51 protein-coding genes, 1 tRNA gene and 2 rRNA genes (2 of these 54 only partly in view) are annotated in these 57,163 nt (G+C 59.8%); 19 read left to right on the top strand and 35 right to left on the bottom strand.

Annotated elements, in window-relative coordinates; genetic code table 11:
- The 6 genes from I6L46_RS18800 to I6L46_RS18770 all read right to left on the bottom strand — a co-directional run.
- A protein-coding gene (locus I6L46_RS18800; RefSeq protein ID WP_216976696.1) for an ExeA family protein crosses the window boundary here: on the bottom strand, positions 1–653 show its 5' portion. 238 nt of this gene lie to the left of the window's left edge; only the first 653 of its 891 coding nucleotides appear in the window; it begins with the start codon at positions 651–653; the stop codon falls past the left edge of the window.
- A 92-nt stretch (positions 654–745) separates the two neighbouring features.
- Positions 746–2,413, bottom strand: a complete 1,668-nt coding sequence (gene mshL / locus I6L46_RS18795; RefSeq protein WP_216976694.1) for a pilus (MSHA type) biogenesis protein MshL — start codon at positions 2,411–2,413, stop codon at positions 746–748.
- Between the two features lie 70 nt (positions 2,414–2,483).
- The gene (locus I6L46_RS18790) at positions 2,484–2,813 is read right to left on the bottom strand and encodes an MSHA biogenesis protein MshK (protein ID WP_216976692.1); all 330 of its coding nucleotides are present in this window, start codon (positions 2,811–2,813) and stop codon (positions 2,484–2,486) included.
- Positions 2,806–3,453, bottom strand: coding sequence for an MSHA biogenesis protein MshJ (locus I6L46_RS18785; protein ID WP_216976690.1), 648 nt, complete (start codon positions 3,451–3,453; stop codon positions 2,806–2,808). The genes I6L46_RS18790 and I6L46_RS18785 overlap by 8 nt, the downstream gene beginning before the upstream one ends.
- Positions 3,453–4,046 (bottom strand): PilN domain-containing protein, encoded by a 594-nt coding sequence (locus tag I6L46_RS18780; RefSeq protein WP_128834786.1) that lies wholly within the window; start codon positions 4,044–4,046, stop codon positions 3,453–3,455. Before I6L46_RS18780 ends, I6L46_RS18785 begins: the two co-directional genes overlap by 1 nt.
- A gap of 100 nt (positions 4,047–4,146) precedes the next feature.
- Positions 4,147–5,010: an MSHA biogenesis protein MshI gene (locus I6L46_RS18770; protein WP_216976688.1), complete on the bottom strand. Its 864-nt coding sequence runs from the start codon at positions 5,008–5,010 to the stop codon at positions 4,147–4,149.
- An 87-nt stretch (positions 5,011–5,097) separates the two neighbouring features.
- Between I6L46_RS18770 and I6L46_RS18765 the strand changes: the two genes are divergently transcribed.
- Positions 5,098–6,021: a 1-aminocyclopropane-1-carboxylate deaminase/D-cysteine desulfhydrase gene (locus tag I6L46_RS18765; protein ID WP_216976686.1), complete on the top strand. Its 924-nt coding sequence runs from the start codon at positions 5,098–5,100 to the stop codon at positions 6,019–6,021.
- Between the two features lie 76 nt (positions 6,022–6,097).
- On the opposite strand, the gene I6L46_RS18760 is transcribed toward I6L46_RS18765, so the two are convergent.
- The gene (locus I6L46_RS18760; RefSeq protein WP_198303863.1) at positions 6,098–8,026 is read right to left on the bottom strand and encodes an EAL domain-containing protein; all 1,929 of its coding nucleotides are present in this window, start codon (positions 8,024–8,026) and stop codon (positions 6,098–6,100) included.
- A gap of 504 nt (positions 8,027–8,530) precedes the next feature.
- Here I6L46_RS18760 and I6L46_RS18755 point away from each other — a divergent pair.
- Together I6L46_RS18755 and I6L46_RS18750 are read left to right on the top strand one after the other, a co-directional pair.
- Positions 8,531–10,057 carry an EAL domain-containing protein gene (locus I6L46_RS18755; RefSeq protein ID WP_216976684.1) on the top strand — a complete coding sequence of 509 codons (1,527 nt, stop codon included), beginning with the start codon at positions 8,531–8,533 and terminating at the stop codon, positions 10,055–10,057.
- A 310-nt stretch (positions 10,058–10,367) separates the two neighbouring features.
- Complete coding sequence (locus I6L46_RS18750) at positions 10,368–11,465, top strand: calcium:proton antiporter (RefSeq protein WP_005348596.1); 1,098 nt, start codon at positions 10,368–10,370, stop codon at positions 11,463–11,465.
- A gap of 145 nt (positions 11,466–11,610) precedes the next feature.
- Here I6L46_RS18750 and hutH read toward each other — a convergent pair whose 3' ends face one another.
- The 10 genes from hutH to ftsY all read right to left on the bottom strand — a co-directional run bounded on the left by hutH (position 11,611) and on the right by ftsY (position 23,705).
- Positions 11,611–13,143 (bottom strand): histidine ammonia-lyase, encoded by a 1,533-nt coding sequence (gene hutH / locus I6L46_RS18745; RefSeq protein WP_216976682.1) that lies wholly within the window; start codon positions 13,141–13,143, stop codon positions 11,611–11,613.
- A gap of 4 nt (positions 13,144–13,147) precedes the next feature.
- Complete coding sequence (hutU, locus tag I6L46_RS18740) at positions 13,148–14,857, bottom strand: urocanate hydratase (protein WP_216976680.1); 1,710 nt, start codon at positions 14,855–14,857, stop codon at positions 13,148–13,150.
- 53 nt (positions 14,858–14,910) lie between these two features.
- A complete protein-coding gene (gene hutG, locus I6L46_RS18735; protein WP_216976678.1) occupies positions 14,911–15,855 on the bottom strand; it encodes a formimidoylglutamase in 945 nt (314 codons plus the stop codon).
- Positions 15,848–17,083, bottom strand: coding sequence for an imidazolonepropionase (gene hutI / locus I6L46_RS18730; protein ID WP_254203111.1), 1,236 nt, complete (start codon positions 17,081–17,083; stop codon positions 15,848–15,850). The genes hutG and hutI overlap by 8 nt, the downstream gene beginning before the upstream one ends.
- Before the next feature lie 154 nt (positions 17,084–17,237).
- The gene (hutC, locus tag I6L46_RS18725; RefSeq protein WP_041202733.1) at positions 17,238–17,942 is read right to left on the bottom strand and encodes a histidine utilization repressor; all 705 of its coding nucleotides are present in this window, start codon (positions 17,940–17,942) and stop codon (positions 17,238–17,240) included.
- An 11-nt stretch (positions 17,943–17,953) separates the two neighbouring features.
- Positions 17,954–18,613, bottom strand: coding sequence for a carbonate dehydratase (can, locus tag I6L46_RS18720; protein ID WP_005339998.1), 660 nt, complete (start codon positions 18,611–18,613; stop codon positions 17,954–17,956).
- Positions 18,614–18,738: 125 nt separating this feature from the next.
- Positions 18,739–19,593: an RNA polymerase sigma factor RpoH gene (gene rpoH / locus I6L46_RS18715; protein WP_033137699.1), complete on the bottom strand. Its 855-nt coding sequence runs from the start codon at positions 19,591–19,593 to the stop codon at positions 18,739–18,741.
- Positions 19,594–20,044: 451 nt separating this feature from the next.
- Entirely contained in the window at positions 20,045–20,998 is a 954-nt protein-coding gene (gene ftsX, locus I6L46_RS18710) for a permease-like cell division protein FtsX (RefSeq protein WP_005339996.1), read from the bottom strand.
- A complete protein-coding gene (gene ftsE / locus I6L46_RS18705) occupies positions 20,998–21,666 on the bottom strand; it encodes a cell division ATP-binding protein FtsE (protein WP_005339995.1) in 669 nt (222 codons plus the stop codon). The genes ftsX and ftsE overlap by 1 nt, the downstream gene beginning before the upstream one ends.
- A gap of 89 nt (positions 21,667–21,755) precedes the next feature.
- Entirely contained in the window at positions 21,756–23,705 is a 1,950-nt protein-coding gene (gene ftsY, locus I6L46_RS18700; RefSeq protein ID WP_216976676.1) for a signal recognition particle-docking protein FtsY, read from the bottom strand.
- A gap of 110 nt (positions 23,706–23,815) precedes the next feature.
- Between ftsY and rsmD the strand changes: the two genes are divergently transcribed.
- Both rsmD and I6L46_RS18690 read left to right on the top strand, forming a co-directional pair.
- Positions 23,816–24,445 (top strand): 16S rRNA (guanine(966)-N(2))-methyltransferase RsmD, encoded by a 630-nt coding sequence (rsmD, locus tag I6L46_RS18695; protein WP_129504874.1) that lies wholly within the window; start codon positions 23,816–23,818, stop codon positions 24,443–24,445.
- A gap of 110 nt (positions 24,446–24,555) precedes the next feature.
- The gene (locus I6L46_RS18690; protein WP_042052536.1) at positions 24,556–24,867 is read left to right on the top strand and encodes a DUF1145 domain-containing protein; all 312 of its coding nucleotides are present in this window, start codon (positions 24,556–24,558) and stop codon (positions 24,865–24,867) included.
- Between the two features lie 856 nt (positions 24,868–25,723).
- Here the strand turns inward: I6L46_RS18690 and I6L46_RS18685 are convergent.
- From I6L46_RS18685 to I6L46_RS18665, 5 genes are all read right to left on the bottom strand, one after another.
- Positions 25,724–26,710 carry a YafY family protein gene (locus I6L46_RS18685; RefSeq protein ID WP_005339987.1) on the bottom strand — a complete coding sequence of 329 codons (987 nt, stop codon included), beginning with the start codon at positions 26,708–26,710 and terminating at the stop codon, positions 25,724–25,726.
- A 288-nt stretch (positions 26,711–26,998) separates the two neighbouring features.
- Positions 26,999–27,385, bottom strand: coding sequence for a SirB2 family protein (locus tag I6L46_RS18680; RefSeq protein ID WP_042081419.1), 387 nt, complete (start codon positions 27,383–27,385; stop codon positions 26,999–27,001).
- Positions 27,382–29,238, bottom strand: coding sequence for a monovalent cation:proton antiporter-2 (CPA2) family protein (locus I6L46_RS18675; RefSeq protein WP_216976674.1), 1,857 nt, complete (start codon positions 29,236–29,238; stop codon positions 27,382–27,384). The genes I6L46_RS18680 and I6L46_RS18675 overlap by 4 nt, the downstream gene beginning before the upstream one ends.
- A 67-nt stretch (positions 29,239–29,305) precedes the next feature.
- Positions 29,306–29,902, bottom strand: a complete 597-nt coding sequence (locus tag I6L46_RS18670) for an NAD(P)H-dependent oxidoreductase (RefSeq protein ID WP_047434621.1) — start codon at positions 29,900–29,902, stop codon at positions 29,306–29,308.
- Between the two features lie 101 nt (positions 29,903–30,003).
- Complete coding sequence (locus I6L46_RS18665) at positions 30,004–30,846, bottom strand: LysR family transcriptional regulator (protein ID WP_005339957.1); 843 nt, start codon at positions 30,844–30,846, stop codon at positions 30,004–30,006.
- 142 nt (positions 30,847–30,988) lie between these two features.
- Between I6L46_RS18665 and I6L46_RS18660 the strand changes: the two genes are divergently transcribed.
- The 6 genes from I6L46_RS18660 to I6L46_RS18635 all read left to right on the top strand — a co-directional run bounded on the left by I6L46_RS18660 (position 30,989) and on the right by I6L46_RS18635 (position 39,033).
- Positions 30,989–31,711 (top strand): SDR family oxidoreductase, encoded by a 723-nt coding sequence (locus tag I6L46_RS18660; protein WP_064337502.1) that lies wholly within the window; start codon positions 30,989–30,991, stop codon positions 31,709–31,711.
- Between the two features lie 88 nt (positions 31,712–31,799).
- Complete coding sequence (locus tag I6L46_RS18655) at positions 31,800–32,123, top strand: hypothetical protein (RefSeq protein ID WP_204420131.1); 324 nt, start codon at positions 31,800–31,802, stop codon at positions 32,121–32,123.
- A 46-nt stretch (positions 32,124–32,169) separates the two neighbouring features.
- The gene (locus tag I6L46_RS18650) at positions 32,170–32,601 is read left to right on the top strand and encodes a DUF411 domain-containing protein (protein ID WP_005339953.1); all 432 of its coding nucleotides are present in this window, start codon (positions 32,170–32,172) and stop codon (positions 32,599–32,601) included.
- A gap of 234 nt (positions 32,602–32,835) precedes the next feature.
- The gene (locus tag I6L46_RS18645) at positions 32,836–34,989 is read left to right on the top strand and encodes a S9 family peptidase (RefSeq protein ID WP_216976672.1); all 2,154 of its coding nucleotides are present in this window, start codon (positions 32,836–32,838) and stop codon (positions 34,987–34,989) included.
- Between the two features lie 413 nt (positions 34,990–35,402).
- Complete coding sequence (locus I6L46_RS18640; RefSeq protein WP_216976670.1) at positions 35,403–36,374, top strand: TAXI family TRAP transporter solute-binding subunit; 972 nt, start codon at positions 35,403–35,405, stop codon at positions 36,372–36,374.
- A gap of 103 nt (positions 36,375–36,477) precedes the next feature.
- Positions 36,478–39,033: a TRAP transporter permease gene (locus I6L46_RS18635; RefSeq protein WP_216976668.1), complete on the top strand. Its 2,556-nt coding sequence runs from the start codon at positions 36,478–36,480 to the stop codon at positions 39,031–39,033.
- Positions 39,034–39,565: 532 nt separating this feature from the next.
- Here I6L46_RS18635 and I6L46_RS18630 read toward each other — a convergent pair.
- On the bottom strand, positions 39,566–40,819 hold the full coding sequence (locus I6L46_RS18630) for a phosphatidylserine/phosphatidylglycerophosphate/cardiolipin synthase family protein (protein ID WP_216976666.1): 1,254 nt from the start codon (positions 40,817–40,819) through the stop codon (positions 39,566–39,568).
- Between the two features lie 73 nt (positions 40,820–40,892).
- Here I6L46_RS18630 and I6L46_RS18625 point away from each other — a divergent pair, with 73 nt between their 5' ends.
- Entirely contained in the window at positions 40,893–41,069 is a 177-nt protein-coding gene (locus tag I6L46_RS18625; protein WP_005339947.1) for a hypothetical protein, read from the top strand.
- Here the strand turns inward: I6L46_RS18625 and I6L46_RS18620 are convergent.
- The 3 genes from I6L46_RS18620 to tatA all read right to left on the bottom strand — a co-directional run bounded on the left by I6L46_RS18620 (position 41,047) and on the right by tatA (position 43,178).
- Complete coding sequence (locus I6L46_RS18620; protein ID WP_216976664.1) at positions 41,047–42,468, bottom strand: lytic transglycosylase F; 1,422 nt, start codon at positions 42,466–42,468, stop codon at positions 41,047–41,049. The genes I6L46_RS18625 and I6L46_RS18620 overlap by 23 nt on opposite strands.
- A gap of 229 nt (positions 42,469–42,697) precedes the next feature.
- Positions 42,698–43,000: a YfcZ/YiiS family protein gene (locus tag I6L46_RS18615; protein ID WP_005339945.1), complete on the bottom strand. Its 303-nt coding sequence runs from the start codon at positions 42,998–43,000 to the stop codon at positions 42,698–42,700.
- 16 nt (positions 43,001–43,016) lie between these two features.
- Positions 43,017–43,178 carry a twin-arginine translocase TatA/TatE family subunit gene (gene tatA / locus I6L46_RS18610; RefSeq protein WP_005339944.1) on the bottom strand — a complete coding sequence of 54 codons (162 nt, stop codon included), beginning with the start codon at positions 43,176–43,178 and terminating at the stop codon, positions 43,017–43,019.
- A gap of 276 nt (positions 43,179–43,454) precedes the next feature.
- Between tatA and I6L46_RS18605 the strand changes: the two genes are divergently transcribed.
- Positions 43,455–44,423 carry a LysR family transcriptional regulator gene (locus I6L46_RS18605; RefSeq protein ID WP_005357635.1) on the top strand — a complete coding sequence of 323 codons (969 nt, stop codon included), beginning with the start codon at positions 43,455–43,457 and terminating at the stop codon, positions 44,421–44,423.
- A gap of 76 nt (positions 44,424–44,499) precedes the next feature.
- Here the strand turns inward: I6L46_RS18605 and I6L46_RS18600 are convergent, their stop codons facing one another.
- Complete coding sequence (locus I6L46_RS18600; protein ID WP_013724175.1) at positions 44,500–45,099, bottom strand: YhgN family NAAT transporter; 600 nt, start codon at positions 45,097–45,099, stop codon at positions 44,500–44,502.
- A 99-nt stretch (positions 45,100–45,198) separates the two neighbouring features.
- Positions 45,199–45,444, bottom strand: a complete 246-nt coding sequence (locus tag I6L46_RS18595; protein WP_005357633.1) for a YecH family metal-binding protein — start codon at positions 45,442–45,444, stop codon at positions 45,199–45,201.
- A gap of 209 nt (positions 45,445–45,653) precedes the next feature.
- Here I6L46_RS18595 and I6L46_RS18590 point away from each other — a divergent pair, with 209 nt between their 5' ends.
- A complete protein-coding gene (locus tag I6L46_RS18590) occupies positions 45,654–46,937 on the top strand; it encodes a dicarboxylate/amino acid:cation symporter (protein WP_216976662.1) in 1,284 nt (427 codons plus the stop codon).
- 11 nt (positions 46,938–46,948) lie between these two features.
- Here the strand turns inward: I6L46_RS18590 and I6L46_RS18585 are convergent, their stop codons facing one another.
- Positions 46,949–47,263: a DUF2007 domain-containing protein gene (locus tag I6L46_RS18585; protein WP_005339933.1), complete on the bottom strand. Its 315-nt coding sequence runs from the start codon at positions 47,261–47,263 to the stop codon at positions 46,949–46,951.
- Positions 47,264–47,272: 9 nt separating this feature from the next.
- Positions 47,273–48,175, bottom strand: a complete 903-nt coding sequence (locus I6L46_RS18580; RefSeq protein WP_019444678.1) for a LysR family transcriptional regulator — start codon at positions 48,173–48,175, stop codon at positions 47,273–47,275.
- A gap of 96 nt (positions 48,176–48,271) precedes the next feature.
- Here I6L46_RS18580 and I6L46_RS18575 point away from each other — a divergent pair, with 96 nt between their 5' ends.
- Together I6L46_RS18575 and I6L46_RS18570 are read left to right on the top strand one after the other, a co-directional pair.
- Positions 48,272–49,324, top strand: coding sequence for an HlyD family secretion protein (locus I6L46_RS18575; RefSeq protein WP_108612463.1), 1,053 nt, complete (start codon positions 48,272–48,274; stop codon positions 49,322–49,324).
- A complete protein-coding gene (locus I6L46_RS18570) occupies positions 49,324–50,877 on the top strand; it encodes a DHA2 family efflux MFS transporter permease subunit (RefSeq protein WP_201996149.1) in 1,554 nt (517 codons plus the stop codon). Before I6L46_RS18575 ends, I6L46_RS18570 begins: the two co-directional genes overlap by 1 nt.
- Before the next feature lie 77 nt (positions 50,878–50,954).
- Here I6L46_RS18570 and I6L46_RS18565 read toward each other — a convergent pair whose 3' ends face one another.
- A complete protein-coding gene (locus tag I6L46_RS18565; protein WP_005348507.1) occupies positions 50,955–51,581 on the bottom strand; it encodes a lysoplasmalogenase in 627 nt (208 codons plus the stop codon).
- A gap of 187 nt (positions 51,582–51,768) precedes the next feature.
- Here I6L46_RS18565 and I6L46_RS18560 point away from each other — a divergent pair, with 187 nt between their 5' ends.
- The gene (locus I6L46_RS18560) at positions 51,769–51,912 is read left to right on the top strand and encodes a hypothetical protein (RefSeq protein ID WP_162182404.1); all 144 of its coding nucleotides are present in this window, start codon (positions 51,769–51,771) and stop codon (positions 51,910–51,912) included.
- A gap of 210 nt (positions 51,913–52,122) precedes the next feature.
- Here I6L46_RS18560 and I6L46_RS18555 read toward each other — a convergent pair whose 3' ends face one another.
- Positions 52,123–53,241, bottom strand: coding sequence for a fatty acid desaturase (locus I6L46_RS18555; RefSeq protein ID WP_216976660.1), 1,119 nt, complete (start codon positions 53,239–53,241; stop codon positions 52,123–52,125).
- Between the two features lie 147 nt (positions 53,242–53,388).
- Between I6L46_RS18555 and fabR the strand changes: the two genes are divergently transcribed.
- Both fabR and I6L46_RS18545 read left to right on the top strand, forming a co-directional pair.
- Entirely contained in the window at positions 53,389–54,009 is a 621-nt protein-coding gene (gene fabR / locus I6L46_RS18550) for an HTH-type transcriptional repressor FabR (RefSeq protein WP_005339921.1), read from the top strand.
- Between the two features lie 19 nt (positions 54,010–54,028).
- Entirely contained in the window at positions 54,029–54,394 is a 366-nt protein-coding gene (locus I6L46_RS18545) for a YijD family membrane protein (protein ID WP_139429529.1), read from the top strand.
- Positions 54,395–54,872: 478 nt separating this feature from the next.
- Here I6L46_RS18545 and I6L46_RS18540 read toward each other — a convergent pair.
- The 3 genes from I6L46_RS18540 to I6L46_RS18530 form a co-directional block, all read right to left on the bottom strand.
- Positions 54,873–54,949 (bottom strand) — tRNA-Asp (locus I6L46_RS18540).
- 96 nt (positions 54,950–55,045) lie between these two features.
- Positions 55,046–55,160: ribosomal RNA gene (gene rrf / locus I6L46_RS18535) — 5S ribosomal RNA — on the bottom strand.
- A 119-nt stretch (positions 55,161–55,279) separates the two neighbouring features.
- A 23S ribosomal RNA gene (locus tag I6L46_RS18530) occupies positions 55,280–57,163 on the bottom strand; it runs 1,006 nt beyond the window's last position.

Here is a 57,163-nt window from a genome sequence, read left to right as displayed (position 1 = left end):
AACAGCGGTGCCCCGCGGTAACCGGAGACCTGCAATCTGTGCTCCAGATAGGCGCGAGTCTCGTCAAAACGCAGCGGCCGCAGGCAGTAGGAGAAGCCAATCCGCTGGCGCAGTTGGCGCAGATGCGGCTTACCCAGTCTGGTATCCAGCTCCGGCTGGCCGAACAGCACGATCTGCAGCAGCTTGCTCGATTCGGTCTCGAGATTGCCGAACAGGCGGATCGCCTCCAGCGTCTCGTCCGGCAGCGCTTGCGCCTCGTCGATCAGCACCACCACCCGACTGCCCTGCTGGTGCAGGCTGATCAGGTGACGATGGATACGATCGGTCAGATCCAGCTCGCTCTGATCCCGTACCGCCAACCCCAGCTCCAGCGCCAGCGCGATGCGCAGTTCGGCCGGAGTGAGGTGGGGATTGGGCAACCAGGCAAGCCGCACCGGACGCGCTTCCGAACCCAGCTCACTGAGCAGCTTGCGGCAGAGCAAGGTCTTGCCGGTACCCACCTCGCCGGTCACCTTGATAAAACCCTCCCCCTGCGCCAGCGCCCAGTTGAGCACCTGCAGCGCCTCTTCGTGAGGCGGCAGGCCGTAGTAGAAGCCGGTATTGGGAGTGAGGCTGAACGGTGCCTCCTGCAGGCCGAAGTGGGTCAGGTACATGAGACCTCACCTGCCACGGCAAGCAAGCAGCCTGTGCAGGCAAGGCAGCACAGGCCGTTCGGGATAGGGGTGACCGTATCTGGTGTCATGGGTCAGCCCTTGGCCGGATACCACTTGTCGAGCAGCTCGGAGGAGCGTTGCAGCTCGTTTTGCCAGGTATCTTTCTCCACCACGGTCGGTTTGAGCATGATCACCAGCTCCACCTTCTTGGTGCTCTCGCGGCGGTTGGTAAAGGCTTCACCCACCAAGGGAATATCCCCCAGCAGCGGCACCTTGCTGACGATCTCCTGCTTGTCGGTCTTCATCAGGCCGCCGATAACGATGATGTCACCGTTATTGGCCTGCACCACGGTATCGGATTCGCGGATCGAGCTTTTCGCCAACGGCAACACCAGCGTATCGCTGTCTGTCACCTTTATGGTCTTGGTTTGCTCTTCAGTATCGATAACGGAGGGATGGATATGCAGCAGCACCTTCCCCTCTTCATCGATCTGTGGTGTTACATCCAAAGAGATACCTGAGAAGAAAGGGGTCAACTCTACATTGGGAGTTGTTCGGTCACCGCTCGTCGTGCTCACGGTTGTTGTCGATGCGTTGGTGACGAAGTACTCGTCCGTCCCCACCTTGATCACCGCCTTCTGGTTGTTGGTCGCGGTGACACGGGGGCTGGAGAGGGTATTCACATCGCCCTGAGTCTTGAGCAGGTTGACCGCTACATTGAAGTTGCCGTCAGAGACCTTGAAACCGGCGCCGCCACCCAGTGCAGTGAAGATCTGATTAGGGGTGGTGGGTAACTGGGTATTGGCCAGTGAACCGCCACCGGTAATCCCCTTGTTGCCATCCCAGCTGGCGGAGAGACCGCTCCAGTCCACTCCCTGCTCATACCCTTCGTTGAGGGCAACTTCGATGATCCGCGCCTCCAGCACCACCTGCCGCTTGAGGTGACTATCGGATTGATTCAGGAATTCACGCACTGCCTTGAGCTCTTTCGGGTAGGCGCGAATGGTGACCAGACCCGCCTGCGGGCTGGTGATCACAGCGCGACCATCACCCGTGCCAATCAGGGTCTGCAGGGAGTCGCGCAGATCGGTCCAGTAGTCGCTGTTGGTATCGGTCTCGATACGGGTGCCATTGCTGCTGTTGCCGTTCGAGTTGTTGCCGGAGGAGTTATTGGTGCTGTTGTTGTTCGATGCACTGTCAAAACTGCTGTCGCTGCTGTTATTGCTGTCATTGGCCGTCACCCCGCCGGTGCTGACCGAGGTGCGGGATAGGCCACGGCGGGACATCATCAGATAGTTGACCGGAATGGTTTCGGTGCGCAGACCCGCCGGATAGATGTGGAAGACATTGCCCTTGCGCTGCACGTCGAAGCCATACATGTCACCTACCACCGCCAGCACCTCCGGCAGGGTCACATCCTTGAGCTCGACCGAGACCAGCCCGGCCACCCCGGGATGAACCGCCACGCTGTAGCGGGAGCCCTTGAACAGGGAACCGAAAAACTCCACCGCCTCCACGTCGTGAGCCGCGATGCGCAGCCGCTTCTCCGGCATGCCGACCGGCATCTGCGGCCGGTTCAGCTGCAGCAATTCACTCTGCACCGATTTGGGCAAGGCGGTCAGCGGGGCAGCCTGCTTCTGCTGTTCGTTCATGGCCTGTTTGAGAGCATCCTTGGCCTGGGTCGGCTCGGGGTGCTGATACGTGGTACAGCCTGCGGCCATCATGGCCATGGTGATCAGACAGAGACGGTGTTTTTTCATGTAATTAGAGCACCCTGACTTGCAATTAAACTCGATAAAGCCGCTCCACCTCTCGAAAGGCAAGCACGACTCAAACCCGGATCTTGCTGGCAAAGAGTGTGACTGCGTGGCGTTTGCCCGCCTTTTCCAGCACCACGGCATCTGCCGTGATGGCCACCAGCTTATAGCCATCCACCTGTTGCCCGACCCGATAACTCTTGCCATTGAGCACCGCCAGCGCCGGGCCATTGCCCAGCACCACACTCTGCAGCTTCGGTAAACCGGTGTTGCTCTCGCCGGTCGCACGGGCGCCAATCGCCACATCCGCCAGCGGTGCGGTGGGATCCTGCAATACCTCGACCTGCTCCGCCTTTACCAGCACGCTGAACAGGCAACAGCACAACGCAAACACTCTAGCCACGGATAAACTCCTTGCTGGTACTCAGGGTGTAGATCTCCATCTCCACCACCGCGCCGGGATAGGCTTTGACCCGGTAGTCGAACTGCTTCCAGTAGAAGTGGCGCGGCAAGGCTTCCAGCGCTTTAAGATATTGATACACATCGAAATAGCCGCCTTCAAGCTGAAGCCGGATACCGTGCTTGTAGAGATTGACCTTCTGCTCCCCCGCCATCAGCGGGGTCGGCTCCAGCGAACTGAGCGCCAGCATGTGAAGGTTGGCGGAGCGGGAGAGCAGCGCCTCCAGCACCTGCGGCATCTCGTGCGCCGGGATCAGATCGACGGTCTGGGCCTTCAGCTCATCGTCGATCCGGGCCAGATCCGCTTCGACCTGCGCCAGCTGGTCGCGAACGCCCTGATTGGGATCCCGCTTGAGCCGAGCCTGTTTGCCGAGGTTCTCCAGCTCCATGATTTCGAGGTCGCGCTCGGCGGCGCTCAGGGCCATGCGATCCTGCTGCAGGCGGGTATCGGCGCCATCAAGCCAACCGTAGATGCTGCCAGCGCCCAGCAAAACCAGACCAGTCAGCAGGATCAACACCCGCTCCCGCTGGCTCAACAGGGCGATACGCTGGCCCCACGCCTGCCATTGTGCTTTCAGGTTCATCAGGGTTTCTCCCGCGCGATGCCGCTCAACTGGAAGGTCAGACGACCCTCCTCGTCACGGCCAAGGGTCAGTTCACCAAACTCCTTGCCTACCAGACTCGGGGTCTGCTTGAAGCGGTTGACCCAGGCCGGCACATCCTGACTGCGTCCGGCAAAACCGGAGAGGTTGATCCGCCCTTCGTTGATCTCGATGCGCTGCAACGAGAGGTTGCTGCTGCGAATGCGGGAGAGATCCGCCATCACGCTGGCATAGCCCTGGGATTTTTGCAGAGACAGGCTACCGAGCTGACGCATCAGCCCCTGCTTGGCGGTCAGCTCATCCCGTTTATTGACCAGTTGCTGTTGCAGCCGGGGATCCGCCTGATGGCGCGCCAGCTCGGCATCGAGGCGTCTGGCCTCGCTGCGCTTGAGCTCCAGCTCGGCGGTGCGTTGCGCTAGCGCCCGGCTGACCTGTTGCTGCTGCCAGCTGTAACCGATAGCCGTCAGCAGGATCAGCAACAGCGCAACACCCCATACCAACGCCATCTGATTGAGGCTGGCCCACTGCCGCTTGGGACGAAACTCGGCACCATAGAGGTTTATCTGACGTTTCATCACGCATCCTCCCCGATGGCGGCTGCGTAGGCCGAGAGGTATTCGACGCCAGCCAGCAACATTGTCTTGTTGACCATGGCAGCAAGGGGGAATAACACTCTCATTGATCATCCCCCAATGCGGCAGCATAAGCCGAGAGGTATTCGACGCCGGCCAGCACCGCCTTGTTGGCCATGGCGGAGACGGCAAAGCCGAAGGTCTGCTCCATGTGACGCACCAGGGTACCGATAAAGGGCGAAGCGACGGCAAACTGCATCTGCCCCAGCTCGGGCAATTTGAGCTGGCCCGCCAGATAGTCGAGGGAGCGCTGGATCTCCAGCGCCAGTGAATCGAGCAGCATGGCGTCAGGCTCATGTTCGCCGGTCAGGCTGGTGAAACCGCGCAGCTGGCGGGAGAAGCAGAGCCCGCCCTGATGGAAGACCAGCAGTTGCAGATCCTGCCCCTTGGGCTGCCACAGCAGCATGCGCACCGTGTCATCCGCGTCATAGAGAGAGGTGAGCGCCAATTCGTCGCTGATGATGGATTGCAGGGTCGCGATGCCGTTGATGGCATCGGCCAGCTGTTGCACCCGGCTCTTGGGCAGGCAGATCACATTGATGCGCGGACGACCGGCAGGCGGGGTGGGCAAGTCCACATAATCCATCGCCAGTTGCAGCACGGGTTCGCTGACATAATCCTTGATGGCCCAGGGAAGCGCCCCCGCCATCTCGGCGTCAGGCACGGCAGGCTTGTCGATCTGGATCTGTTGATAAAGGCTGGCGGCGAGGGCCACCCGCACCGTAGACTTGGCCAACCCATGACGGCTGAACAGCTCGTTCATGGCCACAGCCCACTCCTGTGGGCCGTTGATGGTGCGCGTCGCGAAGACGGGGGGATTGCCCACCGCAGCCAGCATGATCCTGTCATTGGCCAGCAAGAGCCCGACCTGGCGGCTTGGCGTCGACCGTCTGAACAGTTGTTTCATGTAAGCCCGCCCATCAATAGTGATTAAATGTATGAAATATTAACATAAACAGCAGATTAGCCTCCAGATTAAAAGACGGACTCACCATTGCAAGCCAGCCTTTCCGCCGAGTCAGAGGGTCAAGCCATCCTCCCTTCCCCCCTGCAACGCCTCCACCATCCGTTGCTGACCCGCTATGGTGTCGAGCTGTGGTGCAAGCGGGATGATCTGATCCATCCGGCCATCTCCGGCAACAAGTGGCGCAAGCTCAAGTACCACCTGCTGCATGCCAAAGAGCACGACAAACGGCACCTGCTCTCGTTTGGCGGCGCCTACTCCAATCATATCCACGCGCTGGCGGCAGCGGGGTGCCAATCTGGTCTTCGTACTACCGGTATCATACGGGGCGAATATGACGCCGTCAGTAACTCTACCCTGCGGGATGCCCGGCACTGGGGCATGGATCTCGTTTTTGTCGACCGCCAGAGTTACCGGCGACGGCAGGATCCCGACTGGCTGGCCCAATTCGATGCCCCCGATACCCTGATCGTGCCGGAAGGGGGTAGCAGCCCGCTGGCCATCCCCGGGGTAGCGGAACTGGTCGGCGAAGTGCCCTTCTCGCCGGATCTCTGGGTACTGCCCTGCGCCAGCGGCGGCACTCTGGCGGGCCTGATCGCTGGGAAACAGGATCGGGAGCAGATCCTCGCCATTGCAGTACTGAAAGGAGGCGGCTTTATCGCTGACGAGGTGTGTCGCCTCCATCCCGCGGCTGCCAGCATCCCCGGCTGGCACATCGCGCTCGATCACCACGATGGTGGCTACGCCAAATTCAGCCCGGCCCTCTGGCAGTGGGTGCAGGATTTCAGCACCACGACCGATCTGCCCCTTGAGCCTATCTACAGCGGCAAGGCGATGTGGGGGCTGTTTCGCGAGCTGGTGGCGGGCCGTATCGCCCCCGGCAGCAAAATCGTCTTTATCCACACCGGCGGCATGCAAGGGCTCGCCGGGCTGCGGGAGCAGGGGCGACTGTGAGCCCCGCCTGACGGCAACCGCAAACAACACCGCAAACAACAGAGGGTCGCCCCAAGGCGACCCTCTGTTGTTTATCTCAATCACCAGCCGGTTCCAGCACCAGACGCTGGGGCTCGGCAAACCAGGGCCCCTGCCCGGCATGCACCCCGAGGTGGCGCAGCATCTTCCACTCATCGCCACTCTCCACCCCCACTGCCAGCACCCGGGTGCGAGTATTGGCACAACCGCCTACCAGACTGCGCACCGCCATCTGGTTGACCTGACGGGCATGGATCTCCCGCACCAGGCTGGGGTGCAGCTTGAGGAAATTGATCTCGAACTCCTTGATGTACTGGGTGCTCACCACATCCTGACCGGCATGATCGATGGCCAGCTGGCAACCCAGCATCCGCAAGGAGCGCAGCGGCCGCTTGAGCGCCTCGAAGTGGCGGGTCACCTGGGATTCGGAGAGTTGCAGGATCAGCCGCTCGTTGGTGCTGCGCGGCAGCTGGAACAGGGCGAAGAAGAGCCAGCGCTGGAACTCGCGGTTGAGCAGGCTCTGGGCACTGAGGGTCAGGCTGATGGGGCAGCTCTGCTCGGATCGTTGGCGCAGCAGAGTGAGAGTGCGCTCCGCCACCAGCCGATCCAGTTGCAGCAACAAGCCCACCTTCTCCGCCATCGGCATGAAGATCCCCGCCTGCAAAGCCCGCCCCTGCTCATCGTGCAGATAGGTGAGCAGCTCCTGCTGCAACACCACCTGCCCCCGATCCTGCTGGATCGGCTGGGTGTAAAATTCGATGCCGTGCTCTTCGAGACGGCGGCTGATCAGGGTGCGCCAACGTACCGTCCCCTTGCTGCTCTGCTCCTCATCCAGCTGCTTCTCGTAGAGGAACCAGCCGTTGTGGCCCTGTAGCCGGGCGCTCTTGAGGGCCAGCTCCGCCTCCTCCTGCACCTTGAGCAGGCTGTCTTGTGCCTGATAACAGACGGCGCCGAGATAGACCGCAGTCTCCGGATTGACCTCCTGCGGCCAGTGCAGCCGTTGCAGGCTCTTGAGCAGCTGGCTGGCGCTATCCACCATCTCGCTCTCGGACATATTGGGCAGCAACACCGCAAAGACCTGACCGGCGTAGCGGGCCTGCAGGGCGCCGTTATGCTTGCGCACGAAGGCACCTATGGTGGCGCTCGCCTCCATCATCAAATCGTGCCCCAACAACTCGAACTGATCGGCCTCCAGCTCCTCCAGACAGGCGAGATCGATCAGCAGCACGCCGCCGCTCATCACGCTCGCCTCCATGATGGCGCTCTCCAGCCGGTTGTCGAAAAACAGCCGGTTGCCGATGCCGGTCATCTTGTCGACGAAGGCGTTACTGCGAATGAAGTTGTCGAAGCGGCTGCGCTCCTTGCGGGCATCCGCCAGCTCGGCGAGCAGATGATCGAGGGCCTGACTGGCGGCCACCGGCCACTCTTCGGCGGGGTCATGACTCAGTTTGGAGAGCTTGTCATCGAGGATCAGCTGGGCGCGAATGCCCAGCAGCTCGGCCCCGCGCAGCTGCTGGCGCAGCCAGCGGATGGAGTACCAGAGACCGAACACCACGATAAAAATGCCCAGCGAGATGCCGGACATCGCCTTGATGGAGTATTCCGCCTCCTTGAAGGGGCGCTCCAGTTTGAAGTTGGCCTGCATGCCGGCCTGATGGGGCAGCGGGTGGCTGTATGGCACCAGCAGCTGCTCGTCGACCGGATTGCGCACATCGCGGAACCAGTAGACCCGCTGGTTATTCTGGCGCACCTCCAGCTCTACAACATGGGCAGCCCGCAGCAGGGTAGGCAGCCAATGGCTCATATCTTCCATGTCGTGAGCAACATCGAGCTGCTTGTCGATCACTTCGACCAGCGCATCGACCTTCTTTTGCTGCAACTCCATGCCCAGCTCGCGAAAGCTGAACACCCCGCCAATCAGCACGGTCGCCATGGCTGCGATCACGCAAAGGGTGATAAATGAGACAAGCTGTGTAGTGAGTTTCATGCGCCTTTCCGTATGCCCAGCATCATCCATGTCGCCTCATGGTAGCAGCGGCGATCGGGCCACAGCTATGGATGAAGATCCCGCTTCTGCAATTTAAGCGGGCAAGCATAACCCAAAGCAGAGGGAGAATACCAAGGATGACGGGCTACAGATGCGGGAAAGGGCGGGATGACAGACAGAAAAATGGTCCCTCAAAGGGGACCAAAAGGAACACTCATATCAAAACTAACACTCTGTGCTACTGACAAAAAACAGATACAGGAGTATTGAACACACGGTGAGTCAAACCGCAGGGCTACTCTAATGCAGTTCGGATAAGCTGAGCAATTGTCATTTATGACAGGTCAGCGATTGAATCTAGCCAAAGTTAATAATAAACACATTTAAAATCATGCAGTTAAAAAATCAATCAACAAGTGTGACAACTCGGACTCAAATTGATTGCACTAATGCTCTATGATGGCTAAGTCCATTTGTGTCTCATGAAACTGGCAGGTACTTCCTTTGCGTAAATCACCCGTCTGGATCGCTCTGTTGCTGTTCGTCCTGCCTGTCGTAGGCAGTCAGTTTCTCGGCCTGTGGTTTGCCAAGCCGATGGCCTTTCATTTGCTGGAAGAGAAGGTTGCCGAGCTCAAGGGAGCCATGGCAGTACGCCACCGGGAGCTGGATGCCGCCATCAACAAACAACTGGCACAATTTGAGTTCAACTGCGGCGCCAAAGACATGGAGCTGCTGCGCGATCCTCGCTTCTACAGCACTCATATCCGTCTGCAGGGGCTGGAACTCGCCTCCGGCAACAGCTGCTCCAGCCTGGGGGTGGAGATCCCGCTGATCAAAGAGCTCCAGAATAGCGGGCAGAAGTTCGGCAAACTGGGGATCACCGCCACAGTGGCCAAATACAATACCGAACAGGAGCTGGTGGCCTTTTACCGATCCGGTGACAACCTCGCCTACTGGGTGCTGGATAACAGCTGGAGCCACGACCTGCTGCAACACCCCTGCAGCCACTGCTTCTATCTGGAGTTCAGCCGACAGGATACCGATGCAAGCACAGTCCACTTTCCCCGTGGCGACAAGGAGATCAAACAGGAAGAGAGCAATATCAGCCTCAGTTTCTTCGATCCCAATGAACTCACCAAACAGACGGTCTGGGCGGGAAAAGCGCTGGAGCAATATGCCTATGACCAACTCAATCACTACGGTCTCTGGTTCGGGATCGCGCTCGGCGCCCTGTTAAGCGTCACATACTGGCTGCTGCGCAGCTATCGGCGCTCCCTCAAGGGACTGCTGCAAACAGGATTGATCCGCAAGGAATTTATTCCCCTCTACCAGCCGATAGTGGATGCCCGTACCCACCAAGTGGTGGGATTCGAGGCGCTGCTGCGCTGGCAGCGGGGAAGCGAGCTGATCCCCCCGGGCACCTTTATCGAATATGCAGAGGAGCAGGGACTGATCCTGCCGATGACCGAACAGTTGCTGGAGCAGGTGATCACTGACCTGCCGCAGCTGGCACCGGAGCAGTGGGTCAGCGTCAATCTGGTGGCGGCCCATATCGAGCAGCCCCTACTGCGCACCTTGCTCGCTCACAGCCAAAACCCCTCACCCACCCGGCTCACCTTCGAGCTGACGGAGCGCAAGCCGATCCTAGACATCAAGGCGGCCACCGAGGAGATCACCCTGCTGCAACAGATGGGTTATCACTTCAAGCTGGATGATTTCGGTACCGGCTACGGCGGCTTTGCCTACCTGCAGAGCCTGGGGATCCGCCAGATCAAGATCGACAAGATGTTCGTCGATACCATAGGCACCAACGACCTCAAGCGCAGCGTACTGGATGCCATCATCGTCTTCGGTCGGGAATCGGGCATGGAGATGATCGCCGAAGGGGTCGAGAGCCAGCTGCAGGTCGACTATCTGAGCCAGCACGGCGTCTATCTGATCCAGGGCTACTTCTTCGGCAAACCCATGCCGCTGAAGATACTGACCCACTGGCAACGGGAGTGGCAGCTGCAACACCAGAAGGCCAGCTAACGCAGAGATGGCAGGATTTGGCCGTGAAACGGTTTGGCCAGCGGCTCGACATCATCAGGTTGATGCTGGCGGTAGCGCCGTAACCCAGCCCGGACATCAGGCGGGTAAATCCCCCTGCAGACCCAGGCCCGGCTCCATGGTGAAATCGAACCGTCTCCTGCCACCCCTTATTTACATTCAGCAACAAAATGATCTGCCCTGACGGGGATAACTCCCTTTATCATAGGGCGCCGGTTATCGTGCAACTGATAACCGGGCAGCCTGTTTATGTCATCTGGTCGTCAAGACCCCCAATAGAGAACCATTGCCTATGAAGACAGTTATCCGGCAAGAGATTGCCCTGCCCGTTGGCCTGCTGACCCTGCTCTTTTTCAAGACCCTGGGCAGTGACCTGCTGACAGAGACAACTCCGCTCGGGATCTATCTTCCGGTTTCGGCGGCACTACTGGCCATCGTCACCTGGGCCATCTTCTCGGTGGTGCGCCACTCCGATGCCCTCGCCATCAAGCTGGGCGAGCCCTTCGGCACCCTGATCCTCACCCTCTCGGTCATCTCGCTGGAGGTGGTGATGATCTCCTCGGTGATGCTGACCGGTGAGCCCAACCCCACCATGGCCCGCGATACCATGTTTGCGGTAGTGATGCTGGTGAGTACCGGTCTGGTGGGCTTCACCCTGCTGTTTGGCGGCTGGCGCTACCACACCCAGAGCTTCAATCTGGACGGGGTGAAATCCTATCTGGTGGCCATCATCCCGCTCGCCCTGCTCTGTCTGGTGCTGCCCAACTTCACCGAGGGTGGTGCAATCGGCAGTATGTCGCGCGCCATGTCGTGGATGCTGATCATCATCTCGATCCTGCTCTACGGGGTCTTTCTGCTGATCCAGACCCGCAGCCACAGCCACTTCTTCGTCGACAGCGATCACGAGGATTATGAGGAGCACCACGGCCCGCTGCAGAGCAACGTCTATCACACCATCCTGCTGCTCGCCTACCTGCTGGTGGTAATCCTGCTGGCCAAGACCCTGGCCATCCCCATCAACTACGGGGTGCATGTGATGGAAGCACCCGCCGCACTGGGCGGCTTTATCGTCGCCTGCATCGTGCTCGCCCCCGAAGCAGTCGGCGCCATCAAAGCCGCCTTCAACAACCAGCTGCAGCGGGCAATGAACCTCTACTTCGGCTCGGTGCTGGCCACCATCGCCCTCACCGTGCCTGCCGTGCTCTTTATCGGCTCCATGCTGGATCAGGAGGTACGCCTCGGCCTCTCCCCCGCCGATATGGTGCTGCTGGTCACGACTTTGATGGTCTGTAAAGTAACCTTCAGCAGCGGCCGCACCAATGTGCTCCATGGTGCGACCCATCTGGTGTTGTTCGTGGTTTATCTGTTCCTGATGTTCGAACACGAATAACCGCGTTCAACCAACGTCAGAAACGCAAAGACCGCCCGATTGGGCGGTCTTTTGTCATCTGCTCCCGGCTCTCACCGGCGCCTGTGAAGCGGCGTCCCCCTCATCCCCTACCCTTCTCCCGCCAGGGGAGAAGGGGGATCAAGGCTTACAGGCTGGGCAGCACCCCGGCCGGGATCAGGTCGTTGTAGCTGGCACGGCCCAGCAGGGCGGCGGCCGCCTCGATATCCGGCGCGAAGTACCTGTCCTTGTCGTAGAAGCTCACCTCTGCCCGCAGTCGTCCCTTGGCCAGCTCGATCAGCTCGGTACTGCGCAGGGGAGCACGAAAATCCAGTCCTTGCGCTGCCGCCAGAAGTTCGACAGCCAGAATGCCACGGGTGTTCTCGGCCATATCGGCAAGCCGGCGGCCGGCGAAGGTCGCCATGGAGACGTGATCCTCCTGATTGGCCGACGTAGGCAGGCTATCCACCGAGGCGGGATGGGCCAAAGTCTTGTTCTCGGAGGCCAGCGCCGCCGAGGTGACCTGAGCGATCATAAAGCCGGAGTTGACCCCGCCGTTGTTGACCAGAAACGCCGGCAGACCGGACATCCGAGAGTCAATCAGCAGTGCCATGCGCCGCTCTGAAAGGGAGCCGATTTCGGCGATGGCCAGCGCCAGATTATCGGCGGCGAAGGCCACCGGCTCGGCGTGGAAGTTGCCGCCGGAGAGGATGTCTTCATCCTCGGCAAACACCAGCGGGTTGTCGGAGACCGCGTTGGCCTCGCACACCAGCACCTCGGCGGCCTGACGGATCTGGGTCAGGCAGGCACCCATCACCTGCGGCTGGCAGCGCAATGAGTAGGGATCCTGCACCTTCTCGCAGTTGTGATGGGACATGCCGATCTCGCTGCCATCCACCAGCAGGTGGCGATAGCAGGTGGCCGCGTCGATCTGGCCACGCTGACCACGCACCACGTGGATGCGAGCATCGAATGGACGGCGGCTGCCCAACGCGGCCTCCACGCTCATGGCACCTATGGTGATGGCACCGGCGTAGAGATCCTCGGCGTGGAACAGCCCTTCCAGCGCGAAGGCGGTGCTCGCCTGGGTGCCGTTGAGCAGCGCCAATCCTTCTTTGGGTGCCAGCGCGATGGGCTCCAGCCCGGCAATTTTCAGCGCAGTGGCGGCGTCGATCAGCTCGCCCTTGTGGCGGGCCTTGCCTTCACCGATCAGCAAGCAGCTCATATGGGCCAGCGGCGCCAGATCGCCGGAGGCGCCGACGGAGCCCTTCTTCGGCACCACCGGATAGACTTCGGCGTTGATGAGGGTCATCAGGGCCTCAAGCACCGTCAGCCGGATGCCGGAGAAGCCCCGCGCCAGCGAGTTGAGTTTGAGCACCATCATCAACCGTACAGTGGCGTCATCCATGTATTCGCCGATGCCAGCGGCATGGGAGAGCACGATGGAGCGCTGAAGCTCGTCCAGCTGCTCCACCGGAATGCGGGTGTTGGCCAACAGACCAAAGCCGGTGTTGATGCCGTACACCACGCGTCCCTGCTCGATCACCCGGGAGACAGTGGCGGCAGAGGCGTGGATCGCCGGCAACGCCGCCGGATCCAGTGCAATATGTACCGGCTCGCGGCTGACGCGGCGCAGGGTGGCAAGATCCAGCTCGCCCGGGGTAATAGTCAATTCAAACATGGTGTTACACCTTTCCTTTGACACCGTTGGCGCCGTCAATCATCGGCAGATCCAGTTTCGCCTCGCGGGCGCAGTTGATGGCAATCTCGTAGCCCGCATCGGCATGGCGCATCACGCCGGTGGCAGGGTCGTTGCGCAGCACGCGGCCGACCCGCTTGGCAGCGTCATCGGAGCCGTCGCAGACGATCACCACGCCGGAGTGCTGGGAGAAGCCCATGCCGACCCCGCCGCCGTGGTGCAGGGAGACCCAGGTCGCGCCGCCAGCGGTGTTGAGCAGGGCGTTGAGCAGCGGCCAGTCGGAGACGGCATCGGAGCCATCCATCATCGACTCGGTCTCGCGGTTCGGACTCGCCACCGAGCCGGAATCCAGATGGTCGCGGCCAATGACGATGGGGGCTTTCAGCTCACCGTTTTTCACCATCTCGTTGAAGGCCAGACCGAGGCGTACCCGATCCTTGACCCCGACCCAGCAGATCCGCGCCGGCAGCCCCTGAAACGCGATGCGCTCGCGGGCCATGTCGAGCCAGTTGTGCAGATGAGGATCATCGGGGATCAGCTCTTTCACCTTCTGATCGGTCTTATAGATATCTTCCGGATCGCCGGAGAGGGCCACCCAGCGGAACGGGCCTATCCCCTCGCAGAACAGCGGGCGGATATAGGCGGGGACGAAGCCGGGGAAGTCGAACGCGTTCACAACCCCCTCCTCAAGCGCCATCTGACGGATGTTGTTGCCGTAATCCAGAGTCGCCGCGCCGCGCTCTTGCAGGGTCAGCATCGCCTCCACCTGACGGGCCATGGAGCGACGGGCGGCCAGATTCACCTCCTGCGGGGCACTCTGCTGCAGCTCGCGCCACTTTGCCACGCTCCAGCCCTGCGGCAGGTAGCCGTGGATCGGATCATGGGCGGAGGTCTGGTCGGTCACCACATCCGGGGTGATGCCACGGGCCACCAATTCGGCAAAGACGTCGGCGGCGTTGCCAAGCAGACCGACGGAGACGGCGGCGCCGCTCTGCTTGGCCTCATCGACCATGGCCAGCGCCTCATCCAGACTGTGAGCCTTCTTGTCCACATAACGGGTGCGCAGACGAAAATCGATGCGAGTCTCGTCGCACTCCACGGCGATCATCGAGAAACCGGCCATGGTGGCGGCCAGCGGCTGGGCACCACCCATACCGCCGAGCCCACCAGTGAGGATCCAGCGCCCTTTGGGTTCACCGTTGAAGTGCTGGTTGGCCACTGCGAAGAAGGTCTCGTAGGTGCCCTGCACGATCCCCTGAGTGCCGATGTAGATCCATGAACCCGCGGTCATCTGGCCGTACATCATCAGGCCCTTCTTATCGAGCTCATTGAAGTGCTCCCAGTTGGCCCAGTGCGGCACCATATTGGAGTTGGCGATCAGCACCCGCGGTGCATCCTTGTGGGTCTGGAACACCCCGACCGGCTTGCCGGATTGCACCAGCAGGGTCTGATCCTCCTCGAGCCGGGTCAGCACCTCGACGATCTTGTCAAAGCAGGCCCAGTTGCGGGCAGCACGACCGATGCCGCCATAGACCACCAGCGACTGGGGATGCTCAGCCACCTCGGGATCCAGGTTGTTCATCAGCATCCGCAGCGGCGCTTCGGTGAGCCAGCTCTTGGCGGTCAGTTCAGTGCCGCGCGGGGCACGGATCACGCGGTTCGGATCATGACGGGGATCCTGCTGTTGCACAGACATACACACTCCTTGTTGTATCAATAGGGTGCCTTCGGCGACGGGCGGCCAAAGGGTTAACGGGTCAACAGATGAACCAGCCGCGCGGCCACGCGGGCACTGCGGTTATCCTGATCCAGCGTCGGGTTGTACTCGGCCAGATCGGCAAGCCTGAGCTTGCCGCTGGCCCGGATATGAGCGATCAGCGGTTCGATCACCGCCAGCTCCACGCCGCGAGCGGCGGGGGCACTCACTCCCGGCATAACGGCCGCCGGCAGCACGTCGAGATCGATGGTCAGATAGAGGTGATCACAATCGGCGATAAAGGCGTCCAGCCCGCTTAGCAAGGCTGGCAGCCCGGTCTGGGTCATCGCCTCGTCCAGCACATGCCACACTCCCAGCGTCTTGGCGCGGGCAAACAGGGCTTGGGTATTGGCGGTCTCGGCCACCCCGAGGCAGGCGTAGTGAAACGGTGTGCCCTGAGCGGCGCACTGCTCGGCGATCTGGAAGAAGGGGGTACCGGAGCTGGCCAATTCCTGCTTCATGCGCAGGTCGAAGTGGGCGTCGAGGTTGATGATGCCTATCTTGCCATTGCCGCCCAGATGATTGTTAAGGCCGCTCCAGCTACCGAAAGCCACCTCGTGGCCGCCCCCCAGCACCAGCGGGAAGTGGCCCAGATCAAGCGCAGCGGCGACCCGCTCGGCCAGATGGCCGTGGGCGGCGTCGAGATCGCCGTCGGGGCAACTCACATCCCCACCATCGTAGACGGGTCGATTTAGATGCCAGGCAGTGTTGGCCAGCAGCTTGCGCACCGCCAGCGGCGCACCGGCAGCACCAATGCGCCCCTTGTTGCGGCGAACCCCTTCATCGCAGGCAAAACCGAGCAGCACTACACCAGCTGCTTCTTGTGCCCCGGCGGCCCAGGGCTGCACCTTGTCGTGCCAACGCAGGGCCAGTTCGCCATCTTCCGGATCCTGTCGTCCCTGCCAGAGCGCCATGTCGACCGGGTTGAACTTATCCATGGAGGGTCTCCTCGCCGTTGAAGATGCGGCCTGCCAGCTGATCGACGCCGACCATGTAGCTCAGCTCGGCCGGATGGGCGCAGTGCCAGATCAGAAAATCGGCCGCCATGCCCGCCTTGAGCTGGCCAAGGCGATCCTGCTCGCCGAGCGCTTTAGCGGCGTGACGGGTCACCCCGACCATGGCCTCCAGCGGGGTCAGGCCAAACAGGGTACAGGCCATGTTCATGGCCATCCGCAGCGAGACGATGGGGGCCGTGCCCGGGTTGATGTCGGAGGAGACCGCCATCGCCACCCCCGCCTTGCGCAGCGCGGCGACCGGCGGCAGCTTGGTCTCCTTGAGGAAGTAAAAGGCGGTGGGCAGCAGGGTGGCGACCACGCCGCGATGGGCAAGCGCCAGGATCCCTTCCGGATCCAGATACTCCAGATGATCCACCGAGAGGGCGCCAAAGTTGGCAGCGAGGGTGCTGCCACCGAGATTGGAGAGCTGATCCATATGCCCCTTCACCGGCAGGCCGTACTGATCCGCCGCCAGATAAACCTGCTCGGTCTGGGCCAGCGAGAAGCCGATGTGCTCGCAGAAGACATCCACCGCATCAGCCAGACCCGCCTCGGCTGCGGCCGGAATGATCTCCTGACAGATGGTCTCGACCCAGCTGTCGGGATCGTCGCGATACTCCGGCGGCACCGCATGGGCCGCCAGCAGAGTGGTTTTGACCCGGATCGGCAACGCCTCTCCCAGTCGACGGGCCACCCGCAGCATCTTGAGTTCATCATCCAGCGTCAGGCCATAGCCGGACTTGATCTCCACCGTGGTGACCCCTTCGCGGATCAGGGATGTCACCCTCGGCAGCGCCAGCTCGAACAATTGCTCTTCGCTGGCGGCACGGGTGGCACGCACCGTGCTGATGATGCCGCCACCCCGACGGGCGATCTCGGCATAGGGCACCCCTTTCTGGCGCAGTTCAAACTCTTCGGCACGGCTGCCGGCGAAGATGAGGTGTGTATGGCAATCGATAAGGCCGGGGGTGACCAGCTTGCCCTGCATATCCTGCCAGTGAGCAGGATACGGCCCCTTCAGTTCGGCCATCGGCACCAGCGCGTGGATCTTGCCATCCTTCACGCCGATGGCGTGGAGCGGCAGCAGGCCGTAGTCGGCCAGCTCATCATTCAGGGTGGCGGGTGTCACGTTGAGCCAGACACGCTCGCAGTTCAACAGTTCCTTGTTCATAGCGACCTCAAATGTATATACATATTCTTATAGTCGATCTCTATGACGAAAGAAAGAGCGAAATTCACATCCTGATAACAGCATCAAACTTAGAGTTTAAGCGCAAAAAAGCCCACCAGGAGGTGGGCTTTGCAAAATCGAGTTGTATATACATTCACTCCAACTGAGTCTTGGAGCTGAGCTTGTAGCGGGAACCGGGGGAGAGCAAACGGGCGTAGGAGACCAGATGCCCCTCCGACCAGGTACGCCGGTGCAACAACAGGCAGGGGGAATCTACGCGGATCTGCAACAATCCCGCCTCACCGGCGCTGGGTAACACGGCTTCCACTACGTGCTCCATCTCGGAGAGGGGGCAGACATCCATCAGATAGCGGTTGGGAGTTTGCAGGGTGAAATCCTGCTCGCCATAGCCAGGCAGGCGCCCGGCATCGACAAAGCGCTCCTCCAATTGCAACGGCTCCCCATCGGCCTGATGGACGATCAAGCTGTGAAAGATGGGGGCGCCCACCCGCAGCCCCAGCTGTACCGCCACCTTCTCGTCGGCGGCCAGTCTCTGCAGCCGGATCACCCGGGCGCTGTACTCACCGCCACGCTCGGCGATCTCGTCGGCAATATTGCGAATAGCCAGCAGCGGCGACTCGGTGCGCCTGTCCGCCACGAAGCTACCGGAACCGGCGGTACGTACCAGCCACCCCTCAGCCACCAGTTCCCGCAGCGCCCGGTTGACCGTCATCCGGCTCACGGTGAACTGCTCGCACAGGGCCGCTTCGGTCGGGATCCTGTCCCCCGCCTGATAGTGGCGTTCGCGGATCCCGTCCAGAATGTGCTGCTTGATCTGCAGATAGAGGGCTGGCGCCACCATGAAGCTCCCTAGCGCCGACGGTGGGGCGGACGCATGTCCGGCCAGGCGCGATAGACATCGGGGATCTGATCCGGGCCGCTGATGCAAAGATCGAGATCGTGCAGCAGACCGTCTTTAATCCCGTAGATCCAGCCATGCACCGCCAGCTCCTGCCCCTTGCGCCAGGCGTTCTGGATGATGGTGGTGTGGCAGACGTTGGCGACCTGCTCGGCCACGTTCAGCTCGCACAGGTAGTCGAAGCGCTCGTGCTCATCCTCGATGGCCTCGAGCTCTTCACCATATTTGAAGTAGACATCCTTGATGTTGCGCAGCCAGTTGTCGATGAGACCCAACTCCTGGTTCTGCATCGCGGCCTTGACGCCGCCGCAACCGTAATGACCGCAGACGATGATGTGCTTCACCTTGAGCACTTCCACCGCGTATTGCAGCACGGAGAGGCAGTTGAAATCGGTATGCACCACCAGATTGGCGACGTTGCGGTGGACGAAGACATCCCCCGGCAGCAAGCCCATCAGCTGGTTGGCGGGGACCCGGCTGTCGGAACAACCAATCCAGAGGTATTCGGGGGCCTGCTGGGCAGAAAGAGTGGCAAAGAAAGCGGGATCTTCGGCTTTGATCCGTTCGGCCCACTCACGGTTGTTGGTAAACAGGTCGTTCAACAGTTTCACTTCTGCTCTCCCTAATGTGGCAGTGGCGGCAACATAACACACTCAAGGGTAACCAAAGCAAGGCCGACCAGATCCTTGCGAAACAAAAACAGGGCCATAAGGCCCTGTTTTTATGAGAGGAAGCATCAGGCTTCCATGGCATCTTTCAGCTTCTTGAGTGCGTTTTTCTCAAGCTGACGCACACGCTCGGCAGAGACGCCGTAGGTATCGGCCAGCTCCTGCAGAGTGGTCTTGCTGTCATCATCGAGCCAGCGGGCGCGGATGATGTGCTGGCTGCGCTCATCCAGAGTGGCGAGGGCCGAGCTCAGACGACGGGTCGCATGATCGTCCCAGTTGTCATTCTCGATGGTCGCGGCCAGATCGGAGGATTTGTCCTCCAGATAGTGAACCGGAGCAAAACCGCCCTCTTCCTCATCATCACCAACCAGATCGAACGCCTGATCGTAGTTGGCCATCCGCGCTTCCATCTCGGTCACATCGCTTGCAGAGACGCCGAGATCGGCCGCCACGGCCTGAACCTCTTCGTGGTTCAGCCAGCCCAGACGTTTTTTGGATTTGCGCAGGTTGAAGAAGAGCTTGCGCTGGGCCTTGGTGGTCGCCACCTTGACCATGCGCCAGTTGCGCAGGACATATTCGTGAATTTCGGCCTTGATCCAGTGCACGGCAAAGGAGACCAGACGCACGCCGACCGTCGGGTCGAAGCGCTTGACCGCCTTCATCAGGCCGATGTTGCCTTCCTGAACCAGATCGGCCTGAGGCAGACCGTAACCGGCATAACTCTTGGCGACATGAACGACAAAGCGCAGATGCGACATAACCAGCTGACGAGCAGCCTCGAGATCGCCATCCTGCTGCAAACGCTCAGCCAGTTCACGCTCTTCCTCTGCGCTCAGCACAGGAATAGAGTTTACTGCCTGGATATAGCCTTCCAGACTACCTTGCGGAATCAGAGCCATAGTGCGCTGCAATGAAGTTCCCATCTGTTACCTCTTACTTTTCAATCGAATCAGTCTAACACCCTGAGAGGGTCTGTCTACTGACCGGATGCCATTCTGCGGCGTGTATCAAAGAACATGCCCAGTTTTAGACCGGCTTATCTTAAGCCTGCAGGATGAATCATGAATGAACAGTCAAAAAAAGGGGGTCACAATGAAGGACCCCCGAAAAGTAGCATGCTAAGTCCATTGTTGCGGAGCTCGCAACCTTCACATGCTTGCCAAGTCTGACGAGCAAGGCAGAGGGGCCACACCCGTATAAATGCTTCAGCTTTAATAGACTGCTTATAAATCAGAAGGTTCACTGGATCTAGCGAAGATCCGGAAGATCATTGTTATTCAGAATACTCTGACTATGGGGGCCAAGCCAGAAACGGCCCCTCTTTTACTTGATCCGCCTCTCAAAATCCAGCGATTTACTTTGATGACAAAGTAATCAGGATGGTTCGATGTCGCGAATGTGGCGATGGACCGAGAACCAGGAGGCAATCAGCCCCAGCAGGGCGCCCAGCAAGATCAGATTGATCCCGTCTACCGCCCCCATGCCAACCAGCCGGAAGTTACTGTTATACAAGCCCGCCAGCTCCTTCACCACCCCTTCGCTCCAGATCACCATCACTTCGGTCAGCCACCAGGCCAGCATGCCGCCGATCACCCCGAACCAGATGCCGGTATAGAGGAAAGGGCGATGAATGAAGGAGTCGGTCGCCCCCACCAGCTTGAGCACTTCAATCTCGGAACGCTGGTTGAGGATGTTGAGACGCAGGGTATTGCCGACGATCAGCAACACGGCGGAGAGTAGCAGCACGGCGATACCGGTAATGGTGTGGCGCAGCAGGTTCATGATCCCCTGCAGCCGGGTCAGCCACTGCAGATCCAGCTTGCCCTGTTCGACCCCCACTTCGTTGTTGAGCTTGCTGAGCAGCTCGGCGGCCCCTTCCGGGTTCTGCCAGCGCGGATCCGGGATCACGCTCAGCACCGGCGGTAGCGGGTTGCTGTCCAGATAATCGAGGGCATCGCCGAAGCCGGAGATCTCGCGAAACTCCCGCAACGCATCGTCACGGCTCAGGTAGGTGACCGAATCCACTTCGGGATAGAGCAGGATCCTGTGTTGCAGATCGAGAATGCTCTGCTCCGGCAGATCCTTGCGCAGGTAAAGAGAGATCTGGGAACTGCTCTGCCAACTCCCCTCCACCACCTCGGCGTTTTTCAGCAACACGTGGAAACAGGAGGGCAGCGCCAGACTGACGCCAAGCACCGCCAGCGTCATCAGGGAGGCGAGCGGATTGCGCCACAGCTCCCCGAGACTGGCAAACGCCTGCCGCACATGATCAACCCCGTACATCATCAGACGGCGCAGCGGCGGTTGCTTATGACGAACGATAGCCATCAGAGCTCCTCCCCGGCCGAATACATGCGGCCCGCCTTGAGGGTCAGGGTGCGATAGCGCATACGGGCGATCAGCCCCAGATCGTGGGTGGCAATCAGTACCGAGACCCCAAAATTGTTGAACTCCTGGAATAGCCGCATGATATCCATGGAGAGCTGGGGATCCAGGTTGCCGGTCGGTTCATCCGCCAGCAGCAGCGGCGGCTTGTTGACGATGGCGCGGGCGATGCCGACCCGCTGCTGCTCACCACCGGAGAGCATGCGCGGCTGGTAGCGCTCCTTGCCGAGCAACCCCACCTTGTCCAGCGCCGCCGCCACCCGCTTGTTGATATCGGCGTGGCTGTAACCATCGATCACCAGCGGCAGCGCCACGTTGTCGAACACGGTGCGGTCCATCAGCAGGCGGTGATCCTGAAAGATCATCCCGATCTGGCGGCGAACATAGGGGATCTGGCTGCGCTGGATATGGCTAACATCATCGCCATGAAAGAAGACACGACCATCGGTCGGGCGCTCCATCACGCTGATCAGTTTGAGGAGGGTACTCTTGCCCGCCCCCGAGTGCCCGGTCAGAAAGGCCATCTCTCCCTTGCGCAGGTGAAAGCTGACCTTTTGCAGCGCCTGATGGCCGCCGCTGTATACCTTGCTGACCTTGTCAAAACGAATCATAACGGTTCCCTGAAATTGACAAACCCCGACCGGAGTCGGGGTATGGAACACTTACTCATCACGGCTGAGCTGACTCATCGCGGCCGGACTTATTCATCGCGGCTGAAGAGCGCCTCGATGAAATCGTTGGCAACGAAGGGACGCAGATCGTCGATCCCCTCGCCCACCCCGATATAGCGGATCGGGATCTGGAACTTGTCGGCCACCGCGAAGATGACGCCGCCCTTGGCCGTGCCATCCAGCTTGGTGAGGGTGATGCCGGTCAGGCCAACCGCCTCGCTGAACAGCTTGGCCTGGCTCAGGGCGTTCTGGCCGGTGCCTGCATCCAGAGTCAGCATGATCTCGTGGGGCGCCTCTTCATCCAGCTTCTTCATCACCCGCACGACCTTCTTGAGCTCTTCCATCAGGTTGCTCTTGTTCTGCAGGCGACCGGCGGTGTCGGCGATCAGCACATCAGCCCCGCGGGAGCGGGCGGCCTCGATGGCGTCATAAATGACGGAAGCGGAGTCGGCACCGGTATGCTGGGCAATCACCGGAATGTTGTTGCGCTGACCCCAAACCTGCAGCTGTTCGACCGCTGCGGCACGGAAGGTGTCACCCGCCGCCAGCATCACGCTCTTGCCTTCAGCCTGGAACTGCTTGGCCAGCTTGCCGATGGTAGTGGTCTTGCCAACGCCATTCACGCCGACCATCAGGATCACATAAGGCTTCTTGCTGGTGTCGATCACCAGCGGCTGCTCGACCTTGGCCAGCATCTCGCCCATGTCCTGCTTGAGCAGACCATAGAGCGCCTCGGCATCCTTGAGCTGTTTGCGATCCGCGTGCTGCACCAGCCCCTCGATGATGCGGGTGGTGGTGTCGACGCCGAGATCGGCGGTCAGCAGCTGGGTTTCCAGCTCTTCGAACAGCTCATCGTCGATCTTCTTGCCACGGAACAGGCCGAAGAAACCTGAGCCGATATTCTCTTTGGTGCGCACCAGACTGCGCTTGAGGCGAGCAAAGAAGCCCTCCCGCTGCGGCTTGTCCTGGGTGTCGTCGTCCACCTTGGCGGCCAGCGGCAGAGCAGCCAGTGCGGCGGCCTCAGCCTCCATCGCGGCGACCAGGCGCATATCTTCCGCGCGCTGGGCCTCTTTGGCGATACGGGCTTCTTCCGCAGCCTGAGCTTCAGCGGCAATACGAGCTTCTTCCGCGGCACGAGCCTCGGCAGCGATACGGGCCTCTTCCGCAGCGCGGGCTTCGTCAGCAATACGAGCCTCTTCCGCAGCGCGGGCTTCGGCAGCAATACGAGCCTCTTCCGCAGCGCGGGCTTCGTCAGCGATACGTGCCTCTTCCGCAGCGCGAGCTTCGGCGGCAATGCGAGATTCTTCCGCGGCGCGGGCTTCTGCAGCAATGCGAGCCTCTTCTGCGGTGCGAGCCTCGGCGGCGATACGAGCCTCTTCCGCAGCGCGGGCCTCGGCAGCAATGCGAGCTTCTTCCGCAGCGCGGGCTTCGGCAGCAATGCGAGCTTCTTCCGCAGCACGAGCTTCGGCGGCGATGCGGGCCTCTTCTGCGGCGCGGGCTTCGGCAGCAATGCGAGCCTCTTCGGCAGCACGAGCTTCGGCGGCGATGCGGGCCTCTTCTGCGGCGCGGGCTTCGGCAGCAATGCGAGCCTCTTCGGCAGCCTTGACCTCAGCGGCTTGCGCCTCTGCGGCAGTGCGAGCGGCTTCAGCGGCACGCTCCTCTTCGGCGATCAGCGCTTCGTTGACGATCACCGGCTCCAGATCGGAGGCGCACTCCTCCACTACCAGCGGGCCGTGGTCGTCCAGCTCGGTCGGCAGGCAGCAATCATCTTGCAAAACGGGATTCTGTGCGCTGGCAGGCACTTCGGGGGCAACAGCCGGCGTACTATCGGAAACAGTTGTATCGGAAACGGGAGCGGGGGTAGCAGTGACCTCGGGCTCAACGGTAACGGGGGTGGCTTGGGGTGTCTGTGGTTGGACAGCCTCAGCCTCTTCTTTCTTGCGGCCGAAACCCAGCCAGGAAAACAAACCTTTTGCCATCTAAAAATACTCACATCAAAGGCTGACTGCTAAGATAGCCGTCCCTTGGCGGGTCGGCATAAAAATGAACCGCCTTATACTACCACTTTATTTTCTGACGATGAAACGCGATGCCCAGAGTGAAATCCAGCCGTAGCAACCCGAGCAAGAGTCCCGCCCCGCAAGGAAAATCGGGCTTTGTAAGAATCATCAGCGGCCAGTGGCGAGGCCGCAAATTGCCGGTCAAGGATGTGGAGGGGCTCAGACCCACCACGGATCGCGTCAAGGAGACCATCTTCAACTGGCTGGCCCCCCACATTCGTGGCACCCGCTGCCTGGATCTGTTTGCCGGTAGCGGCGGACTCGGGCTGGAGGCGCTGTCGCGCTATGCCGAGCAGGTGACCCTGATCGAGATGGACAAAGGGGCCGCCGACCAGATCAAGAAGAACCTGACCGCCCTCGGCAGCAGTCAGGGTCAGGTGATCCAGTCAGATGCAGTGAGCTGGCTGCAAGGCCCGGCCACACCGTTTGATCTGGTGTTCCTCGATCCGCCGTTTCGCCGCGACCTGCTGCCGCAAGTGTGCGAACTGCTGGAGCAGCGCGGCTGGCTGGCGCCGGACGCCCTCATCTATCTGGAGCGGGAGAAGGAGATGGCCGATCTGGCGCTGCCCGCCAGCTGGCAACTACTCAAGGATAAACAGGCAGGTCAGGTCAGCTACCAGCTCTATCTGCGGGACACCAAGAATGACGCTGCAGTTTAAAGGGGGGGAATGGGCGCAGTAGCCCTCCCCGTCAATTTGGACAATGGCTCAAGGACAAGCAGGTCGATCAAATCAGGTCTGCTACCAACTCTATCTAAGGGAGGTAAACAATGAAGCGGGTCTTTAATCTGTTGGCGATGGGGCTGATATTGTTCTTCTGGTTTGGCGTGCTGATGAGCCTGATTGCCCCGCTGCCCGGCAAACTCAACGGCTTTCTGCCGGTCTGCGGCGTGATCGTCGCCCTGCTGCACTGGCTGCAGGCCAGCATGATCAAGGCAGCTTGCAAACGCTACTTCGCGGTCACTAAGGCCGAGTTTGTCACTGTGCTGATCTTTGGTGTGTTTGGCATGGTCGACATTCGTCAGCGCCTGCAAGAGATCGTCAACGCCGCCCAGCGCGGCAATCTCTCGGACAAACCATAAAAGAAAAGGGGACGGCGGTAGCCGTCCCCTAGAGTCGTGTCGTCCTGTCCGTAGAACTGCAATGCTCCCTGCAATCCCTGACGTTATCCTAATCCTTTGGAATATCCCCTTTCCAATCCGTTGGCGTGTCCTGCGGCGTTCCTGGCCTGGCAATTCATCCTGAACTGCTTCCCTGTCTCCATCCTGGAGGTGTCCATTACCACGTCCTGTGGGGTTCCTTGCGTCTTCCTGACAGATAACCATCCGGGTTATCTCACTTCATCCTGAAGTATTCCTCTCGCATCCGGCGAGGTCCTGTTCATCCTGAAGAACGAGGTTCCGTTCATTCTGCTCCCATCCCGAGAGTGTCCTGCCGCATCCCGCGGTGTTCCTTTATTCATCCGTGACGATAATCATCCTGATTATCGAGCTCATCCTGAGGTGTCCCTTGTCCACATCCTGCGGACTATTCCATCTTTATGCGCTGCCCTGCATCCTGCCGGACCAGCTCCGTCCTTGTGAGACCCATACTAAGGAAATGCTCACCCCGAACAAGGGCCATCCGATGATAAAGATCCGATGCGGCTCCCATCTCAAAAAACGAACTTAAAAACTAACCCTTTAATATCAGTTAGTTATTTAGTTTCACGGGAAAGCTCGACCATTCTGGCATGGCTTCGCGTACGGCTCAAAGCGCCAGCCTCTTACAGTCGCTATGGCAGATCTCTTACACGGGTTTCGCCCCCGAAAACGGGGCAGGAAAACGGTTCAATCCTGACGTTAAGACTTAAAAATTAGTTGAATAAATATGCTTAAAAAAACCGCAAAAAAAAAGAGCCGAGACCAGGCTCGACTCTTCAACATTCCAATTTTTTAATCAGCTCAAGCGGTTGGCCGGATTGAGATAGGCCTTGCGCAGCGATTCCGGTGCCAGCACCTCCAGTTCACCGCCGATGTTGTTCAACCAGCTGCGAAACTCCGGGGTGTCCTGCACTTCGGTCTCCACCACCACGCTGCGCTTGTCATAGCGGGTCATGCGCGGATTGTTGCCGGGGATCTGGTTATCCACCAGCGACTGGCTGTTGGCATCGATCCGGCCGACGAAGCGGATCGGGCCGCTCACATCCTGATAGCCCTGATCGCGGATCAGCTTCTGGATATTGAAATCCTTCGGCTGGGTGGCGCTGAAGTTGGTCAGCTCCACGTTCTTGATATGGTCGAACGGGATGCCGTAGACCTTGGGATCCAGCTCGGACAGAGTGCAGAGCAGGATCGGACCATCCGGCTGATTGAGAATGCCGAGCGGGTTGATACGGTCGTAGCAGAGCCATACGGTGCGCTCTTTGATCACGCGCTGGATCTCGGCACTGAACTTGCGACCACGCCAGAGCGCATCGCGGATCAGGGTGCTGCGGCGGATCTCCGGGTTGCCGGCAAACGGACGCGGTGACTGGTGGACACTCTCCAGCCAGCGTTCGGCCAGTTCACTCTGGCTGTCGCGGATCACCTGGCTCGCCTTGTCGACCAGCGGATTCAATTCGGTCAGTACACTCGCCGGCAACAGTTGGCTCGCCTGATCACTCCAGGTTTTCAGGGCCACCGCCAGCGAGAGCGGCATGATATTGGCAAAGTCGTTGAGGCCGTGGCGCTCGAAGCACCAGCCATGGGGTTTGCTGCGCTCGTCCGAGGTGAGGTCGAACAGTCCCATGCCGGACATCTCCTCCAGGTCCCGTTGCACGGTACGCAGACTGACATGGATACCTTCCTCTTCCAGTTTTACCTGGAGTTGGCTGGCGGTCAGCTTGTAAGGGCGGTGCGGGATGCAACGCGCCAAGGTCAGTTGTCGTAACAGCTTCTTGCTCATGGTGCTTGCCTTCACTGGTTTAGCGTTGACTGTATGCTAGTCGTGACTTGCGACAGTCTATGTCGCAAGTTTTGCTGCGACAACTGTCGCCATTTTCATACAAAACACACTAAACAGTTGATTTATAAAGACAATGCACTCAAAAAAGGAGCCGCTAGAGGCTAAAATTAGCCAAAAATCCCTCAAATGAAAGTTCTATCTTGCGATTTATTGTTAGCATAAAACTCCGATTAATTAATTCATCACAGAATATGATTTCATGAGGAGAGCATGACTCTCCCCTTTTGCTCACATCAGCCACGACCAGGCTGACTTGGTGATGGCCGCACCGACCATGTAGCCAAATACCGCCAGCGCTGCCACACCGGCCACCAGCTTCTGACCGCGGGCCGGGCGCTTGAGCGCCATGACACCCAGACCGATATAGAGTACCAGTGCAATCAGCTTGGCCATCAGCCAGGGTTGTTGGCCGGGGCTCAACTGCAAGGCCACCGCCAGCAACACACCAAACAGCAGCAGGAAGGTGTCGTTGATATGCGGGAGGATCTTCAGCCACTTCTGCTGCAACCGATCGCTGCCGGCCAGCGCCAGACTCCAGCGATAGATAAAGAGCAGCAGACTGACCAGCGCCAGCGTCATATGCAGGTGTTTGAACATGGGGTAATAGGCAATCATTTTGCTTCCTTGTCGTCGTCGGGTAGCCCGCTATTCCAGTTGTGGGCATGGATACGCTCCTGCCCCTCCTCGTCGTCTTGCAACAGATCGGAGAGGATCTCCCGGTATTGCAGGCTCTTGTTGATATAAGTGTGTTCGTCGTCCAGATAGTTGACCTGCTCGCGCAACAGCCAGTTATCGTGCTGCTTGAAGGTCTGCCCCGCCCGCCAGGCCTGGTTGGCCCGAAAACCGAGCTGGGTCAGGGCTTCCACCCCCAGATCGACCGCCGAGCCCAGGGTTTCCCGGTGCACGCTCTCGACCCCGTGGCGCAGGATCTCGTGGGCATGGGGTCGATCCAGCGCTCGCGCCAGGATCTTCAGGTGCGGGAAGTGCTTCTGCACCATCTCGATTACCGCCAGCGAAGTAGCCGGATCGTTGATGGAGAGCACCAGCAGCTTCGCCTTGTGGGCCCCGGCGGCATGGAGCAAGTCGATCCGGCTGGCATCGCCATAGAAGACCTGATAGCCATACTTGCGCAGGGTCTCTATCTGGCTGGCATCCTGCTCGAGGATGGTGGTGCCGATGCCGTGACCATGCAGCAGACGCCCCACGATCTGACCGAAGCGGCCGAAGCCCGCGATGATCACCGGATGCTCCACCAGCTCAGGTTGCTCATGCTGCGGTGCGTCGCTCTGGTTACGGTAATCGAACCAGGGCTGGATCACCCGATCGTTGAGGATCAGCAGCAGCGGGGTCAGCGCCATGGAGAGCGCTACCACCAGCGTCAGCAGCGAGATGGTCTCACCGGGCAGCACCCTGTTTTGCGCGGCAAACGAGAAGAGCACGAAGGCAAACTCACCGCCCTGTGCGAGCGCCAGCGCGAAGGTCCAGCGCTGGCTCGGCGAGATGCGGATAATGAAGCCGAGCGCCATCAGCACCAGCCATTTGAGCACCATCAGGCCAACCACCAGGGTTGGTATCAGGAAGGGGTGCTCGGCAAACAGCCCGAAGTCGATCCCCGCCCCCACCGACATAAAGAACAGGCCGAGCAGCAAGCCCTTGAACGGCTCTATGTCGGCCTCCAGCTCATGGCGATATTCGCTGTCGGCCAGCACCACACCGGCGAGGAAGGAGCCAAGTGCAGGCGAAAGCCCCACCGACTCCATCAGCACAGCGATAGCGATCACCAGCAGCAGGGCGGCGGCGACGAAGATCTCCCGCATGTGGGACTGGGCGATGGCACGAAATACCGGCCGCATCAGGTAGTGGCCACCCAGCACTATGCCGGAGATGGCCGCGACCACCAGCAGACCATGCTGCCAACCCGCCAGCTCGGAACCGCCATTGCTGGCGACCGGCGCCATGGCCAGCAGCGGCAGCAGCGCCAGGATCGGAATGACCGCAATATCCTGAAACAGCAGCACCGCAAAGGCGGATCGACCGCTCTCGCTCTGCATCAGCTTGCGCTCCTGCAGGCTCTGCAGAACTATGGCGGTGGAGGAGAGCGCCAGAATGAGGCCGATAGCCAGCCCCTGTTGTAGAGGTAGACCGATCAGGTGCGCCACGCCGGTCAGCGCCGCCGTGGTGAGCAGCACCTGCAGGCCGCCGGTGCCGAGGATCGGCCCCTTCAGCTGCCACAAGAGGGCCGGACGCAATTCAAGACCGACCAGAAACAGCATCAGCACCACGCCAAACTCGGCGAAGTGCATCACATCCTTCTGCTCCCCCACCAGCCCCAGCAGAAAGGGGCCAATGATGATTCCCGCCAGCAGGTAGCCGAGCACCGAGCCCAGCCCCCAGCGTTTGGCCAGCGGCACCGCGATGACGGCGGCGGAGAGGTAGATAAAGGCATCAAACAGGATACTGTGGCCCATCAGTCGGCCCTCCGTGTGAACGTCTGGTCCGGCTCATAAGCTCGGCCAACAAGCTGCCCGAGTTTCATCAGAGCACCTCCAACAAGTCGCGCAGATAAGGACGCCCGGCCAGTTGCTCTGGAGTCAGCTGATCGTCACGCAGGGCGCAAAGCAGCTGGCGGTAATCCTGTCCACAGCGGCGCAGGGCGGCGGGATCCTTGATCTTGTGAAAGGAGTGCAGCACGAAGGGGGGCAGCCAGTTCATGCCGCACAAGGTGGCAGCCTGCTGAAATGGCAGCAGAAAATCGAGCAGCGGTCGGCTGTTGTAACCCTCACTGCAGTAGGACTCCGGCGCCCCGCCGGTGGTGATGGCGCTCAGCCACTGCTTGCCCTTGAGGGCGTGGGCTTCGGGGCCGTAGGCATAGCCATACTCCAGCACCAGATCCATCCACTCTTTCATGATGGCCGGACAGGAGTACCAGTAAAACGGGTGCTGGAAGACGATGATATCGTGCTCACAGAGCAGCGCCTGCTCCCGCTTCACATCGATAAACATGTCGGGATAGTGCTGATAGAGGTCGTGAACCTTGACCCCCTCCAGCCCCTCAATCGCCTGCAACAGCTGCTTGTTGGCCCGCGAGCTCTGCAACGCGGGATGGGAAAAAATAACCAGAATGCGTTTCATGACCACATCACCCGAACAAAGCCTTGCGGAGCAAGGCGCGGTAAACAGAAAAGGGGAGTCTGGGGAGCTGCATCGTAAAGGTGCACAGGAGAGCGACCTTATCAGGAAGCGCCATAGCCTGCCAACTCGGGGATCAGCTCCCGCAGCGCCGGATTGAGGGTCTGGTGGGCGGGATAGCAGAGCCCGATCCGGCGAAACATCCGCGGCCCGCTCACCGGCAGGGTACAGAGCCCCGCCTCATCCTCGACCAGCCCGTCCGGCAGAAAACTGATGCCGACCCCCGCCAGCACCAGCGCCATCACCAGCCCCTTGCTCTCGGCCTTGGCCACCAGATTGAGGGTAAGGCGGTCACAGGCCAGCAGGCCGATAGTCTGCTGATGGGCTTCGCACGGCGGGCACTCAATAAAATCATAATGTTGCAGCTCGGCCAGCTCGATCCTTTCGCGACTGGCAAGGGGATGGTCGACCGGCACGCAGAGCACGTAATCCTCCTCCCACAGCGGCAGGAAGATCTCGTCCTCCCGGCGCAGGGCATCTAGCGTCAAGCGGCAGTCGGCGGGTGTGGTGTAGTCGGAGAGGGTGAGATCCAGTTGCGGCAACACGCGCTGTACTTGCTGCAACAGCCCGGCCACCCGGCGGCGACTCAAGTCCGGCATGATGGCGATATTGAGCCTCGCACGCGTCGCTTTCTGGCGAAACAGCTCTGGCAAACGGCGCGCCTCCTCCACCAGCTTGACCGCGTGAGGATAGAGATAGTGGGCCGGATCTTTCGCCACCACCCCCTTTTTGCCCCGGACAAACAGGCTGTCACCGAGCGCCTCTTCCAGCTGGCGCAGCCCCGCCGAGAGGGAGGGCTGGCTGACGTGGCAGCGCTCGGCCGCCGCCGTGATGTTCTTCTCTTCATAGATGGCGATGAAGAAACGCAGCAATCTCAAGTCCAGCATAAACCAACCATAGTTTTTTCAGATGATAACCAGCGGAAAACAATATTTATCACTTATAGATGCAGTGACTATAGTGATTGGGTTCCGTGCTGGCCAGCCACCTGTTTGCTCAAACCGACTCTTGAATCAGAAGGAAAGACCCATGTCCAAATCTCTCGTCGTGATCACCGGTGCCTCCGCCGGGATCGGTGCCGCCATCGCCCGTGCCTTCTCTGCCGCCGGTCATCCGCTGCTGCTGCTGGCCCGCCGGGTCGAGCCGATGCAGGCACTGAACCTGCCCGATACCCTCTGCATCGGGGTCGATGTAACCGACACCGCTGCCATGAAGGCCGCCGTCCAGCAGGCAGAAGCCAAATTTGGCCCGGTCGGCTGCATGGTCAACAACGCCGGCGTCATGCTGCTGGGTCAGGCCGATGTGCAGAATCCCGCCGAGTGGCAACAGATGCTCAACATCAACGTGATGGGGGTACTGAACGGCGTCCACGCAGTGCTGGCAGGCATGAAGGAGCGCCGCAGCGGCACCATCATCAACATCAGCTCCATCGCCGGTCGCAAGACCTTCCCGAACCATGCTGCCTACTGCGCCACCAAGTTCGCCGTGCACGCCCTGACCGAGAACATCCGGGAAGAGGTGGCCGATGTCGGCGTGCGGATGGTGACCATTGCCCCGGGTGCGGTCGAGACCGAGCTGCTCAGCCACACCACTGACGAGAGCATCAAGGCCGGTTACCACGACTGGAAAGATCAGATGGGTGGCGTCATTGCGCCGGAAGTGATCGCCGATGCCGTGCTCTACGCCTGGAATCAGCCTGCCAACGTCTGTGTGCGCGAGATCGTGCTGGCGGCGACCCGTCAGCAACCTTAATCCTGGCTGACTGACACCATGGGGAGGGCTTGACCCTCCCCCGGGGCACAGGGTTACCATGTGCCCCTTGTTTTTTCCGAGTCATTCCATGGTTCTCACCCGTCGCCAACTCGCTCACGCCCGTCGCTGGCTCCCCTTGTGGAGTCTGGTGCTGGTATTGATGTCGTTTGGCAGCCGGGCCGCAACCGACCTCTGTACCCTGACCACCCACTGCAGCCAGAGCGAGCGTACCCTGGAAAAAGCAATGCCCTGCGGCAGCTTTACCACCGCCCTCTCGATGACGCTGGTAGGCAGCGACAGCCTGACGGTCGCCGTGCTGGAACCGGATACCCCCGACTTCGCCTCTCCCTCTCTCTTTATGCCGGACGCTCCGTGCGAGCGGCTCGAACGTCCCCCACGCACCCGGACCTGAAACGCATCCCGTATCGGGCATCTTTTCTTTCAATCTGAGGTGAGTGATGTACAAACCCCTGTTACTGGCCATGCTGGCCGGTACCGTCAGCTTTTCGGCTCTCGCGGCCGAGAAGATGACCGTCTACAAATCCAAATATTGTGGCTGCTGCCAAAGCTGGAACGAGCACATGGAGCAGAATGGCTTCGAACTGGAGGTCATCGAAACCGAACAGCTCGGCGCAGTGAAGCAGCAATACGGTATCGCGCCGGAACTGGCTTCTTGCCATACCGGTATCGTAAATGGCTATGTGATCGAGGGGCATGTACCGGCCGCCGATGTACAAAAGCTGCTCAGGGAAAAACCGGCGATCCGTGGCCTGACTATTCCGGGCATGCCCCAGAGTGCGCCGGGCATGGATATTCCGGGCCATCCCTATGAGGTACTGAGTATCAGCAACGAGGGCGCGACCAACCGCTGGTCGAGCTACCCAGGCTGACGAAAACTGGTCATGAGAGGGCACTCCCATATCATGTGAGGCACACCTGAGCGGACTCTTGCCGCTCATGGCCAGAAAGAGGGCCGCTATCGCGAGATAGCGGCTTTTTTTGATTACATTTCCTGCAATAACAAGGGATTGCTTGCAACCACCGGCAACAAGGGGCAGATTTAACGCCAATTCATGGAGCCGATGCTCAGGTCTACCAACCCTTTCCAGCGCCAAGGATGCGACATGTTTACCTTTTCCCGAGGAGTTCTGCTGCTAGCCTTTCTGACAGTTCTCCCCCCCACTTATGCCAATGAAGAGCCCGCCATGCTGACAAGCGAACATCCAATCCAGCCGCCCGTGGCCGCCAAACATCCCCGCACCCTGAAAAAACACGGGGATACCCGCATCGACAACTACTACTGGCTGCGTGACGACGAGCGGCAGAAGCCCGAGGTGTTGGACTATCTCAAGGCCGAGAACGCCTATACCGAGGCCATCCTCAAGCCGACCCAACCCCTGCGCGAACAGCTTTACAAAGAGATGGTCGCCCGCATCCCCCAGCAGGATGAGTCGGTACCCTATGTGAAGAACGGCTACCGCTACCAGACCCGCTATGAGCCGGGCAAGGAGTACGGGATCTACTCGCGCACCAAGCTCGGTGAAGAGCAGGCGAGTCTGTTGCTCGACAGCAACCAGCGGGCAGAAGGGCACGAGTTCTATGCCCTCGGCGCCCTTGAGGTGAGCCGCAACAACCGCTGGCTGGCGGTGGCGGAAGATTTCCTCTCCCGCCGTCAGTACCAGATCCAGTTCCTCGATCTGGAGAGCGGCCAGTGGGCCACCGACAAACTGGAAAATACCTCCGGCAATCTGGTGTGGGCCAACGACAACAAGACCGTCTTCTATGTGCGCAAGCACCCGCAGACCCTGCTGCCCTATCAGGTCTATCGCCACACGCTAGGGACGGATCCGGCCACAGACAAGCTGGTCTATGAAGAGAAAGATGACTCCTTCTACATCAGCCTCTACGCCACCACCTCGGAAGATTTCATCGTCATCGCCCTCTCCAGCACCACCACAGGCGAAGCGCGGCTGATCGATGCCAACCAGCCGGAGCACGCCCCACGCCTGTTCCTGCCCCGTCAGGTGGATCACGAATACAGCCTGGATCACTACCGCGGCCGCTTCTATGTGCGTTCCAACAAGGACGGCAAGAACTTCGGCCTCTACGAGACCAAAGAGAGCCCGGTCGATCGCTGGAAGGCGGTGATCGCCCCCAATCCGGACGTGCTGCTGGAGAGCTACGCCCTGTTCAAGGATTGGCTGGTACTGGAAGAGCGCAACAAGGGGCTGACCCGACTGCGCCAGATCAACTGGCAGAGCGGTGACGAGAAGGAGATCGCCTTCGACGATCCCGCCTATGTCACCTGGCTCGCCTACAACCCAGAGCCGGATACCAGCGCCCTGCGCTATGGCTACTCCTCCATGACCACCCCCGCCTCCACCTATGAGCTGGATATGGCGAGCGGCAAGCGCACCCTGCTCAAGCAGCAGCCGGTGGCAGGCTTCAAGGCCGACCAGTACGCCAGCGAGCGGCTCTGGGTGACCGCCCGCGACGGTGTATCGGTGCCGGTGTCGCTGGTCTATCGCAAGGACAAGTTCAAGAAAGAGCAGGCCGATGCGCCCAAGAATCCGCTGCTGGTCTATGGCTATGGATCCTACGGCGCCAGCATGGATCCCGACTTCAGCAGCTCGCGCCTGAGCCTGCTCGATCGCGGCTTCGTCTACGCCATCGCCCATATCCGGGGTGGCGAAGAGCTGGGCCGTCACTGGTACGAAGATGGCAAACTGCTGAAAAAGCAGAACACCTTCAATGACTTTATCGATGTCACCAAGGCGCTGGTTGAACAAGGCTACGGTGCCAAAGATCAGGTCTACGCCATGGGCGGCAGCGCCGGTGGTCTGCTGATGGGGGCCGTCATCAATCAGGCGCCCGAACTCTATCGCGGCGTGGTGGCGCAGGTGCCGTTCGTCGATGTGGTCACCACCATGCTGGACGAGTCCATTCCCCTCACCACCGGGGAGTATGACGAGTGGGGCAACCCGAACCAGAAGCGCTACTACGACTACATGAAGAGCTACAGCCCCTACGATCAGGTGAAGGCGCAAGCCTATCCCAACCTGCTGGTCACCACCGGGCTGCACGACTCGCAAGTGCAGTATTGGGAGCCCGCCAAGTGGGTCGCCAAGCTGCGCGAACTGAAGACGGATGATAACAAGTTGTTACTGAACACCGACATGGACGCCGGCCACGGCGGCAAGTCGGGCCGCTTCAAAGCCTACGAGGATATCGCGCTGGAATACGCCTTTATCCTGGATCTGGCCACCCCGGCCAACTGATCTCTCATGACTCCGGCCCTTGTCATTCAAGGGCCGCATAAGAATCCTCTCGTAGTTTTTCCCTCTTCCATTTCCCTCCATATCAAATTAATCTTCGGCAAGAAAATGAATGATCGAGGTCATGTTTCTCAAGATTTAACTCCGCTATTTTGCCATTTCGTTTGATTTATGTTGGGTGAATGTGCTTAATCGGAGTGCTTGCAACTTTTTATTTGGCCCCTCAGGGGCCAATTTATCTTCGACCGACAGGAGGTCGGTAGCCTCACCACAGGATGAGGGTGACTGCCGGAAAGGGGGTGATCAACTCCCCCGCTTTCGCGCAACGAGAAGAGCGGGCAAGCCCGGCGCAGAACGGGATTGCCATCAATTTATCCGGGAATCGGATAAACAAAATCAAAGAAAAGGGAGAAAAAATGAAAGGATTAACTTTGGCATGCGCCCTGTCGGCGGCTCTGGTCGGTGTTTCATTCGGTGGTCCGGTACAAGCGCAGGAGCGCTTCGTGACCATAGGCACCGGCGGTCAGACCGGCGTCTACTATGTCGCTGGCCAGTCCATCTGCCGCTTCCTCAATCGCGGCGCCGCCGATCACCAGATCAAGTGCAACGCCCCGGCCAGTGGCGGTGGTGTTGCCAACGTCAACGGCATCCGCAGCGGTGAATTCAACTTCGGCATCATGCAATCCGACCACCAGTTCAAGGCGATGAAAGGGCTGCCACCGTTCCAGGCCGAAGGGGCCATGGACGATATGCGCGCCGTCTTCTCCCTGCAGAGCGAGGTGTTCACCATCCTGGCTCGCCGCGATGCCAAGATCGCCAGCTTCGACGACCTGAAAGGCAAGCGCGTCAACATCGGCAACCCGGGCTCCGGCCAGCGTGACACCATGGAAGAGATCATGGCGGTCAAAGGCTGGAAGAAGGGTGACTTCGGTCTGGTCTCCGAGCTGAAACCGGCCGAGCAGGCCTCCGCCCTCGGTGACAACAACATCGACGCCATGAGCTACTTCGTGGGTCACCCGAACGGCGCCATTCAGGAAGCCTCCACCACCACAGATGCAGTACTGGTACCTGTGACCGGCGCCGACATCGACAAGCTGCTGGCCGAGAAGAGCTACTACAGCAAGGCCGAGATCCCGGGCGGCATCTACAAGGGCAGCGACAAGCCGACCTCCTCCATCGGTGGCAAAGCGGTGCTCTCCACCAGCGCCAAAACCGATCCGGAAGTGGTCTATCAGCTGGTCAAGTCGGTGTTCGACAACCTAGATCGCTTCAAGCGCCTGCACCCTGCCTTTGCCGACCTGAAAGAGGCCGACATGATCAAGGTGGGTCTCTCTGCACCGCTGCATGAAGGGGCTGCCCGCTACTACAAAGAGCGCGGCTGGCTCTGATTGAAGGCCCCGGGGCCTTTGTCACTCTCTTCGACACCCGTCTGCCGCCTGATTGCGGGGGCGGGTGTCGCTCTTGTTGTACTCGTTGGCACAAGTTAACCCTATGCAAGATAAACAACTCTCTACCGAGGAACTGATCGCCCAAGATGTGGGCGCTCGCCTGCCGCTGGGCATCATGGGCTGGCTCATCACCGCTCTGGCGCTGGCCTGGTCCCTGTTCCAGCTCTGGATCGCCTCGCCACTCCCCTTCATGGTGGGGTTTGGCGTACTCAATGACACCGAAACCCGCTCCATTCACCTCACCTTTGCCCTGTTGCTGGCTTTTCTGGTGTTCCCGGCATTTCGCTCCTCGCCGCGAGATCGGGTACCCCTCGGTGATATCGCCCTCGGCCTGATCGCTGCTGGCGCCGCCTCTTACCTGTTCGTGATGTATGAAGCACTCGCGCTGCGTCCCGGCACCCTCACCACCGCCGATCTGGTGACCGCCTGCATCGGCATTCCGCTGCTGCTGGAAGCGGCGCGCCGCGCCCTGGGGCCGGCACTGGCGGTCATCGCCATCGTGTTTCTGGTTTACAGCCTGGCAGGCCCCTGGATGCCGGGACTGCTGGCACACCGCGGGGTAGGTTTCACCGCGCTGGCCAACCACCAGTGGATCACCACCGAAGGGGTGTTCGGCATTGCCCTTGGCGTCTCCACCAGCTTCGTGTTCCTGTTCGTGCTGTTTGGCGCCCTGCTGGAGCGTGCCGGTGCCGGTCACTACTTTATCCAACTCGCCTTCAGCCTGCTCGGTCACCTACGCGGCGGCCCCGCTAAGGCGGCAGTGGTCGCCTCCGGCCTGACCGGTCTGATTTCCGGCTCGTCGATTGCCAACGTGGTGACCACCGGTACTTTCACCATCCCGATGATGAAGAAGGTGGGCTTCAGTTCAGAGAAAGCGGGGGCGGTGGAAGTAGCCTCCTCGGTCAACGGCCAGATCATGCCACCTGTGATGGGGGCTGCGGCTTTCCTGATGGTCGAATACGTGGGCATCCCCTATGTGGAGATCATCAAGCACGCCTTCCTGCCTGCCACCATCTCCTACATAGCGCTGCTCTACATCGTCCATCTGGAGGCGCTGAAACTGGGCATGCAGCCCATCGGCAACCATCAACCCAAACCCTGGCTGCGCCGCCTGACCGGTTTTGCCTTTGGCGCAGCCCTCATCAGCGGCCTGTCACTGGCGGTCTACTATGGCCTCGGCTGGCTCAAACCTGCACTGGGTGACTACGCTCTGCCGGGGATCTCGGTACTGCTGGCTGTCACCTATGTGGCTCTGTTGAAGATCGCCGCCAGCAATGAACCGCTGCCTGCCGAAGATCCCGACAAGCCGCTCACCGAGCTGCCCAACACCCGCGCCGTGCTGCTCTCCGGCCTGCACTTCCTGCTGCCTGTGGTAGTACTGGTATGGTGCCTGATGGTGGAACGCCTCTCGCCGGGGCTGTCGGCCTTCTGGGGTACCGTGATGCTGGTGATCATCCTGTTGACCCAGCGCCCGCTGCTCAACTGGCTGCGCAAGGACGGCAAGCACGACTACGGCACCGTCGCTGACGGCGTGGTGGATCTGCGGGAAGGGCTGGTCGCAGGTGCCCGCAACATGATCGGTATCGGCATTGCCACCGCCACCGCGGGGATTATCGTGGGTGCGGTCTCCCAGACCGGGGTTGGTCTGGTGCTGGCGGATCTGGTGGAGTTCCTCTCCATGGGTAACCTGCTGCTGATGCTGCTGCTCACCGCCCTGCTGAGCCTGATCCTCGGCATGGGGCTGCCCACCACCGCCAACTACATCGTGGTCTCCAGCCTGCTGGCGCCGGTGGTGGTGACGCTGGGGCAGCAGAACGGGCTGATCGTCCCGCTCATCGCGGTGCACCTGTTCGTGTTCTATTTCGGCATCATGGCGGATGTGACGCCACCGGTGGGACTGGCCTCCTTCGCGGCAGCCGCCGTCTCCAAGGGCGATCCCATCAAGACCGGGATCACCGCCTTCTACTACAGCCTGCGTACCGCGGCGCTGCCGTTCCTGTTTATCTTCAACACGGACCTGCTGCTGATCGACGTGGACTTCGCCCACGGGGTGCTGATCTTCATTGTGGCGACCATCGCCATGCTGATCTTCGCCGCCGCCACCCAGGGCTGGTTCCTGGTGAAGAGCCGCTGGTACGAGAGCGTGCTGCTGCTGCTGGTCGCCTTTACCCTGTTCCGCCCGGGTTTCTGGATGGATATGGTGCACGACCCCTATCGCGAGACCCCGCCTGCCCAGCTGGCCCAAACCATGGGTGAAGTGGAGGCGGAGAGCACCCTGCGGCTGCGGATCCTCGGTGAAGATGCCGTGGGCAAACCGCGCAAGTTCACCCTGCTGGTCGCCGTACCGGATGGGGCAAATGGCGAAGAGCGGCTGGCCAATCTGGGGCTCAGCCTCTATGAGCAGGATGGCAAGACGCTGATCGACAACGTCGCCTTTGGCAGCCCGGCCGCCACCATGGGGCTGGAGTTCGATCAGGAGATCCTCACCGTCAAGGCGCCGACCGAGCGCTGGACCAAGGAGTGGATGTGGATCCCGGGCTTCCTGCTGTTCGGGGTGATCGTCTGGCTGCAGCGTCGCCGCAGCGTCAAGACCGGTTAATCCACCGGGCAGATGAGACCGAGGGCCGCTATTGCGGCCCTCTTTTTATTGCCTTGTTATTGCCTTGCCCTCTGCGGCTCTTGCGATGAGCAACATTCAAGGAAAAAGGTAAACGGTGGCGAGCGGCCAAAAAAGTGGGGTGACATGTCCATGTCACCCCCTCGCAAATAGCATGTTCCATATTGGAGTCCGGCCACGCCGGGTCTCTGTTTCACTTTCCGATAGTTCGCGACCCATCTGAAGTGCGCGCCAATTGCAGCGATGCAACCGGCCAGCTACCCGTTACAACCTTCGTCCACACGGCAGACAAGCCACCGTGTTTGTCCTTGCAACTGAAATATTACGCATAAAAACAAAATAAAAAACGTTTTTATGCTAATTCCATTCACATCAAAGTACAAAAAACAGCCTTATCATCACCACTAAATTGTTATAAAACAGCAAGATAGATTCATGCGTGGTTATTCACCCGCAAAGGGTATCAGCAATGGCTTACAAGGCTTTGCGAGATCTCGCACAAAAAATGGCCGTCTCACAGCCAACGCCGCAGTGGCAACCAGTCGCTCAGGCGGGCTATCAGTCGCCTTGACCACCCCTCGGGTTTGCGCGGCAATCCACCCGCCTGCTCCTGCCAGCGAGCCAGCCACGTTCGCAGCGCCTCGCAGATCGGCGGGCAGTGCAGATGCAGCATCAGCTCGGTATTGAGAAACAGCGAGCGGGGATCGAGGTTGAGGCTGCCGAACAGCGCCCGCTCCTCCCCCAGCAGGATCAGCTTGGCGTGCAGGCTGCCGTGGCCGTGGTCAAACTCGGCAACACGGATGCCGCGCCGCAGCAACCAGCCGAGATAACGCTGATAGGCGCCATAGACCAGTGGCACATCGGTGCTGGCCAGCGAGTTGGTGAGAATGTCGATGGCGACCCCCTGCTGGCGCAGCCGCGCCAGACGGTGCCGAAACCCGCGAGTAAGGATGAGGTAAGGGGTCACCAACCCCAGCGAGCCGGGATTGTCAGCCAGCTGGCGCCAAAGCTGACGGGCAGTCGTGGGGCGGGAGATCAGCCCCTTGCCGGGACGGTCGAACCACACCTCGGCCCGCCCCTCATGCCATTGCAGCGGCAAATCGCGCTCGTCAAACAGCGCCGCAGGCAGATCGTAGACCGTCGCCACCGCCGGATCCGTCATGGTAAACAGGAAGTCGTTGACCACCTCTATTTCGGCGGGCAGCAGCTCGCGGCGCAGCAGATGGCGGATGGGGTGACTCCAGCGGCTGTGCCAGAACTGCTCGAACCCCTGCGCCATCTGCTGGCACAGTCCCCCCTGACAGGCGAGATCGAGATCCACGAAGGGGGCTTGCGGATCCAGACCGAAGTAGCGATCGCCTATGTTGCGCCCGCCGATCAGCGCCAGCTTGCCATCCACCAGCAGCAGCTTGTTGTGCATCCGGTGGTTGATGCGGCGAAAGCTGAGCATCCCCTCCAGAAACAATGCCAGCGGGCGCCAGCCCCGCAGCCAGAAGGGGTTGAACAGCCGCACCTCGATCCCCGGGTAGTGAGCCACCATCTCCAGAAAGCGGTTGTCACCGGCATAGAGATCATCCACCAGCAGCTGTACCTTGACGCCACGCCGGGCGGCGTGGAGCAGCTCGCTCAGCAGCAGCTTGCCGCTGCTGTCCTCCTCCCAGCTGTAGTACTGCGCCTGGATCCGCTCGCGGGCATGGCGGATCCAGTGGCAGCGCACCTTGAGCGCCAGCAGGGGATCATCGATCAGGGCAAAGGATCCGGGGATCATGGTGTCATCCTGCTGTCATGGCCGGGTGTCATAACGCTGGCGAGCCTCTTCACATATTCAAAAGGAGTTGCTGATGGAACTGCATGATACCCCGATGTTGCGCTATCTGGGCCAGCTCAGCCAGCCAGATCTCATCCCGGCCACCGGCCCTGCTCACTGGTTTTTGCAACACAGGGACGGTGGCTGGCAATTGCCGACCGTGCAGGCGACCCTGCCGGTCAACCGGCTCAGGGCTGAGCCGCTTCGATAGCGGCAGCCTTGCCCTCGATCTGGGGCAGGCTGAAACGATAGGCTACGTAGTACTTGTAGATGGTGCCGACATAGTTGATCGGCCCCTGTCCGACTTCGTTGGCCACCAGCTGATCCACGTTGCCGAACCAGACGTTGGGATCGAGCCCCAGCTTCTCCGCCTTGCCTCGCAGCGCCTGCACCCGGTTTGGCCCGGCGTTGTAGGCGGCGAGGGCAAACAGGTGGCGGTTGAGCCGATCCAGATTGGGATCATTGAAGTAGGTATCGAGGATCAACCGCATGTAGCGGCAGGCGGCCTCCACATTTCCCTCCAGCGTGGTGAGTCTGGCGCCGTTGATGCCGACTTCCCGCCCCGTACTGGGCAGCAGTTGCATAAGGCCCACGGCCCCCTTGGGCGAACGCGCCTTGGGATTGAGGCCGGACTCCTTGTAGCCGAGCGCCGCCAGCATCAGCCAGTCGAGATCGTATTGATTGGCGTACTTCTCCAGCACCTTGCGAATGGTCGCGAGTCGCCCCATAGGATCCGGCGCCAGGATATTGCTCATCTGATCGCTGCGAACCAGCAACCGGCGCAGAGTCATGTCGCTGTAAAGGCTGTTGCTGCTGACACTCGCCAGATAACCATTGACCGCCTTGAGCAGCTCGGGGCTGTTCTTGCGCAGCGCCCAGGCGCTGGTGCCGTTGCTGCGCAGGGGGATCAACTTGTGGGCCTTGAGGCCGGAGATCATCCCACCCAGCCAGATCCGCCCCTTGTAGCTGTCGGTCACCGTCAGGGGAATAATGCCAGCGGCCACCATCTCCAGCAGATCGCCATCCTGCAGATATTCGGGCACCGTTTCGATATAGACGGGGGGCAGCCCCAGCTCGCGAAACAGCCAGTTGAGCTGGCGCAGACTCTCGTAGTAGCTGGAGCTGGCGCGCACCCAGACCCGCCTGCCGGAGAGCTGGGTAATGCGGCTGAAGGCGGGCAGGCTCTGCTGGCTCACCACCCACTCCTCGATGGATGAAATGAGCGGCCGGGAGAAGGCCACCTGTTCACGCCGGGTCGGAGTCACCGTCATGGTCGCCGCCACCAGATCGCCGCGCCCCTCGGTCAGATAGTCCAGCAGCTTGTCTTGGCGCACCGGGATGTAGACCACCTTGAGTTTGACCTTCTCTTTGGCGAGATAGGTCTTGTTCAGCCAGCGCTCGAACCCTTGCAGCTGATTGACCAGAATGCCGTACTGGGCGCCGCGATCGAGAAAATAGAAGCCGCGCTCATAGACCACCAGCGCCCTGAGTTCGCGCTTTTGCAGAATGCTTTCGAGATCCCCGGGCTGGGGCAGACGCTGTGGCTTGAGTTCAGCCGCGAGCAGGGGAAAACAGCAGAGGGCCAGCAGAGCCCAGATCCAGCGTCGCATCACGATGGCTGCCCCTGTGCTGAGGTCACGTCTGCTGCCTGTTGGCAGCACGGGTCACGATAGAGGGTGGGATTGGGGGCAGAGATCCATCGCTGCGTCATGATGTTTGCGCCTTCTGTTGGCCGACTCGCGCCGGGCAAAAACGTCTGCGGGATAGAGTAACTATAGAACGCCGACCCACAGCAGAAGGGTCAACACGGCAGGCAAACCTGCCGCGTTATCAGACAACTCAGATAGAGCGGGCCCGCATTTCGAAAATCAGTTTTTCGGCGGTGCAGGTGAATTGCAGGCGGGCTTTCAGGATCACGCCGTTGGCGCCCTGGGTCAGTTCGCTGCTCACTTGAGCTTCGGCAGTGACCTGTTTGGCCAGTGCTTCATAGGCAGCCAGCTTGGCGCGGGCATCAGCCTCGGCAGCGGCTTCAATCACCAGATCCATCACATCGTCACCTTCGCCGATGATGGTGCCGATCTCGGCAAAACAGCCACAGCTGTCACAGGTTTCGTTCAGTTCAACTTTCTCGTCTACAGACATTTTCTACTCCTACTGCTTATTTCGGATGATTTGCGTCGTCACGCATCGCCTTGCGAAAATCTTTGATGGCGGTACCCAGATCCTCACCTGCACTGGCAAGACGCTTGCTGCCGAAGACCAGCACAACAACCAGCAAGAGGATCAACATATGCCAGATATGAATTCCACCGAGTCCCATAGGGATACTCCCTCACAAAGAGATATCTGTTACTTGTATCAAAATAGAGCGCAGGGATTGTTGGGCAAAATCAAGGCAGGTGCAAGTGAGCAAATAAATCATAGCCAAAAAATAGGGCGACCCTGAGGTCGCCATATTGATTGTGCTACATGTCCCCTCAACCGCTACATCCTGTACCAGTGGTTCATGCGAACCTGAGACCATTCGAGGATAAGATCGCCAAGATATGAAAACAAATGGTATAAATTCATCTTAGAATTGAAGAGGATTCATATCATGCTGCTGGAACAACTGGGTCGCATCGACCTCAATTTGCTGATTATCCTGCAAGTACTGCTGGAGGAGCGCAACGGCAGCAAGGCGGCACGCCGCCTTCATCTGAGCCAGTCCGCGGTCAGTAAAGCCCTCGGCCGTCTGCGCGATACCTTCAATGATCCCCTCTTCATCCGCTCCGCCTACGGGCTGGAACCCACCGGCCGAGCCCTTGCGCTGCAACAACAGTTGCAACCCATCCTGTTGTCGCTGGACAACCTGATCCAGCCGCCCGAGTTCGACCCCGCCAGCTCGGAGCGGGAGTTCGTCATCGCCAGCATGGACAGCGCCTTCACCCTGTTTGCCCCGCTCTACCTGAGCGAGCTGAAGCGGCAGGCACCAAGGATCCGCTTGCGTTACGAGGAGTGGACCGAGAACAGTCTGACCGAGATGAGTCAGGGACAGGTGGACATTGCCTTCGCGGTGCGGGAGAACTGCATCAGCTCCGATTATCGGCTCGATACCCTGCCCGACAGCATCTGCCAGCGGGTGCTGGCGGTCGATGATCTCACCTGTCTGGTGCAGCAGCACCACCCCGCGCTGCGAGAGCCCAACTGGAATCTGGAGCACTACCTCAGCTATCCCCATGTGCAGACTTACTGCGAGGGGCGGGACCGCTGGATGCTGGATCACAAGCTGGCAGAGCAGGATCTCTACCGACGTATCGAGGCAACCGTGCCCTCCTTCGAGGCGGCGCTGCGGATGGGGATGCACTCCGACATGATAGTGACCCTCTCCAGGCTCTACGCTCGCCACGCTACCCAGGTCTATCCGCTGTTGCAGCTGCCGCTGCCCATCGGGTTGGACAGCATCTCCCATCTGCTCATCTGGCATCAGCGTCACAGCGAGGATCCGGGCCACCGCTGGCTGCGGGAGCTGCTACTCTCCCTCATCATGAGCAAACTGGAACCCGCTGCGACCACTCACGGGTGACGGCACGCCCTCTCGACAGCAAAAAAGAACGGGGCTCTGCGTAGCCCCGTTTTATTCACTTCAACATGTAAACCGCTCAGCCCTGACCGGTCACCGCCAGATAGTGATGAACCCCGTCCAGCAGCATCTGAACCGAGATCATCACCAGCAGCATCCCCATCAACCGCTCCACCGCAGTGAGTCCCCGCTCACCCAGCAGCTTGTTGAATACCTCGTAGAACATCAGGATCACCGCGCTGGCGGCCCAGGCCAGAAAGAGTGCCAGCGACCAGTCCACCATCCGGGTCGGCTCCTGATTGGCCAGCAGCATCAAGGAGGCGAGGATCGACGGACCGGCGATCATCGGGATCGCCATCGGCACCAGGAAAGGCTCCTCGCCCGCCGCCAGCCCGGTCACGCCCCCCTCACTCGGGAAGATCATCTTGATGGCGATCAGGAACAGGATAATGCCCCCCGCAATACTGACCGCCTCCTGCCGCAGGTTGAGGAAACCGAGGATCTGCTGACCGACGAACAGGAACAGCATCATGATGGCCAGCGAGAAGAGCAGCTCGCGCACCATCACCTTGCGACGTCGCTTGGGATCGATATGACGCAGGATAGAGAGGAAGACCGGCAGGTTGCCCAGCGGGTCCATGATCAGAAACAGCATGACTGCGGCAGAGAAAGTATCCATACAACGCCCGGGCTACGCCCTGAATAGGGAAAAGAGAGGGGGCGAAATATAGCAAAGGGCGAAGAATTGAGCGAGCGCCATGATGCGCTCGCAACGGGATTAACCATGGTTGCAAATCTTGTCGGCGCGGGTCTGGAAACCTTCGGCCGAGTCGATGAATTTGCCTCGGGCGGCCAGAAAGTCGATCAGCGCTTCCGCATCCATCTCGCTGGCGCTGCAGGTATGAAAACGGGCCTCGGCACCGAACCGCTCGGCCATCGCCTGTTTCAGGCTGGCACGGGTAAATTGCCCCCCTTGCGCCAGCATCATCTCCATCACTTCGTGACCATGAACCGATTGCGACATCTCTCACCTCAATAATGAACATATTTAATGCCAATTAAATATCTCCCCGCCCGGAGGGATCTTGATATAGGCCAATAAATTGCGCATTTCCTGGTAAGGGGAGTGGTCACCGCCACTGCTTTGTCGATAATGTGGCAACCCGCGTCAGGGATCGCTACACTGGCGCCCCTTTTTGGCCATCGCAGACAATGTATAAGGATATTGGCGTCATGCTGTTCCATGGAGAGGCTCTCAAGCCCTGGCAGATCTGGACCCGCCGACCACTCTGGCTCAAGACTCTGATCGGCATGCTGACAGGGGTGGGTCTGGGCGTCGGCTTTGAAGAGCAAGCCCTGCTGCTCAAGCCCCTTGGCGTCCTGTTCGTCAACACCATCCAGATGCTGATGGTGCCCCTCATTTTCTGTTCGGTCATCGCCGGCCTCACCTCGCTGCTCAAGGGCAAGGCCCTCGATCGCATCGGCAGCAAGGCGATCTGCCTCTACTTCTGCTCGACCGCCATCGCCATCTGCATCGGCCTGATGATGGGCTGGCTGCTGGAGCCCGGCATGGGCGCCGACATGGGCCCCTATGAGCGGATCGGTATGTCGGAACCACCCACCCTGGCCAGCGTGCTGAGCCATCTGGTGCCGAGCAACCCGGTACAGGCGATGGTGGATGGCAAGATCCTGCAAGTAATTGTCTTTGCGGTGGCGCTGGCGGTCGCCCTCAATGCCAGCGGTCGCCGTGGCCGCCCCGCCATCCTCTTCTTCACCTCGCTGGCAGAGGGGATGTTCAAGCTGACCCAGATGGTGATGGCGCTCGCCCCCTACGGTGTCTGCGCCCTGATGGCCTGGATGACCGGCAAGTACGGTCTCGCTCTGCTGCTGCCGCTGCTCAAGGTGATCGGCGCCGTCTACCTCGGCTGCCTGCTGCACGTGCTAGGGGTCTACAGCACCCTGCTGCTCCTGCTGGCACGGCTCAATCCGCTGCACTACTTCAAGAGCATCGTTGATGCCCAGGCGGTGGCCTTCACCAGCAGCTCCAGCAACTCCACCCTGCCCATCAGTCTGGCCTGCGCCGAGAAGCGGCTGGGTGTCTCCCCCGCCATCACCGCCAAGGTGCTGCCCATCGGCGCCACCATCAACATGGATGGCACCGCCCTCTATCAGGGAGTGACTGCGCTGTTCGTAGCTCAGGCATTCGGTGTGGATCTGCACATGGTCGATTACCTGACCATCATCAGCATCGCCACCCTGGCCAGTATCGGCACCGCAGGCACCCCGGGCACCGGGCTGATGCTGCTGACCCTGACCCTGACGGCGGTGGGCTTGCCGCTGGAAGGGGTGGCTCTGATTGCAGGCATTGACCGGATCCTCGACATGGCGCGCACCACGGTCAATGTATCGGGGGATATTCTGGTGTCGGTGCTGATCGCCCGCAGCGAAAACGAACTGGATCTGGCGATCTATCACGATGCCAGCGCAGGTGAAGATATCGAGTTCCCGCCGCGCTAGCGGAAGAAAGATCAGCTGTCGTGGGGATCGTGATGACAGCGCCAGCAGACGTCGAAGTTGGCGCCGTTCTCCTCCCCGCACTGGCCGCACAGCCAGCCGTTACCCTGACGCTGCTGGTAACGCTCGATGACCCTTCCTGCCTTGCTGCGATCCTCGGCCCGCACCATCAGGGTCACCTGCAACATGTCGACCGGCAGTTCGCCAAGGGCGCCAGACAGCCCCTCGCCATTGAGGCGCACCAGCACCCCTTCCGCCTCCAGCGCCCCTTTCAACGCGTGCGCCTCCAGGGTGTGTGAGGCGCGATAGAGATTGATCCAGTTATCCATAGCTCCCCCTTACAACAACTTGTCGATGCCAAACTCGGCGCCGTTCTCAATCATGAAATCGATGAATGCCCGCAACTTGCGCGGCATCAGTTGCCGCTCCGGAAACAGCAAATAAATTGGCACCCTGGGTTGCTGCCACTCTGGCAGCAGGATCACCAATTCGCCGCTGGCCAGCTCATCCTGACAGAGCATAGCGGGTAACGAAGCCAACCCCAGCCCCGCCTTCGCTGCCTCCCGGGCACAGGTAATATTATTGACCCGAAAACGGGATGGGGGGTCAACCAGCACCTCTCTGCCATCCAGCTCGAAACACCAGTGAGAGGCGAGAAACCCGCTGCTCACCGTCACCCGCTCGTGGTTGGCCAGATCCTCCGGCCGCTCGATGACCGGGCTGCGGGCCAGATAGTCCGGGCTGGCACAGAGCAGCCTTCCGGTGCTCCAGAGTCGGCGCGCCGCCAGATTGGAGTCGCTCATGTCGCCAATCCGCACCACCGCATCCAGCCCTTCGCTGATGGGATCCACCACCCGGTTGGTCAGCTCCAGCTCCACCTGCAGGGCGGGATAGGCCTGCAAAAACTTGGCGACCAAGCGCCCGACCACCAGTTGCCCCGTCTCGATGGGCACCGCCAGTTTGAGGGTGCCGGTTACCTCCTGCTGGCTGGCGCTCAGCATCAGCTCGGCTTCGGTCAGGGCATCGACCGCCTTGCTGCAGTGCAGGTAGTACTTCTCCCCCTCCTCGGTCAGAGTGAGCTGACGGGTGGAGCGATAGAGCAGACGCACTCCGAGCCGCTGTTCCAGCTCGGCGATGCGGCGGCTGACCATCGCCTTGGTCATCCCCAGCTCGCGGGCGGCCCCCGTAAACGAGCCCTTGTCGACGATACGCACCAGAATTAACGCGGCATTGAGATCCATTGTTGCACCAGTGAAACTGTATATCTCGTGAACCAATACTAATCGAAACAGTTGACCAGTGTTAGCCTGCGCCCCTTAAGTTCAGGAATCACAAAAATGAGTCAACACAAAAAAATTCCCCTGCTGGCAGCCATGATATTGGCGCTGCTCGGTCTGCTGTTCGCCGGTTACTGGTATCTTCACGGCCGCTATTTTGAAAGCACCGATAACGCCTATCTGCAAAGTGAAGTGACCGGGATCAGCTCCAAGCTGCCCGGCTATATCCGCGAAGTGCTGGTCACCGACAACCAGCCGGTCAAAGCGGGCCAACTGATCGCTCGTCTCGATGATCGCGAATACAAAACCAGGGTCGCGGAGGCCGAAGCCGACCTGCGCCTCAATCAGGCGACGGCGGAAAATCTGGCCGCCACTCGCACCCAACAACTGAGCCTGATCCAGCAGGCCGAGGCCAAGGTCGCCTCCGCCAAGGCCGAACAGCTGCGCGCCAGCCAGCAAGTCAACCGCATCAGCCAGCTCAACCAGCGTCACTACAGCTCGCAAGACAGTCTGGACGAGGTACGTGCCGGCCTGCAGGTCAATCAGGCGCAAGCCCGAGAGGCCCAAGCCGCCCTGCAGGCGGCCCGTGAGCGACTGCTGGTACTGGATGCCGAGCGCAAACAGAATCTGGCCAAGCTGGCATTGAGCGAAGCACAACTGGAGCAGGCCAAGCTGGAGCTAGGTTATACCGAGCTGCGGGCGCCGGCCGATGGCATCATCGGCAAGCGCAGTCTGCGGGAAGGGCTCTACGTCCAGTCCGGCATGCAGGTCGCCAGCCTGGTGCCGCTGCAACAGGTGTGGGTCGAGGCCAACTTCAAAGAGACCCAGCTCGCCCATATGCAGCCGGGCCAGAAGGTCGAAGTGGTACTCGATGCCTACCCGGATCAACCGGTCGAGGGGATCATCGACAGCCTGGCGCCGGCCACCGGTGCCAAGTTCGCCCTGCTGCCACCGGAAAATGCCACCGGCAACTTCACCAAAATCGTGCAGCGGGTGCCGGTCAAGATCCGCATCCCCGAGCCGGGCCCACTGGCAGGCAAGCTGCTGCCGGGTCTCTCGACCGAAGTGATCGTGGATACCCGCACTCCTGAGCCCGTGGTAGCTGCCAACTGATGGAACCCATTCCACGTCGCAACTGGATCGCGGTCATGGGGGGGCTTATCGGCGCCTTCATGGCCATCCTCGATATCCAGATCACCAATGCCTCCCTGAAGGATATTCAGGGGGCCCTGTCAGCCACCCTGAGCGAGAGCTCCTGGATCTCCACCTCCTATCTGGTGGCGGAGATGATCGCCATCCCCCTGAGCGGCTGGTTGAGCCGAGGGCTGAGTGTGCGCCGCTACCTGCTCTGGACCACCGGTGCGTTTATCGCCGCCTCCGTGCTCTGCTCGTTCAGCTGGAACCTCACCAGCATGATCGTCTTCCGGGCGCTGCAAGGCTTCACTGGCGGGGCGCTGATCCCGATGGCCTTCTCCCTCATCGTCACCCTGTTGCCATTACAGAAGCGGGCCACCGGCATGGCGCTGTTTGGCCTCTGCGCCACCTTCGCCCCCGCCATCGGCCCGACCCTCGGTGGCTGGCTCACCGAGCAGATGTCGTGGCACTACATCTTCTATCTCAACGTGCCGCCAGGACTGCTGGTGATGGCCATGCTGGCCCACGGGCTGGATAAAAAACCGGTGGACTGGGCCGTGATCAAGCGGGTCGACCTTATCGGGATTGTCACCATGGCGCTTGGCCTCGGCCTGCTGGAGGTGGTGCTGGAAGAGGGCAACCGGGAGGACTGGTTCGGTTCAAGCTTCATCGTGCGACTGGCGGTCATCTCGGCGGTGGCGCTGGTGTTCTTTGTCATCAGCCAGCTGATCCGCCGTCACCCACTGGTCAATCTGCGGCTGTTGCACAACCCGCGCTTCGCGCTGGCCTGCTTCGCCTATCTGATCCTCGGCATGGCGTTGATGGGATCTATCTATGTGTTGCCGCTCTACATGACCCAGATCCACAACTACAACGCGCTGGAAATCGGCGAAGTCCTTATGTGGATGGGGCTGCCGCAACTGCTGGTGCTACCGCTGGTGCCCAAACTGACCCACAAGATAGACCCGCGCTATCTGGTGAGCTTCGGCTTCCTGATCTTCGCCGTCAGCTGCTTTATGAACGTTAACATGAGTGCCGACTACGCCGGGCCGCAGCTGATCCAGTCGCTTATCGTGCGGGCGCTGGGGCAACCCTTCATCATGGTGCCGCTCTCCCTGGTCGCCACCGCCAGCCTGAGTCACGACGAGATCCCCTCCTCCTCGACCCTGCTCAACGTGCTGCGCAACCTGGGTGGTGCGTTCGGTATCGCCATCATCGCGACCCTGCTCGACAACGATACCCGCACCCATGTGCTGCAGATTGGCAGCACTCTGGCCGCCAGCAGTATCGAGGGGCAAAACTATCTGCTGCAACTGGCCCAGAGCATGATGGCGCAGGGTTCAGGCCCCGAGATTGCCCAGCAGCAAGCCCACGCCATGCTGGCCAATACCATCAACCGGGAAGCGGCCATCATGGCCTACAACCAGGTGTTCTACATCATGGGGATCTTCTTGCTGATCGCCAGCGGCCTGATGTTGTTGCTCAAATCCCCCGCCCCACGGGCAGCGGATGCCGAGCCGCTAGAGGCGTGAAAAACGCCGGGCATAAAACAAAAAACGGGCCAATGCCCGTTTTTCGTTATCTGTTACCTGCACTCAACCAGAAGACGTTATCCCGCCAGCGACCCTGCAATCAGGAATTGCGCTGCGAAGTAGCTGCTCATCACCCAGGCGCGGGCGTGGGGAAAGGGGCGGCGGAAGCGATCGAGCGCCAGCATGCTGTCGGAGAAGAGGAACATCAGCGCCCCCACCAGAGCGGCGGCCGAACCGGCAGTGAGAGAGGCGTGCCAGGCACCGGCGGCCACCCAGGCCATGCCGATGATCACCAGCATGTAGCAGAAGACCGGGATCCGCATCTCCCCCAGCTTGCCCCACAGCAGGCCAAAAACCATGCCAGCGATCAGCAACAGCAGCAAACCATCCACCAGATTGAGCAACAATGGCCCCTGAGCAAAACCGACGATATAGCAGAGATGCGCGACAAGAAATGCCGCCAACCCCTGAATGAAGCGATCGCTTGGCAGCATCAGCAGCACATCGCCCGCCAGCGAGAGGCAGAGGCCTAGCAGGATCCAGGCGTGTGAACCATCGTGGTCATAACTCTGGTAGCCGAACGCCAACGCGATGATAAGCAGCATGGTCAGCGGCTTGCTGATATAGAACTGGCGGCTGTCTGAACCGTAGGCAGCACGGATGTGCCACCAACCTGAAGCGATGATCAAGAAACTCAATAACATGCCCTGCTCCTCACCTGTTGCTCGCAGTCATACGGCAACCGTTTTTATCATGGTGCAGGGTAACAAATTCCCTCCCCCAGTGGCAGGGGTGCTTATCAAATGGGCAGGCTAAGCCTAAAGTCTAATTGCCGCACCGAGTGGTTCAGGGCATAAGTGACGGGTCTGGAGGATCACCATGGAAGAAGCTATGAAAAACTATCTGCCCGCCATCGATATCATGATGTGCCATCTGGGGATCAGCTTTGAGCAGGCCTGCGAACAGCTCGGTCTCAGCCAGCAGGAGCAACAGGCACTGGATCAGCTGCAGCAACAGCAGAGCCAAGCCAACTAAGCCCTCCCGTTATTGGATATCATGATGCGCCATCTGGGGATCAGCTTTGAGCAGGCCTGTGAACAGCTCGGTCTCAGCCAGCAGGAGCAGCAGGCACTGGATCAGTTGCAGCAACAGCAGAGCCAAGCCAACTAGCTTGAGTTGAATCATAAAAGAGAAGACCGCCAGCAGGCGGTCTTCTCTTTTAGTCTCTGTGATAACCGGGCGGCATCATGCAATACCTGCCAGCAGGCGACTCCAGTTGCGTTTACCTGCGATAAAGCCGTCCCGCAGGGCCCGATACTCCAGTTGCAGCTTGAGGCGGTCATAGCGCGCCAGCGCCTTGCGCTTGCGCAGCTCCAGCAGCCGCTTGCGACTGGCGTAATAGTGTTGCAACTGCTGGCTCAGCTTGTCGTACTCCTCCTGCAGCAGCGCCTGCCACAGTTCGCGATCTTCCTGCTTGCGCAACTTGGCTTGTGCCCGTTTCAGCTGCATCTGCAGCCGGGCTTGTTCGATACGCTCCTCCGGCGAAGATCTGAGGTCTCCCGCCAGACCGCACCAGGAGGCGAGCCGGATCAACCACTTGGTCGGATCGAACTGCCACCAGTGAATGCCGTTGCGGTAGTCATTCTCGAACAGGTGGTGAAAGTTGTGGTACCCCTCGCCAAAGGTGAAAAAAGCCAGGATGCCGTTATCGCGAGCGGTATTGCGATCGGTATAGGGCTGACTGCCCCAGATGTGGGCCAGCGAGTTGATGAAGAAGGTAGTGTGGTGAGTCATCACCATCCTCAGCACGCCCGCCAACAGCAACATGCCGAGCAAGTCCCCGTGCCACAGGCCAAGCAGCAGCGGCAGCCCCAGATTGGCCGCCAGTGCCAGCGTCAGATAGTGACGGTGCTGAAACGCGACCACCGGGTTGTTTTGCAGGTCTCGCACATTGCTGTAATCACCATAGCGATCTCCCTGATACTCCCGCAACATCCAGCCGATGTGCGAATACCAGAAACCGCGCCCCGCGCTGTAGGGGTCTTTATCGTTGTCATCCACATGACGATGGTGACGGCGGTGATCGGCCGACCAGTGCAGGGCCGAATTCTGCAGCGCCAACGCACCGCCGATGGCAAACAACCACTGCAAAGCGGGGTGCGCCTTGTAGGCCTTGTGCGACCAGAGCCGGTGATAACCTGCGGTGATGGAGAGACCACTAAGGCAAAACAACAACAGGAAACTGGCCCACTGCCAGAGATCGTAACCGTGGCTCACGCCGTACCAGGGCACGACAATCAGCGCCACTATCCCGGAGAGGGAGAACAGCAGGGTATTGGTGAAAATAATGGGGGGTCTGGCCATCTCATTGCATCCTTTCAGCGAACAGCTGTTAGCCATTTTCTATGGTGATTTCCTCACGGTCAATGGTAAAAAAGTAGGATACAAACCTGATCCTGAGGCGCCTTCGGGTTATCATTTGTCCTCGTTAAGCTGAAGGTGACTGATTTCGTGGGTATTCGCGCTCAACAAAAAGAAAAAACCCGGCGTACATTGATCGATGCTGCATTCAGCCAACTGTGCGCCAATCGGAGTTTCTCCAATCTCAGCCTGCGGGAAGTCGCTCGCGAAGCGGGTATCGCGCCCACCTCTTTCTATCGCCACTTTCGCGATATGGAGGAGCTGGGCCTGACCCTGGTTGACGAAGGAGGTCTCACCCTGCGCCAACTGATGCGCCAGGCACGCCAGCGCATTGCCGGTGGCGGCAGTGTCATCAGCACCTCGGTGCAAACCTTTATGGAGTTCGTCGAGAACAACCCCAACATCTTCCGGCTGCTGCTGCGGGAACGCTCCGGCACCTCGGCCGCCTTTCGTCAGGCGGTGGCTCGCGAAATCCAGCACTTTATCGCAGAGCTGACCGATTATCTGGAAGCCACCACCGAAGCACCACGGGAAGATGCCTATATCCAGGCAGAAGCCATGGTCACCATCGTCTTCAGTGCCGGTGCCGATGCGCTCGACATGACCAGCGAAGAGTGCCGGGCACTCTCCGACCGAACAATTCGCCAACTGCGGATGATCGCCATGGGCGCCGAGGTACAAAACCAGAAGCGCCGTGAACCTCACCCATGACCACAGGATGGAGAACGATATGACTGAACAGCTTATGATCCCGAAAAAACCGCTCGCCATGGCCATGCTGATTGGTATCTGTGGCGATGCCTCTCTGGCCGTGCTGACCAACTCGGTCGTGCCTTTCTCCTTCTTCCCGCTGATTGCCCTCTGGCTGGCGGCCTACCAGCTCTTTCAGCACTATCGCCATGAGCCCATGGTGGGCAACACTCCCATCTGTACCCTGCTCTGCTTCTTTATCGGTGCCTTCGGTCACTCTGCGCTGCTCAAGGTGCAATACCCGGAGCTTGGCAGCAACTTCTTCTCTCTGATTATGATGTTGCTGTTACTGGCGGCCCTCTCCATCAAGCTCGGCCTGAGCATTGGCAACAAAGAGAAGCCCTGATAAATAGACCGAGTGATGGTAATCAGCTGATAGATAAAGCAAAGAGGCCTTCCCGTCGGGAAGGCCTCTTTGCTTGAACGGTACCTGATTAATCCGGCAATCTCGGTATTCCCAACCTAGCCAAGCTGCTGGGTTTCAAGATCGACGTGCAGATGGAAGCGGAGGTGGTCAATGTGGAACTGCTCTGTAGCCAGCAAGCGACAGAAGCCTGATTTGACCACCTGTAGAGTCATTCAGATAGCTGTAAATGAAACTGATAAGACTCTGATATAGCCCGAAAATAGTGGGAATAAGAGGCTATCTGGCACTCTTACTTGGCAGGGAAACGCCAGATATTGGTGGTTTAACACGCTAAAAACACCAAAGCCCGGTCGTGAAGCCGAGCTTTGTGTTAGTTCCTGTGTGCAAATCTGTGGGTCACTGAACAAAATCGCCCATAGCAAAAAGGCCTTCCCATCAGGGAAGGCCTTCAAATTAGTGGCGGAGCGGACGGGACTCGAACCCGCGACCCCCGGCGTGACAGGCCGGTATTCTAACCGACTGAACTACCGCTCCGCATTCGGTTAGCTTGCGCTAAATCTTTTGCCGCTTCTTTATGAGGTGTCATCCTCGCAGCCGGCTATGTGTTTTCACATCACCGTTTAATTGGGTGCCTGGCAGTGTCCTACTCTCGCATGGCGAATGCCACACTACCATCGGCGCTACCGCGTTTCACTTCTGAGTTCGGCATGGGATCAGGTGGTTCCACGGCGCTATGGCCGCCAGGCAAATTCTTCAATCTTGGAAAGTTGACGTGAATAACGATGTTGCCCGTGGCTTGTCGTTATCACTGAATTAGTAGTTCGCTCGTTTGCTACAAGCCTCAGAACACTTCTTGGGTGTTGTATGGTTAAGCCTCACGGGTAATTAGTATGGGTTAGCTCAACACATCACTGCGCTTACACACCCCACCTATCAACGTTGTGGTCTCCAACGGCCCTTTAGGACCCTCAAGGGGTCAGGGATGACTCATCTCAGGGCTCGCTTCCCGCTTAGATGCTTTCAGCGGTTATCGATTCCGAACTTAGCTACCGGGCAGTGCCACTGGCGTGACAACCCGAACACCAGAGGTTCGTTCACTCCGGTCCTCTCGTACTAGGAGCAACTCCCTTCAATCATCCAACGCCCACGGCAGATAGGGACCGAACTGTCTCACGACGTTCTGAACCCAGCTCGCGTACCACTTTAAATGGCGAACAGCCATACCCTTGGGACCGACTTCAGCCCCAGGATGTGATGAGCCGACATCGAGGTGCCAAACACCGCCGTCGATATGAACTCTTGGGCGGTATCAGCCTGTTATCCCCGGAGTACCTTTTATCCGTTGAGCGATGGCCCTTCCATTCAGAACCACCGGATCACTATGACCTACTTTCGTACCTGCTCGACCTGTCCGTCTCGCAGTTAAGCTGGCTTATGCCATTGCACTAACCTCCTGATGTCCGACCAGGATTAGCCAACCTTCGTGCTCCTCCGTTACTCTTTGGGAGGAGACCGCCCCAGTCAAACTACCCACCAGGCACTGTCCGCGAGCCCGATTCAGGGCCCTGCGTTAGAACATCAAACATACAAGGGTGGTATTTCAAGGACGGCTCCAGCGCAACTGGCGTCACGCCTTCAAAGCCTCCCACCTATCCTACACATGTAGGTTCAATGTTCAGTGCCAAGCTGTAGTAAAGGTTCACGGGGTCTTTCCGTCTAGCCGCGGGTACACCGCATCTTCACGGCGAATTCGATTTCACTGAGTCTCGGGTGGAGACAGCATGGCCATGGTTACACCATTCGTGCAGGTCGGAACTTACCCGACAAGGAATTTCGCTACCTTAGGACCGTTATAGTTACGGCCGCCGTTTACCGGGGCTTCGATCAAGAGCTTCGCTTGCGCTAACCCCATCAATTAACCTTCCGGCACCGGGCAGGTGTCACACCCTATACGTCCACTTTCGTGTTTGCAGAGTGCTGTGTTTTTGATAAACAGTCCCAGCCATCTGGTCACTGCGACTCCCGACAGCTCCATCCGCAAGGGACTTCACCATCAAGAGCGAACCTTCTCCCGAAGTTACGGTTCTATTTTGCCTAGTTCCTTCACCCGAGTTCTCTCAAGCGCCTTGGTATTCTCTACCCGACCACCTGTGTCGGTTTGGGGTACGATGACTTGTAATCTGAAGCTTAGAGGCTTTTCCTGGAAGCAGGGCATCAATGGCTTCCACACCGTAGTGTGTTCGTCTCGTGTCTCAGTGTTGTGTCTCCGGATTTGCCTAGAAACACCACCTACGCACTTTCACCAGGACAACCGTCGCCTGGCCCACCTAGCCTTCTCCGTCCCCCCATCGCAATTACAAGTCGTGCAGGAATATTAACCTGCTTCCCATCGACTACGCCTTTCGGCCTCGCCTTAGGGGTCGACTCACCCTGCCCCGATTAACGTTGGACAGGAACCCTTGGTCTTCCGGCGAGGAGGCTTTTCACCCCCTTTATCGTTACTTACGTCAGCATTCGCACTTCTGATATCTCCAGCATACCTCTCGATACACCTTCGCAGACTTACAGAACGCTCCCCTACCACTCACACATAAGTGTGAATCCGCGGCTTCGGTGCCTGGTTTGAGCCCCGTTACATCTTCCGCGCAGGCCGACTCGACTAGTGAGCTATTACGCTTTCTTTAAATGATGGCTGCTTCTAAGCCAACATCCTAGCTGTCTGAGCCTTCCCACATCGTTTCCCACTTA

This window comes from Aeromonas sp. FDAARGOS 1416, from assembly GCF_019048085.1.
Lineage (GTDB): Bacteria > Pseudomonadota > Gammaproteobacteria > Enterobacterales > Aeromonadaceae > Aeromonas > Aeromonas veronii.
Note: the sequence above shows the minus strand (reverse complement) of the source record. Positions and strands in the feature narration are given on the sequence as shown.

Excerpts from the sequence above, each read along its gene's own strand:
- mshL (WP_216976694.1), bottom strand. The coding sequence starts at position 2,413 with ATGAAAAAACACCGTCTCTGTCTGATCACCATGGCCATGATGGCCGCA.
- I6L46_RS18785 (WP_216976690.1), bottom strand. The coding sequence starts at position 3,453 with ATGAACCTGAAAGCACAATGGCAGGCGTGGGGCCAGCGTATCGCCCTG.
- I6L46_RS18780 (WP_128834786.1), bottom strand. The coding sequence starts at position 4,046 with ATGAAACGTCAGATAAACCTCTATGGTGCCGAGTTTCGTCCCAAGCGG.
- I6L46_RS18770 (WP_216976688.1), bottom strand. The coding sequence starts at position 5,010 with ATGAAACAACTGTTCAGACGGTCGACGCCAAGCCGCCAGGTCGGGCTC.
- I6L46_RS18760 (WP_198303863.1), bottom strand. The coding sequence starts at position 8,026 with ATGAAACTCACTACACAGCTTGTCTCATTTATCACCCTTTGCGTGATC.
- I6L46_RS18750 (WP_005348596.1), top strand. The coding sequence starts at position 10,368 with ATGAAGACAGTTATCCGGCAAGAGATTGCCCTGCCCGTTGGCCTGCTG.
- hutH (WP_216976682.1), bottom strand. The coding sequence starts at position 13,143 with ATGTTTGAATTGACTATTACCCCGGGCGAGCTGGATCTTGCCACCCTG.
- hutU (WP_216976680.1), bottom strand. The coding sequence starts at position 14,857 with ATGTCTGTGCAACAGCAGGATCCCCGTCATGATCCGAACCGCGTGATC.
- hutG (WP_216976678.1), bottom strand. The coding sequence starts at position 15,855 with ATGGATAAGTTCAACCCGGTCGACATGGCGCTCTGGCAGGGACGACAG.
- hutI (WP_254203111.1), bottom strand. The coding sequence starts at position 17,083 with ATGAACAAGGAACTGTTGAACTGCGAGCGTGTCTGGCTCAACGTGACA.
- rpoH (WP_033137699.1), bottom strand. The coding sequence starts at position 19,593 with ATGGGAACTTCATTGCAGCGCACTATGGCTCTGATTCCGCAAGGTAGT.
- ftsX (WP_005339996.1), bottom strand. The coding sequence starts at position 20,998 with ATGGCTATCGTTCGTCATAAGCAACCGCCGCTGCGCCGTCTGATGATG.
- ftsE (WP_005339995.1), bottom strand. The coding sequence starts at position 21,666 with ATGATTCGTTTTGACAAGGTCAGCAAGGTATACAGCGGCGGCCATCAG.
- ftsY (WP_216976676.1), bottom strand. The coding sequence starts at position 23,705 with ATGGCAAAAGGTTTGTTTTCCTGGCTGGGTTTCGGCCGCAAGAAAGAA.
- rsmD (WP_129504874.1), top strand. The coding sequence starts at position 23,816 with ATGCCCAGAGTGAAATCCAGCCGTAGCAACCCGAGCAAGAGTCCCGCC.
- I6L46_RS18690 (WP_042052536.1), top strand. The coding sequence starts at position 24,556 with ATGAAGCGGGTCTTTAATCTGTTGGCGATGGGGCTGATATTGTTCTTC.
- I6L46_RS18685 (WP_005339987.1), bottom strand. The coding sequence starts at position 26,710 with ATGAGCAAGAAGCTGTTACGACAACTGACCTTGGCGCGTTGCATCCCG.
- I6L46_RS18680 (WP_042081419.1), bottom strand. The coding sequence starts at position 27,385 with ATGATTGCCTATTACCCCATGTTCAAACACCTGCATATGACGCTGGCG.
- I6L46_RS18675 (WP_216976674.1), bottom strand. The coding sequence starts at position 29,238 with ATGGGCCACAGTATCCTGTTTGATGCCTTTATCTACCTCTCCGCCGCC.
- I6L46_RS18670 (WP_047434621.1), bottom strand. The coding sequence starts at position 29,902 with ATGAAACGCATTCTGGTTATTTTTTCCCATCCCGCGTTGCAGAGCTCG.
- I6L46_RS18665 (WP_005339957.1), bottom strand. The coding sequence starts at position 30,846 with ATGCTGGACTTGAGATTGCTGCGTTTCTTCATCGCCATCTATGAAGAG.
- I6L46_RS18660 (WP_064337502.1), top strand. The coding sequence starts at position 30,989 with ATGTCCAAATCTCTCGTCGTGATCACCGGTGCCTCCGCCGGGATCGGT.
- I6L46_RS18655 (WP_204420131.1), top strand. The coding sequence starts at position 31,800 with ATGGTTCTCACCCGTCGCCAACTCGCTCACGCCCGTCGCTGGCTCCCC.
- I6L46_RS18650 (WP_005339953.1), top strand. The coding sequence starts at position 32,170 with ATGTACAAACCCCTGTTACTGGCCATGCTGGCCGGTACCGTCAGCTTT.
- I6L46_RS18645 (WP_216976672.1), top strand. The coding sequence starts at position 32,836 with ATGTTTACCTTTTCCCGAGGAGTTCTGCTGCTAGCCTTTCTGACAGTT.
- I6L46_RS18640 (WP_216976670.1), top strand. The coding sequence starts at position 35,403 with ATGAAAGGATTAACTTTGGCATGCGCCCTGTCGGCGGCTCTGGTCGGT.
- I6L46_RS18635 (WP_216976668.1), top strand. The coding sequence starts at position 36,478 with ATGCAAGATAAACAACTCTCTACCGAGGAACTGATCGCCCAAGATGTG.
- I6L46_RS18630 (WP_216976666.1), bottom strand. The coding sequence starts at position 40,819 with ATGATCCCCGGATCCTTTGCCCTGATCGATGATCCCCTGCTGGCGCTC.
- I6L46_RS18625 (WP_005339947.1), top strand. The coding sequence starts at position 40,893 with ATGGAACTGCATGATACCCCGATGTTGCGCTATCTGGGCCAGCTCAGC.
- I6L46_RS18620 (WP_216976664.1), bottom strand. The coding sequence starts at position 42,468 with ATGCGACGCTGGATCTGGGCTCTGCTGGCCCTCTGCTGTTTTCCCCTG.
- I6L46_RS18615 (WP_005339945.1), bottom strand. The coding sequence starts at position 43,000 with ATGTCTGTAGACGAGAAAGTTGAACTGAACGAAACCTGTGACAGCTGT.
- tatA (WP_005339944.1), bottom strand. The coding sequence starts at position 43,178 with ATGGGACTCGGTGGAATTCATATCTGGCATATGTTGATCCTCTTGCTG.
- I6L46_RS18605 (WP_005357635.1), top strand. The coding sequence starts at position 43,455 with ATGCTGCTGGAACAACTGGGTCGCATCGACCTCAATTTGCTGATTATC.
- I6L46_RS18600 (WP_013724175.1), bottom strand. The coding sequence starts at position 45,099 with ATGGATACTTTCTCTGCCGCAGTCATGCTGTTTCTGATCATGGACCCG.
- I6L46_RS18595 (WP_005357633.1), bottom strand. The coding sequence starts at position 45,444 with ATGTCGCAATCGGTTCATGGTCACGAAGTGATGGAGATGATGCTGGCG.
- I6L46_RS18590 (WP_216976662.1), top strand. The coding sequence starts at position 45,654 with ATGCTGTTCCATGGAGAGGCTCTCAAGCCCTGGCAGATCTGGACCCGC.
- I6L46_RS18585 (WP_005339933.1), bottom strand. The coding sequence starts at position 47,263 with ATGGATAACTGGATCAATCTCTATCGCGCCTCACACACCCTGGAGGCG.
- I6L46_RS18580 (WP_019444678.1), bottom strand. The coding sequence starts at position 48,175 with ATGGATCTCAATGCCGCGTTAATTCTGGTGCGTATCGTCGACAAGGGC.
- I6L46_RS18575 (WP_108612463.1), top strand. The coding sequence starts at position 48,272 with ATGAGTCAACACAAAAAAATTCCCCTGCTGGCAGCCATGATATTGGCG.
- I6L46_RS18570 (WP_201996149.1), top strand. The coding sequence starts at position 49,324 with ATGGAACCCATTCCACGTCGCAACTGGATCGCGGTCATGGGGGGGCTT.
- I6L46_RS18565 (WP_005348507.1), bottom strand. The coding sequence starts at position 51,581 with ATGTTATTGAGTTTCTTGATCATCGCTTCAGGTTGGTGGCACATCCGT.
- I6L46_RS18560 (WP_162182404.1), top strand. The coding sequence starts at position 51,769 with ATGAAAAACTATCTGCCCGCCATCGATATCATGATGTGCCATCTGGGG.
- I6L46_RS18555 (WP_216976660.1), bottom strand. The coding sequence starts at position 53,241 with ATGGCCAGACCCCCCATTATTTTCACCAATACCCTGCTGTTCTCCCTC.
- I6L46_RS18545 (WP_139429529.1), top strand. The coding sequence starts at position 54,029 with ATGACTGAACAGCTTATGATCCCGAAAAAACCGCTCGCCATGGCCATG.